Here is a 57,671-nt window from a genome sequence, read left to right as displayed (position 1 = left end):
ATCGTATTTTAACGTTGAATATTGTACGTGATGCCGCTACAAATAATCCGTTGGAATTGTTGCTAAACGGGCAAAAATGGGAAGATGATACGACTGAATTACCGATTATAGGATCCACAGAAGAATGGCAAATTGTTAATCTTACCGCAGCTGTTCATCCCATTCATATTCATTTAATCGACCATTTACTAGTGAATCGTCAAGAAGTGGATGTAGACAGATACAATGAAGTCTGGATGAAGATGAATGGTATGCCTCCTATTGGTCAAAAGCCCAAACCACTTGCTGTAGAACCCTTTTTGCTAGGTGCTCCGATTGAACCAGAACCTAATGAACGTGGATGGAAAGATACGATCCAAGTGAACCCAGGACAGGTTACACGTATACGATTGCGGTTCACTCCTCAAGAAGTGGATCCAGCATTAGCTAAGCCTGGTGTAAATCTATTTCCGTTTGATCCTACTGTTTTCCCTGGTTACGTGTGGCACTGTCATATTCTTGATCACGAAGATAACGATATGATGAGACCACTTAAAGTATTGAGGAAGTTACCTTTAAAATGGCATTATTAATATGACTATCTCATGTATTTGCTTCTTTTTTCTATGTCAATAAAACGTCATTCACATGACAGATAAGAATATAGTTAAAAAAACGCGTGAACATGACGCGTTTTTTTAATTCATAGCGGAATGTATGATAAATTTTTTTCAAAACTATACATAAATGTAATACCCATTTTTTTGCTATAATGAGGACATAAGTCCTTTTTGAACGATTGAAATTGTTGTTTAATGAATGGTAGATACACGATGAGGGAGAGATGAATATGAAAGGACTTATACTGGCTGTGTTAGGAGGAGCCTTTTTAACGCTTCAAGGTGTAGCCAACGCAAGAATTAGCCAAGATATTGGAGCGTGGCAAATGGCCACCATAACGCAGTGGACCGGATTTATCATATGTTTTCTCATTTTACTGTTCTCCAAAAATAAAAGCATAAAAGTTAAAAGTTTATCCAAAGTCAAACCTTTATATCTCATTGGAGGCACATTCGGTGCTATCGTAGTGTTTAGTAATGCTACTGCAATGCAATATATTGGTGTGACGATTACAGTGGCACTTTTACTCATTGCGCAATTATGCCTCACCTTTACTATTGATGCAAGAGGATGGTTTGAAATCGCAAAAAAGAAAGTACGGATCTCACAATGTTTAGGTATAGGGCTGATGATTGCGGGTGTTATTATACTAAGACTGTGATGCATGTTTACAGTAACCTGCTACAAAAGAGAAAGAAGTGATGAAATGAAAATCATAGAAGACAAAGATAAATTAAATGGTTTTTTGGATAAGTTCCAATTAAAAACCGTGTTAAACGATAGTATATTGCCTCATCTATCCTTATGCTTATTTGAACCAGGAGAGTATATATGTTCGGAAGGGGATGAATTGACTTATTTGCATGTTCTTGTGCAAGGTAAAGTCAAAGTGCATACGACCTCTCCTGAAGGCAAAACATTAATACTTTCATTTATATCAAAATTAGAAGTGTTTGGCGATGTAGAGTATATTCAACGCCTTAAAATAATGAATACCGTAGAGAGCGTATCTCCTACTTATATGCTTAGGGTTCACCATAAGAAATTGCAACAATATACACAAGAGGACGTCAAATTCCTACAATTTATGCTTGATATTATTACAAAGAAGTTTCACTTAAAATCCACTACCATGCGCTTCAATTTATTGTATCCAGTAGAAGTGAGACTCGCTAGTTATTTATTATCTATTACGTACGATGAGAACGACGCGCTTCTTCATACGCAGCTAAGCAGTTCTCGTTTAACAGATATAGCGAATTTAATCGGTACTAGTTATCGACACGTCAATCGTGTCATTCAAAAGTTTTGCGAACAAGGGTTAACAGAACGTAGTAAAAATAAGGTTGAAATTAAAGACGTGAAAGGACTAAAAAAAATAACAGGACAAAGTATATATGAACCAATGTAACTTATGCATGAATCATCATAGAACATCACAATAAATAAAGGAGGTAGAAGGCATGACCATCATTTCCATATTGTTAGCGTGTATAGCAGGGTGTCTAGTCAGCTTGCAAAATATATTTAACAGTAAGGTCAAGGAGAAGGCAGGACAGTTGACAACAACGACGTTGGTACTCGGCCTTGGATTTACCGCTTCTTTTATCATTGGACTGACGATAGAAGGCGGAGACATGTTTGCATTAGATCATATGCAAACTTGGCATTGGTTTAGCGGGATTTTAGGAATTGGTGTCGTCACGTGTCTCGTTCAGAGTATTAGTATACTAGGTCCTACGTATGCAACATCGATCATATTAAGTTCTCAGTTATTATTTGCGCTGTTGTTTGATACGTTTGGGTGGTTAGGGTTAAATCAAGTTCCTTTTACTTTTACACAGTTTATAGGCGTTGTGGTGATCATTTCGGGAGCATTGCTTTATAAGTGGAGTGAATTGCAAGAAGCAAACGATCGGAAACGCCGTGAGAATGTAAATAGTATCAGTGGAGTAGAGAAGAAAGCAACCGCACCAAACTAATGATAAAGTAATGATATGTTTCTTCTTGTAATATAATCTAATATGTTTATATTACATACAGGGAGGAATGCATATTGGCTCAACAGCCAGAATTACGTGTAGATAGTTGTTATATCGTTGCTAGAGATATGACAAAATTAGTTGATTTTTATACGAATACGTTAGGGTTTGACCTCATCTTTCAAAATGAGTTTGTAGCTCGTTTAAAATTTGGGTCTGATCCATTCACGGGAACAACAGCATTAACGATCATGAACAAGAAAAAAATACGTGGTGGACCAAGCCCCATGCTTGGCATTAATACGACAGAAATTCAAGACACGTTTAATGATTTAAAAGCAAAGAATGCCGATATCATAACAGATATAACCGATTATACAAATCCAGAGATGACACCGCATTTTGAGTTGAGAGATCCTGAAAAAAACGTGATTACCGTTGTAGCTTGCCCGGAACAACCAGATCAATCTTGATAAAATTAAACATACCTGCATAATGAAAATAACTTATCAGGAAAAATAAAACAAATAAATGTCTCTTGCGGATGTTTATTTGTTTTTTACGTCCAAATATAATAATAATAGTTTACTATAATAATATTATGTAAACTATAATATATAAATCGCCAAGGAGCTGCGACTTATTTCAGCTCTGGTTTGGAATTAACTGTACTACATTTAAGGAGAAGCGTTATGAGCTAATTTTTGCTTCTTTGGCTTTAGCCATTCTCCATCCAATATGAATCCCCCTTTTTCCAATTGATCTATAATATAATCTTCATCTGTTTTAATGCAGACATTAAGTTTTCTACAGTAATATATTGAAATTCATCTACTTGGTCAGGCGTGAAAATAGCAATGTCTGCTAGATCATGAATAAAATATTTCATGAGCGTATCGTTCATAATGTCCATCTTTAATATGTCCTCATACGATAACGTTAAGATGGTGCTTAGACTGCTACTTCCAGTTTCAATTTTAATTTATTCACGATAGGTAAGTGCTTTCTTCTAACACTTCCGAACAAAATAATAAGATTTACCCATGTACGATGACTGAAACGCACATAACTTTTTTATGGATACATTGGGATTTTTTATTAATTTTTTTCTAATCTGTCATATGCCGTCATATGAGTGTCTTTATTTTTCGTGTATGTTTTTTTCAAAATCCATATCTTCGACTTAACTCACTAACAGATGTTCCAGCATGATATTGCTCAACTATAACGGATTTCATTGCATTATTGTATCTTTTTTGTTTTGAATGATTTCAGACACGCAGGAGGAATTAAACTATGACATAAGAAAACCATGTTCTAACAAAAAAACAAATAGCAGAGTCATTTTCTAATGGCATTTTAAACCTACTTTCCCATTTCTATCAGAAATAATGGAATGGAATATCGTTAGACTAATCTTCTTGTATCCACTGCTAGATCGGTATATTTTGATTTTAAGCGTAACGTGTAATCTTTTTGACGGAATGAAGTTTTAACTAAAGAGAAAGAAATTTAATTAATAAATAGTTGTTTTTATTTAGTTTATTAACTATACTAAATAACATGAAACGTTGAAAGTTATTGCAATAGGAGATGCAAGCTATAGGTATTGGAAGATTATTTTTAATTGCAGAGCTATGAATGCAATTCACTAACTTTTGGTGAGGTGGGAACTAAGCCCGAATTTAATTACCATCATTTCTTTATTTTTTTTAGAAATAAAGTATAGTAACTAAACCATATTAATTTTAATTAGTTATCTTTCTTACAAACGAATAAAAGTGCAATAAAACTTATCTTTCATTAAGGAGACATATAGTGGGTGTTATTTTTGCAATGTTATCTTCCTTCTTTTTTGCTTTTAACAACGTGATGGTAAAGAAAGGCATAAGTAAAGATGTTCATGGTGATAATGGCATATTTATAACTGTTTTTATGAATGTCGTTCTTTTAGGTGTACTTTGCTTCATTCTAACCGGGTTAAAGGGATGGAATCTTCAATTTTCATGGAAAGCTTTCTTATTATTTTCACTTGCAGGATTGTGCACAACAGGAGTAGGAAGGTTGACCTTAATTTCGAGCATTTCATATATTGGTCCATCAAAAGCTTCTGCTATTCGGAACTCTTCACCCGTTTTTACAACTCTGTTTGCTCTTTTTTTTCTTGGTGAAGAAATAAGTATACTCCCAGGTATTGGAATGTTGATTTTACTTATAGGAATATTAAATGCTGGATTTCGATTTTTTAATATTGAAACATCGAAACATCAACAGAATCACCTAACATCCTTCACTGATTCTAAAAGAATTCAGATCATGGGATTTGGATTAGCTTTATTCGCTGCTTTTATATTCGGAGTTGGTCAAGGTATTCGAAAACAAGGTTTAATTGAAATGAATGATGCTTTTTTCGGTGTATGGGTCGGAGCTTTGGCTTCCTTTGTTTTTATAATCTGCTATCAATGTGTCCGGGGTAAATTTATATCAAATTTAAAGAAGAACTTTACTGTTATTAATCCTTACTATTTAATTTCAGGAGTTTTATCAAGTTTTGGACCATTGTTCTTTTTTCTGGCAGCTCAAACAATGCAAGTTTCATACGTAAGTGTTATTGCCGCTGTAGAACCATTAATTACTGTATTGATTAGTTCCGTAATCTTCAAAGGAATAGAATCCATTACCAAGCATACTTGGACAACCATTGCCTTGATGTTCTTGGGAACAATGTTGATAGCAATTCATGTGTAAAATTTATCACAATAAAAAGGAGAGAGAGAACATATGAAGGAACATATACTTGTCGTGGGCGGCTATGGGCATGTAGGAAAGATGATTTGTGAGAAACTTGGGAAGAGATATCCTGGTAAAGTCATTGCAGCTGGAAGAAACTTAAATAAATCAGTGGAGTTTTGCAATACAACAAACAATACAGTAATGCCGCTTGAATTAGATATATCAAAGCCGTTGCCAGTAGATTTATTCGATAGAATACAATTGGTTGTTATGTGTCTTGATCAAAAGGATACAGATTTTGTACGTGCTTGTTTTAAAAATAAAGTAAACTACATTGATATTTCCGCAAATCATTCATTTTTAGCATGTATTGAAGAGTTAGAAGGAGAAGCAAAAAAAAACGAAGTAGCCTCTGTGTTAAGCGTTGGTTTAGCACCTGGTCTTACAAATTTATTAGCTAAACATACAAAAAGCTACTTAGATTATACAGAGTCAATTGATATACATATCATGTTGGGTTTGGGCGACCAACATGGAAAAGCAGCAATTGAATGGACGATAAATAATTTCAATACTAGTTTTCATGTTTATTCAAATTGGAAAGAAGTGAAGGTGGACACACTGAGCGATGGAAAAAGAACTCATTTTGGAAAAGAACTTGGAAAGAGAACGGGATATCGCTTTAATTTTTCAGATCAACATACCTTACCCCATACATTACAAGTACCAACGGTATCTACTCGACTTTGTTTTGATTCACAAGTGATTACAAATATAGTTGCCTTATGTAAGCAAGTAGGGATATTTCGCTTATTAAAATATTCGTTTTTTCGAAAAGCGATGGTTTGGTTCTTTAGTAAAATAAAATGGGGAAAAGAAATATACGCATTGAAAATCGATGTTTTGGGAGAAATTAAGGGTAAAAAAGTTATTGCTGAGTGTGATATGCAAGGTAGTCAAGAAGCATTAATAACTGCTACGATAGCTGCAACGGCAAGTGAAAAACTAGTCACTGCAAAAGAATTAAAAGGGATCTATCATTTAGACGAGTTATTGGATATAGCCTCGTTCTATCCCGATGTCATCGTCCCCAAAGTTCGTATAACTGAAGTTGATAAAAAGCATTAATATCATAGTCGGTTTTAAAAGTTAATAGAGTAACCAGAGCTAAGACATGTCTAAGTTCTGGTACATTTGTTTGGGTACAAAAGCACACATATGACGACTCGATCAGATCATGTGTGCTTCACGATTACAACATTAAACATAGAAGGCAGATAGTTCTACAACAAAAACAGAGGGTCAGAAAAACCAGCATGTTACACTCATCCATGCAAGGAGCAATGAAAGGAGGAAGCGAAATGCAAGGATTGTTAGAACGGATTGACAGTACCTTTCTGCAAGTGGAAGACATGGAGCGAGCATGTCAATGGTATCATGACACGTTAGGATTTCCCATTCTATGGCGAACAGATATTATTATCGCGCTTAAAGTAGGAGATAAGACACCATTAACATTAGTGAAAAAAGGAACAGTACCAGCAAATCATCCCCCGTTTCACTTCTTTACATCGAATATTGAAAAAGTAAGAGACGCGATGATAGAAAACAACATTCAAGTAGAAGAAATTAGAGATTATGGAACGGTGCAATTGCTAGATTTTATAGATAGTGAGGGTAATCACTTGCATGTATGTCAATACGAAATGGGTTAAAGGAGGGCTGTAAAATGATTGGTACAAAAGAAAAAGAGCAATTTCTCGAACAAGGCTATTTGATTGTTAAGAATGTTTATCAAGAAGATGAATTAAAAGCTCTAAACCAACAGTATTTTAACATTTGGTTAGAATTAATGGCGGCAGGTAAAATTGTGCAAAATAGTCAACGGCCATTAGAAACATTATATCCAAACCGCTTACGAGACTTTCATCGAGATAATCAAGAGATTACGGATTTTATGTTAAAACGAGAAGCGCTGCAATTATTAGAATTTCTGCTAGAGGAAGACATACTTGCTGTACAAAGCAATTACTATTTTAAACCTCCTGGTACGAAAGGGTTAGGGTTTCATCAAGATAACGTGCACATTGGGATAGAACCCGATACATCGTATGCGATTTGGGTAAGTGTAGATGCCACAAATGAAGAAAACGGCAGTTTAAATATTGTACCGGGTACGCACAAGATGGATATGACTGAAATTGAGGTTATTCCAGGCTCTAGCAATGCTTTTGGATCGGAGTTACAACAAAAGCCGAAAGGGTACACCACTGTAAAAGTAAACACCGAACCAGGTGATATTGTTATTTTTACGGGTAATATTTATCATGGATCATCAAAAAATAAATCTCAGTATCGCTATCGAAGGTCGTTTGTCACCCATTTTGCAAGAAAAAGTGTGGAGAAAATTGCTTTGAATTACAGCCATTTAGTAGATAAAGATGGGAAGAGAGTGCGAAGAAGAATTAATACGCACCCTAAAATTATAGAGGAACAAACGTCTATTTTTGATTATCGTGATGCTACTTTTTATGATCAAATTATTAAAGGCATGTAGCATCATGTCATAAATAGGTACAGGAAGAGGAGGAACATCATGATTTTTCATTATCCTTTGTCGACACAGAGAAAAAGAAACGTGGCATTAGAAGTGTATCAATCAATTTATTTCATTTCCGATCATATTCAACTTGTAAAAATAGAGGAAAATGCCATCGTTGTTCATTATGAAGAAGTTCAAGTTACTGAGGATGTTTCATTAAAAGATAAACTACAAGCATATATCGATGATATTTTGCAAACTAGATTTAGCATGTCTACATTACTTGACAATCGTGCTGATGTTGCTCCTTTTCAGGACAAGGATGCAGCACCTTACTTAGATGTAGGTGGGTTAAAATTAAATCAACCCCTTGTAAAATTGCAATTTGCTTTTGATCAGCTTTTTTTACAATTAGCTAGGAAGCATGGGGCAACGATGCGCAAATATCCTTCCATCATATCTCGACAACAAATGATTCACAGTGGTTATTTATTGCATTTCCCACAGCATGTATATACTCTCTCACAAATTCCTCATCAAGATCAAAAATTAGAAACGTATAGAAATCATATCGAACAAGAACAACATACATCACATTTATATGAACATAGCAATATATACTTACAACCTTGCATTTGTTTTCATGTGTATGAAGATTACGCAAGGAATAATGATACGATAGAAGATTTGGAATTAATCACTGCGTCGGGAAATTGTTACAGGCATGAATCACATCAGTTATTATCTACATCCAGACTTCAAGAATTTTATATGAGAGAAATTGTTTTTTTAGGCAAGCCAAAACGAGTAGAAGAAATGAGAATGAAACTTATCGAAGAAACGTGGCAATTATTTCAGGAGCTTGGAATGCGGGGCTCATTACAAGCAGCAACGGACCCTTTCTATTTCGTCGATGATAGTTCTGTTCGCTTTTTTCAATCTTCTAACGCACTGAAATACGAGCTTAAATTCTCCAATGATGATCAACACCATTTCTCTATAGCTTCTTTTAATTTATGTGGACATGTATTATGTGAAGCATTTCATATTGATCATTTAGCAAAAGATCTACACTCTGGTTGTGTTGGATTTGGTATTGATCGATGGATGCAAGCATTCTTGTCTGTACATGGTTGCGACGAAAAAACATGGCCAGATATCATAAAACATTGGATGTAATACTACTTCATGGTGCACGCAGGAAAAATATTGCAGTCACCGCTATAACACGAAACTTCATTGCCCAAACACTGAGGCAATTATAGTGGGATATGAGAAGATAAAGTTGTCAGATGACACGTGCTTTCCGGGGATTGTCATCTGACTATCCCAATAGTAAGAGGTGAAGAAATATGGCGGAATTTCTTTATGTAGACAACGTGTTTATTAAATCCAAAAATCATAAGAAACTAGCAGAGTTTTACACACAAAACTTTAGTTTACCACTCGCTTACAGTGATGATTGCGTAGAAAGATTACAAGTGGGTACACAAAAAGATAGAGCAATGCTGACTTTCGTTAGTGAAGATATGCTCGTTGATAGTCAATTATCCACTTTTGGTGTTGCTGTAAAAGACATTGACGTTGCTTACAAAGAAGTAACAAAAATGAATTTACATCGAGATACGCACATTCGTAGAATGGGACCAAATTTAGAATATATTTTCTTTAATTTTAGAGATCCAGACGGCAACTTGGTTACACTGGTACAAGCACCAGAATAATAGCTAGAAGTCATATGCATTAGCTCAAATGATATGACTGGCAGCATATATGAATGGTTAAAGAACAAGACCATCTTTTACTCTTCGGAGTGAAGAAGATGGTCTTGTTTTATATTATTACTTCATCGGTTTGTTTTTTCGATTTTTTCGTTCACTTAAATATTGTTGTTCAAATTGTAATTTATGACGTTTATTTAATTTACGCTGAATGACTTCACCTTTTTTGTTGTACAAATTTAAGTAATGCACAAATATTTTTTCTACACTGACACCAGTATAGTGGATAGCAAAGGCACGACGAAATGCGTAGGACGTTTGGTTAGCATGTGAACCGTGTAATACGTGTCCATTAAATATGACCACATCGCCTGGATTCGTAGGTACATCTACTTCTTGGTAGCCAGCGGGAACACGTACCGCTTGTCCATACGTTGTGATGTGCGCTGGAAGTCTAGGAGGGATAAGATCGAAATGTTGTGTGTTTGGAACAAATCGTAGACAACCGTTTTCTTTTTTTGCTTCATCAATACTAATCCAGATTGCCCATGTCGTTCCAGGTTGAACTCCGATATCATAGTTGTCTTGATGATAGGGAAGGGCACTGGCACCAGGAGGTTTGTAAAACGTATCTGTTCCTATTGCCAATGCTTCTTCACCTAAAATTTGTTCTATTAAATGAAAATGGCGTTCATCTAACATCGTATTCTTCAGCTGATCATGGTGCATATGTCTATCTCTCACCGTTTCGAAAATACTTATCAATGGCTTATTGTGGCGTTGAACTAACACTTTGGTACGAATCAAATCCAGCCATTCATGATGCAATGTTTCTTTCAATTTTTCTATTTCATGTGAAGCGTATAACTTGGGCACAACCACATATCCTTGTTCACGTAAGTGTGTCATTTCATCATTGTTAAGAAATCTCATCTCTTCACCTCATTTTTTACGGTATCGGTGATGCTATTTACTTCTAAGCATAAGCATTTATACCTTGGACATCTCTACTTTTGTTGTTACATGTGTGGTAGTCAGCCTTCTACTTTTATAAGCTTTTATAAACAACCTTGTTCAAGTTGCAGCATATCGTTTTTAATGCACTATCAAATGTTGAATAAAGTGTGAGAAGCCCATTATATTGATCTGGTGCCTGTTCTATTAAACTTGTGCACTTGATAAGCGCAAATGCTCACGAATAGACTTGTATGATGTTGGCTATCATCAATTTACTTGAAAATGGAAGAAATCTTATGTTAGGATTAATCCTATTGCTGGGAAAGGAGGTAAAAGTATGGAAAGCTTATCTATATCGTCCTACATACTCATATGTATCATGCTGTTTATTATCGGGTTATCTCTATTCACTTATATTTTAAAAAGGAGGAAGCAATCATGACTGGAAATATGAATGAAGCAACACTCATTACCTTCATTATTTATCTCATAGCGATGCTAGTCATAGGCTTCGTATGCTATCGGCTCACAAACAATCTATCAGACTATATATTGGGTGGAAGGAATTTAGGGCCTGGTGTAACAGCACTAAGTGCTGGAGCTTCGGATATGAGTAGTTGGCTACTGTTGGGACTGCCTGGTTCTGCTTATTTAACTGGTATGAATGCCCTCTGGATTACGACGGGCTTAGCGATTGGAGCTTATTTGAATTGGCAGTTAGTAGCAAGTCGACTTCGAATATATACAGAAGTAGCAAACAATTCGATTACCATTCCCCATTTTTTAGAAAATAGATTCAAAGATCAATCGAAAGTGTTGCGTGTGACCTCTGCCGTTGTAATTCTCTTCTTTTTTACGTTATATATTTCATCAGGCATGGTAGGTGGAGCTATTTTATTTGAGAGTTCCTTTGGTCTTTCGTATACCACTGCGTTGTGGATTGGTGCTATCGTGATTGTTTCTTATACGTTTTTGGGCGGGTTCTTAGCGGTTAGTTGGACAGATTTTGTTCAAGGCATTTTAATGTTTCTCGCCTTAATTATTGTACCTATTGTAGCCATCATGGAAATAGGTGGGATAGGAGAAACGATAGATAGAGTAGCAGCTATAGATACCACGCTCTTAGATGCTGCGGCAGGTACGACGTTTATCGGTGTAATTTCTTTATTAGCGTGGGGATTAGGTTATTTTGGTCAACCTCATATACTAGCGCGTTTTATGGCCATCCAATCAGTAAAACAAATTCCAAAAGCAAGATTCATCGGCATGTCATGGATGATATTAGCTTCATTAGGAGCGATCATTATTGGATTTGTAGGAATTGCATATTTTGCTGATGCACCGTTAGATAATCATGAAACGGTGTTTATACAATTTACTCAAGTATTGTTTCATCCATGGGTGGCTGGATTTTTACTTGCAGCCATTTTAGCAGCCATTATGAGTACGATCGATTCGCAATTACTCGTATCTTCTAGTGCTGTGGTCGAAGATTTTTACAAATCATTGTTGAACAAAAAAGCGAGTGACCGTGAATTAGTATGGATTAGTCGCTTTGCTGTTGTTCTCATTGCGCTTATCGCTATTTTACTGGCAGACAATCCAGATAGTTCGGTGTTAGAACTCGTGAGCTATGCTTGGGCAGGCTTTGGCGCTGCCTTTGGTCCGGTTATTCTCTTTTCATTGTTCTGGAAACGAATGAATGGAAGTGGAGCAGTAGCGGGTTTATTTGTTGGAGCGGTTACCGTAGTCATTTGGAAAAATGCTGAGGGCGGTATATTCGATTTATATGAAATTGTTCCTGGTTTTGTTTTCGCTTCGCTCGTTATTGTCATGGTTAGTCTAGTAGGGGAAAAACCTTCAAAAGAAATGCAATCTGACTTTTCACAAGTCATACAGCAAATGAAGCAATAAATAACGTTTGATCAACACCTTGGAGAGAAAGTACCCCGAAAGTTAGAGTTAAATCTAGCTTTTGGGGTTGTTTTAACACTGTAAAAAGGAATAAAATGTTATAATTCAAATTGAAGAGGAGGTTGATTAAACTATGAAAACGAAACTTATGATGAGTATTTTATTTATTTTTTTTGTATGTCCATTTATCATAAATGCTGATGAACGACCTGAAATATCTGTTTTTATTAATGGAGATGAAAAAGAATTTACAGTAGATCCATACACACATGATGGTGTAGCGTTTGTTCCAATAAGAACATTTGATTTTGTAGGTGAGATAACTTGGAATGATGAATTAAGAAGTGCTGTATTGCAAAAAGATGATATCATTTTGGAATTTTTTGAAGGAGAAAATGTTATAAACAAAGATGACACAAAAATTGAATTATCAAGTTCTATACAAATAATTGATGGAAACATGATGATTCCTGTACGTTTCGTAGGAGAATTACTTGATCTTATTGTAGGATGGGATACTTATACACAAACCATCATCATTAGTGATAAGCCAGATAGAAGTGAAAAATACGTAAATGACGTAAAAAGTGATCTTATAATAGAACGTATCAAAGACGATGGAGAATATGGGCTAAAGTATAAATATTTATATAAGCTTATAGGTGTTACCAATCTAGATGACCAAGCCGTGCAATATACGACGGAGCTGATTAAAAATAAAAATACTTTTGTTATATTAGGTCAAGAAGATATAGGTGAAAATAACACTACACTTAGTTATATTTTTTTAGAAAATGGTACGTTTTTAAATGCAATTTTAATATCAAAAGGATTAGCAAAAGTAGATACTAATTCAATCAATACAATGTGGCATGATTTGTTTAATTATTTAGAAGATGACGCTAAAAGTGCAAAAAGAGGAGTATGGGGAAATACGCAATAACTAAATAATAGCAGGCCTCACTAAAGGTCTGCTATTCAGTATATCTAAATTCCATACCCATCTATTTATAAAATATGCTCTGGTTAAGCATATTTTTTTTAATCCAATAGTCCAGCTCTTCTATAGAAAAATATTTTTCTTCGAATACATCTAAATATTGAATATAATCGCTTGGTTCATATCCACGTCCAGCTAATTCTTTATTATTTAAATGTATTTCTTGTATTCTTAGTAATCTAGCGAACGTTTCATCATCCATGTTCATATAATCTGCTGCTTCTTCCTGTGTCAATAGTGCTTTTCCTCTATCAACATGATGGTCAGAGCACATATCTGTGTTCATATTTATACCGATAAAAACTCCAGCCAATATGATGGAACATGCTAAAATAACGGTGCATATCAAATTCATTTTATTTTGCATTGGTTTCACCTCTGAGAACATAATTCAAACAATAATTGGAACTGGTAAGTCAACTAATAGCCTATACCATTTTTTTGAAATTATCAAGAACTAAAACTATGTTAAATTAAATGATAGAAGTTTACGCCTCAGGTGCCAGGCGTAAAGATTGTGATGTGGAAATTTGGTGATTTATGTTTAAATATGCTTGTTATTAACATAGTTAATGAAATAGAAATACTACATAAAAGTATATATTATGTTTTTTACTGATAAATATAATTATTTTTAATTATTTGTAACAATTTTCTACTTTATGTTGACAATTTAGTTATTTGAAATTATTATATTGACTATAGAAATTACTATAACCTTATAAAATATTGTAAATCATTTAACTTACATTACATATATGTTATACATCTGCATGATCTCCTTAAATAGTTAGACACTCCTATTTATATCTTTTCATAATACATCATTCATATCATTAAATTTGTTTTTATAACATAATATTCCTTTTTTGGACATTCGTTTTACAACCCTTTTCATTACATCCATACCAAATTAATCTCTAAATAAACAAAATATAAAACTAAAATGATTATTTCATATAAAAGAATAAGCAGTAATTTTACACTACCATTTTTTAAAGTCGTTTATGCTGACATCTATTTTAGAAATCTATTGATACTAATGAAAGGAGGTGAAAAACATGAAGAGCAATCTAGTAACGGATACTTCATTCATGAAAAACAAATATGACATTCCTGATCATTTCAGTGAAGACAAACTTCAAGAATTGATAGAAAGAGCAAGTTATTTGAGTGATGAAATCAAGCGAGTTGAATATGACAATGAAGATCACACATTAGTTATACATCATCACCCACAGCTGTCCACAAAAATAAGTGAGTCTTTAGCAAAACTCATACATTCTATTCAACGCATGAAATTGATTGCGCCAACAGTGTTGGAGAGCAATGTGGACAGCATACCTTCTAAGCGAGTGAAACAGACAGAGAAAGCAATACATGCTGAATTAGATGTACTTGACGAATCTAAAATGCAGTTGCTGTCTAAGATCGATGATTTGATTAAAAAAATAGGTGCCTCCCGACAGCCTATTACAAGAAATTATCCTACTTTTTTAAGTGATCATAACTTGAAGAAAAACAAATATCATATTCATTTTCCACAAAATATCGTTGCTTTATATCAGATGCCACATGATTATACATTAATTGAGTCTGTGCGCCAAAAAAATAATGGTGATCATATATTACACGAACATATGAAATCTAGTGGGGGAATTCTAAGACCTTGTATTTGTTATCACGTGTATGAAGAGTTGGAACATTCCTCTACAGATAGTGCCATGTATAGTAGTGCTGGGACATGTTTCCGTAATGAAGTACCTTGGAAATTAGATGCATTTAGAAAAAAAGAGTTTAACATGAGAGAGTTTGTAGTGGTTGGTTCGGAAGAAGAAGTGAAGCGTACGCGTAATGAAATGATACAAGAAGTTTGGAGTTTGTTTAACTATTTAGGTTTAGAAGGGAAGATTGAATCCGCAACAGATCCTTTTTTCTTTTCGGGTGACATGAATAAAATCACACATCAACTTATGGCAGAAGCCAAATACGAGTTGAAATATAAAAGGCAGAATGGTTCCTATAGCTCTATAGCATCATTTAATTTCTGCGGTGATCATTTGTGTGACGCATATGATATTACACATAAGGAAAGTGGACAGCATCTGTATTCTGGTTGTATCGCGTTTGGTTTAAACCGCTGGATGTCTGCTATCATCGATTACTACGGTGAAGATCCTGCAGCTTGGCCAATTGTATTACAGTAAAGTGTAATGTTGAATAGCAAAGAAAAAAATGAAGACCGCATAGATTACTGTCGTTTTGATGCTTTTCATGCAATTGTGCAAACGATTTAACAAAAATAAGTTGCATATCATTACTTTTATTACAGTGAAATAACGTAAAAAAAGCTGTAAATACAACCCTATGAAGTTTAAAAATTCTAAATTCCAAAAAAAATGCGCAATACAAGTCAAACTAATGAATTGCAAACTAAAACAAAGTGTAAAAACGATATAATTTTGTCATTTTAAGTGTGCAAACGTTTTAACTCATGATGCAATGAAAATGGGAATGACATGAGTGATGACACATATTGGAGGGAACTCACATTGAAAAGTGATGATTCATTGAAGATCAATGATTCATGGACAGAACATGTACTTGTTTTAATTGAGGAAACGCTTAGTGAAGTGATGGGTAAACACATCAGTATAGCACTTGATTTAGACTTAGAAAAAGAAGGCATCGATTCTATTAAAATTGTTGAATTTATTTTAAACATGGAAGAGCAGCTAGACATAGCGATTGACGATGCAGATTTAAAAATAGAGAACTTCAAAAATATAGCATTAATTGTCGAATTATTCAGAAAATATAAAGACGAAGCGTAATAACAGTTTTAAACATGAGGTGATGAAGCGTGAATAAAATTGGAGTAATTGGAGCAGGAGTGATGGGTAGAGGAGTAGCCTCTAACTTCGCGCAGTCAGGTTATAAGGTACTGTTAATTGATATTGCGGAACATATTCTACAAGAAGCGCGTGAGGAAATATACAACAACGTGCGGTTCCAAGGCCTGTTTAAAAAAAGTGAAAGTGCAGTAGATCCAGACGAAGTATTATCTCATATTACATGCTCAACAGACTATGACCTATTAGCAGGTGTGGATTTCATCATTGAGAATGTGGCAGAAGAATGGGATATCAAGCGAGAGGTGTATAAACAACTAGACAGCATTTGTCACAACGATTGTGTCATTCTTGCTAATACTTCCTGTATATCGATTACAAAAATTGCAGCATTAACGAACCGAGCTACACACATTATCGGGGCGCATTTCATGAATCCTGTCCCAATGAAAGCGGCGGTAGAAGTCATTCGTGGCCATCATACAGCTAAATCCACTATCGATCGGACGAAAGAGTTGCTGCTGTCCCTAGGTAAAGAATCTATCATTGTCGATGATTACCCGGGGTTTGTATCTAATCGAATATCCCATTTATTTATGAATGAAGCAGCGTTTGTGGTGCAAGATCAAGTTGCTTCACCGCAGGCAGTAGATGATATTTTCAAAAAATGCTATTCGCATACGATGGGACCATTAGAAACAGCAGATTTGATTGGATTAGATACTGTTGTTAAATCATTGGATGTGTTATACGAAAGCTATCAAGACCCTAAATTCCGTTGTTGCCCATTGTTAAGAAAAATGGTGGACGCTGGACTGCACGGTAGGAAATCAGGTCAAGGATTTTATACGTACGCGTAAGCTTAAAATTTTAATTTTCAGATGATGAAGGGAGATTTAAATATGGAAACGACTAATGTGAAGGTGAAGCAATTTTTAAGTAAATTTTTTAGAAAACATGAATTACAGGATGATGAGGATATATTCTCTCTCGGCTTTGTCAATTCTTTATTTGCGATGCAGCTCGTTATGTTTTTAGAAAAAGAGTTTGGAATTAAAGTGGATAATAAAGATCTTGATATGAGTAATTTTAAATCTATTAATGCGATATGCGAATTAGTAGATCGTAAAGCTAGTTAAGTTATATCCATCCATTTGCTGAAAACATATCTTCAATTAGGGAGTGCGATACATGGAGTTAACAGAAAAGCAATTACAATGGAAAGATGAATTTAGAGCCTTTGTAGATGAGGTCGTTGTACCTCATGCAGATGTGCATGATCGTGAGCAATACTTGGAACCACAAGTGATACAAAAAATGAAAGAGAAAGGGTATCTAGGTTCCATGTTGGAAAAGAAATACGGTGGAATGGAGCTCGATTGGGTCACGATTGGGATCTTAAATGAAGAAATAGGACGAGGCTGTTCATCCGTTAGAAATTTACTCACCGTTCATGGAATGGTAGCCTTGGCGATCTTAAGATGGGGAAGTGATGAACAGCGAAATCATTGGCTTTCTACCATGGCAGCAGGCGAGAAGATCGGGGCGTTTGCATTGACTGAACCTGAGGTTGGAAGCGATGCTAAAAATGTACAAACGACGGCTGTTTTGTCTGACGATCATTACGTACTGAATGGGCATAAAAAATGGATTACGATGGGGCAAATCGCGGATGTTTTCATCGTGTTTGCACAGTGTGAAGGCAAACCTACCGCTTTTTTGGTGGAAAGAGACAGTCCAGGACTTACCACTACTCCGATTGACAGTTTGTTGGGATCAAGAGGTTCGATGCTAGCGAGTCTACACTTTGAAAATTGTAAAATCCCAAAAGAAAATATGGTAGGCACAGTGGGTATTGGTCTATCTCATGTAGGTTTACATTGTCTGGATTATGGCCGATATACCGTGGCTTGCGGATGTGTTGGTTTAGGACAAGCTTGCTTAGAACAGTCTCTCCAATATGCCAGAAGCAGAAAACAGTTCGGTTCTGTTTTAGGAGAAAATCAATTAATTCAAAAAATGTTGACCGAAATGACAGTAAACGTGAAGGCTGCGAGGCTGTTATGTTATCACGCAGGTCATTTAAAAGATCAGATTGACCCTGATTCTATTATGGAGACGTGGAATGCTAAATATTTTGCTTCGAAAATGGTGAATCAAGCAGCAAGTGATGCAGTTCAAATTCATGGAGCCAATGGTTGCAGTGGTGATTATCCAGTAGAAAGGTATCTACGTGATGCTAAAATTAATGAAATTATTGAGGGAACAACACAAATTCACGAAATGCTGATCTCAAAAAACTCATTGAGAAATACATAGCCACGTAAAAATACATGTTGGAGGTATGAACAATGAAATCAGAAAGCACCGTAGTGAAAGAGAAGCAAAAAATAAAATGTATCGTATGGGATCTGGACAATACCGTATGGGATGGCGTACTACTTGAAGATTCTAATGTGACCCTTCGTCATGGCGTGGTAGACATTATTAAAACACTAGATGAGCGGGGGATTTTGCAATCCGTTGCTAGTAAAAATGAACACCATGCAGCGCTAGAAAAGCTGGAAGAATTCGGACTAAAAGAATACTTTATTTATCCGCAAATTAATTGGAATGCGAAATCTTCCTCCATGTTGGCCATTGCTGAAGCGATTAATATAGGAAAAGACACCCTTGCATTTGTCGATGACCAGCCGTTTGAAAGAGAAGAAGTACAATTTGCACTTCCAGAAGTGCTTTGCATCGATGCAAACGATTTATCACAACTTTTAGACATGCCTCAGCTTCATCCCACCTTTATTACGGATGATTCGAAAAATAGAAGAAAAATGTATATGTACGATATAGAGCGAAAAAATGTAGAGGAAAACTTTGTTGGAACACAAGAGGAATTTCTAGCTTCACTGAACATGAAATTTACCATCTCTAAAGTGGGAGAAGGTGATCTACAGCGCGCAGAGGAGCTAACGCAACGAACGCATCAGTTAAATACAACAGGCTATACGTATGATTATGATGAAATTGACGCACTGAGAAAATCGGACTCCCATTTGTTGCTTATATCCGACTTGGAAGATAAGTATGGCACTTACGGCAAGATTGGACTAGCGATTGTAGAAAAGGGACAAGCGGTATGGACGATAAAACTTCTACTCATGTCCTGTCGGGTTATGTCACGCGGTGTAGGAACCGTCATGATGAATCACATTATGCACCTTGCAAAAGAAGCCAATGTAAAGCTGCGTGCTGAATTTGTAGTAACAGATAAAAATAGAATGATGTATGTGACGTATAAATTTGCAGGTTTTAAAGAAGTACAGGAAGACAATGATACGGTACTTTTTGAAAACGATCTGTCTGTTATGCAACCGCTACCTGATTATTTAACGCTGACGGTTAAACCATAATTAATGCAAAGAGAGGGACTTTATGATGGATAAATTCGCATTTATTTTTCCTGGACAAGGAACGCAGTTTACACAGATGGGGAAATCGTTTTATGAACAATACCCTATTGCAAAGCAAACTTTTGAAGAAGCGAGTGATGTTTCTGGTATGGACGTTGCTGATCTATGCTTTAACGGAAGTGTGAGCAGTATAAATGAATTTAACAATATGCAGCTAGCTATTTTAACGACGGAGCTTGCTATATTTAGATCGTACATGGATGACTACGGAGTGTATCCTCAATTTGCTATCGGGCATAGTATTGGTGAATATGCTGCCCTTGTGAGTGCTGGTGCAATAACGTTTGCAGATGCGATTCAAATAATGGAGAAGCGGGGGGACTTAATTAACGACATACTGCAAAAAGATATGGGTCATATGACGATCGTTGAAAAAACGAATCATGAAATGATAGAGAATAGTATACAAGAAGCAAATGCACAAGGCAGCGTGTTTATTGCTTGTTTTAATTCTAATAGTCAATATGCAATCAGCGGGCTACATGACAAGCTGGATCTTGTAGAACAACGATTACTGGATAAAGAAGCGGTAGTATCTCCATTGTTTAGCAGTCCACCTATCCATTCCCCGATCATGAACGAAGCTTGTATGGAGTATTTGGAATTCCTCGAAGATATTGAATTTCATCCTTTCCAATTTCCTATTATCTCTAACTACACGGGGGCTCCTTTATCTGATCCGAAAAAAATAGCAAAAAGCTTAACCTATCACCTCACTCATCCTGTGTTGTTTGCATCTTCTATGGATGTGCTCCATCGATATGGCGTGACCTCCACGATTGAAATGAGTCCGAAATTGTTATTAAGCGAATTCATCAAAGAAAATGTACCGAGCATGAAAACGTATTGTTACGGCTTGTTTCAAGATAAGCAAAGGTTGGATCAAGTTGTTTCCAATGATACGAATTTTGAAAAAGATATGCCGAACTTTGCAGGAAGATGCCTCAGTATTTTAGTATCTACCGAAAACAACAACGACAATCAAGAACAATACAAACAAGTCATTCAAATCTATGAACATATCAAAGAAAAATACAATACAGCATCGCAAGAGGGCCACCGCTATGCTGATGAATTGCAATCAGAAATGCTAAATAAATTAATACAAGCATTACAGATTAAAAAGTTGGAACCAGCACAAATAAGAGAATGTGTGAAAAGGTTGCTGGATGAAACGAACTCATTCTACCGTTTTGCTAATGTACTTCAAGCATTGTGAGGGATCGTCTAATGAAATTGTTTTGTATTCCACATGCAGGTGGATCCACGATAGCATATAACGTTTGGAAAAAACACTTAGATGAACATATCGAGTTTGTTCCCCTAGATCTGCCAGGTCACATGCCTCGCATTCGAGAGCCATTAAGTGACAGTATGGAAGAAATCGTGACAGATCTTACACATTTGATAAAGAAAAATCTCAATGGTAACGAACCGTATGCAATATATGGACATAGCATGGGGGGAATGTTGTTATATTTCTTATACTTTCGATTAGTAGAGGAAGGCCTTACGCTTCCTGTAAATTTGTTTTTTTCCAGTCGCTGGCCACCGTATCACAACAATAAAAAAGCGTATTACGATTTAAGTAACGAAGAAGAATGCAGACATAGATTAATAGAAATGGGAGGCTTTAGCCCAGAAGTTTTAAATAACAAAGCGCTGCTAGATTATTATTTGAACGTGCTCATTGCAGACTATCATGTGATTCAAAGTGTAGGTACATGCAAGCCAGATAAAATGTATGTCGATATGACGCTGCTATGGAGTGACAACGAACCCGATATCGCAGACGAAGACATTTACACATGGAAAAAATCCGCAGGGAAGGGCATCACGTTTGTGAAAATGAAAGGTTCACATTTCTTCCCTACAGAAGAGCCAATGAAAACGACCAACATCATTAATACAACGTTACGAAAATACATGGAAAGAGGGATCGTGTCATGAAAAATAACCAAGTTGATCATGCAGTATATAAAGACGATGATATAGCGGTTATTGGCATCGGAATGAAAATAGCCGGTACGAACAGCTTGGAAGAGTATTGGGAAGTGTTCGAAAATAATATCGATCTTATTCGAGACTTGCCTCAGCATCGTCAAGATGATTTAGAATATCTTTCCTATATTTATTCCCTAATGATGCCGAGCCTCGGTGGAGACGTTAAATATAACAAAGTCGGATATTTAGATCGAATTGATGAATTTGACTATGAATTTTTTAAATTGCCGCCTATTGAAGCACAGGTGATGGACCCGATTCAACGCATTTTGCTTGAAACAATTTACCATGCCTTCGACGATGCTGGATATACTTCGGAAATGTTGAACGGATCAAAAACTGGTATTTTTATCGGATATACACCGGGCTCATCGAAGGATAATTATGCTACTAATCTTTCGCATAACAGCCCAGACTTAATTAAATATTCGAACGTGGGTAATATGCCGTGTATGGTTCCTTCCCGTGCATCGTACTTATTGAACTTAAAAGGGCCTACTATGGTTATTGATTCTGCTTGTTCTTCCTCCTTAGTTGCCATTCATGATGCATGTTCCAGCATCAACAATGGAACTTGCTCTATGGCGATAGCTGGAGGTATTCGATTACATTCCTTCCCTATCGTTTACGAAGATACAAATGTAGGGTTTGAAACGGATGACAATAAGACGAGAACATTTGATAACAGTGCAAGCGGAGCGGCAATAGGAGAAGGATCTGCTGTTGTTTTACTGAAACGGTTAAAAGACGCGGAGCGGGATAAAGATCATATTTATGGTGTCATAAAGGGAGCGGCTGTAAATAATGACGGTGCATCTGCAAGCATTACTGCACCGAATCCAGCTGCCCAAGCAAATATTATTTTGGATGCAATACAGTCATCAGGCGTTTCTCCAGAGGAAATAGACTACATTGAAACACACGGCACTGCAACCGCGCTTGGAGATCCGATTGAGTTTCGTGGACTAGCAAGAGCGTATGAGAAATTTACGGATAAAAAACAATTTTGCGGATTAAGCTCCTCAAAAAGTAATATCGGTCACTTATATGAGGCAGCTGGCGTTGCTTCGTTTATTAAGGCATTGGCGGCGATGAAACATAAAAAAATACCTGGTGCAAGTCACTTCAATATTCCTAACCTTAAAATAGATTTTTGCGATTCTCCATTCTACGTCAATGACCAAACGAAAGACTGGGATAAGGAAGGACTGCGAACATGTGGAGTCAGCGCTTTTGGTATTAGTGGCACTAATTGTCATGTCATTTTACAAGAATATGAAAACAAACAAAGTGAGCCGCTCCCTGAGCAGCATCTACTAGGCATTTCTGCTAAATCGGCTGAAAGTATGTCTTCCTTAATTACAGCCTATAAGCACGATCTAGACACAACAGATGTAGATGTGAATCTGTTTGCGGCAAATGTAAATCGCTATCGCACGCATTATGAACTAAGATTAGCCATTGTATTTTCTGACAAGGATGATCTAATCGATATTTTAAGTCAACTAGCTGAACGTGAACCTTTAGCATGGGCTAATATTTCAGGTGTGTATTACAACCACGATCAGAAAGCAATGCAAATGGACTACAAGCGTATTCGCTCCACCTTAAAGCACTGTAATGAGAAAATGATGCAGCTTATGAAAGGGGATGCAAGCCCTTCTATCTACGATGACATTCGTTCTGATCTTACCTATTTAGCCGAGGTGTATAGTCACGGTGCGAAGCTTGATTGGAAATCATTTTACAATGAGATAGAGCCAAGCCACATTCCTATTCCTCATTACCCATTTAAAAGAACTCGTTGCTGGATACCGACCAAGAGTAGAGATAGTGGAGATTGGTATGAAATGGAGGAAAGGTTAGGTCTGCGTCAAGGGAGTAATGAAGCAAGTAACCAATACTCCAGTGGCGAAGCTAGTGAGGCCTCAACGCATGAAGGAAGCGCGCAAACAACAACGATGCTCTCTTCTCCAGATCGTAATAAGCGTAACGATGCTCATGCTTCTCATGTGGAAGTTGCAGCTACGACTAGCAACTTAGCAGATGTATCAAATGTATATGAGGATGCAACCGATTCTGATATGTACTATGAACGTAATTTTGTAGAAGCAGAAGAAGTGGGGGATAGTAGTGATCTAAGTAGATGCTTACTTGTTCATACTACTAGTGACGATGTAGAACCACTATATGAAAGCTTACAGCAACGATTCTTCGAAGTGCAGAAAGTTCCTATTGATACAGAAGAAGCAGTCAAAGTCGGAATTGAAAAATATTTTACACAGTTATATAGGGAGAATACGTTTGAAGAAATTTCTCATATCGTCATTGCGGATTTATTTGCTGGTCAAGCGGTTGAATCTGCTCAGCAATTGCTAAATATACAAAAAATGCAGCTATTAAACATCGTAGGTCTTTATCGCGAATTTTCCAACTATGAAAATGTCATCAAAGTAACCCCAATACTAGATAGCTGTTTTCAAGTTACAGGTGAGGAAAAGTTAAATCCAAACCACGCTCCTGTATTTGGTTTGTGTAAATCTTTCAACAGAATGTTTAAGAACATCACCTCCGTCTGTATCGATAAAGATGTGGAAACAGAGTGGATTAACATCGTAAATGAAATTTGCGGACGCTCTAAAAAAGATATCGTTCTCTACCGCAACAATAAGCGTTATTACGAAGGATTGCAAGAAGTCGGATTGCAATCAAGCCATGAACAACCGCTGACCATCAAAGACCAAGGTGTGTATGTGATTAGTGGTGGTTTAGGTGGCATTGGTTTTGAAACGGCGAAAGAAATGACGAATAAAGCGAAATCGATCACGTTAATTCTCGCAGGTCGTACGTCGTTACCGGATACAGCGGAATGGGATAACATAGTCCGTGACGATCCAGACAGTGATATGGCAGAAAAAATAGAACGCATGACAATATTGCAAGCTAAGGCACAACATGTCGCTTACTATGCACTGGATATTGGTGATGTGGATGCTGTTCAATCGTTGGTGGATGACGTGAAATCCACGTATGGAAATATCAATGGGGTCGTTCACGGTGCTGGAATTAGTGGAGGCATTACGTTTGAACAACTCAACGAAGAGCATTTTACTAACATATTGAAACCCAAAATTGTGGGTACGTATGCTTTGGATCAAGCGACGAGGAATCACAATCTAGACTTCTTCCTCATGTTCTCTAGCATCTCTACTATATTTAGTAGTGCTGATTTACCGGGTTACATTGCAGGCAACATCTATTTAGATAGTTATAGTGACTATCGCAATCAGCTATGTTCGGGAAGAAGTATTACTGTAAATTGGTCCACATGGTCTGAAGTCGGTATGGCTGTGAAATCTAATTTTACTATCGATACTTTATTCCAGACGATTAAGACAAAAGAAGCGATAAGTGCCCTATTTTCACTTTTAGAAGTAAAGAAAGGCTCCTACGTTATAGGTGAATTAAATTTAAAAGATAAAATCTCTATGCTGCTCAAAACGTATCCGATGCAGTTGTCTCCGAAAATTGAAGCGGCTTTACATGCTGGAGTAAAAGGAAATGGTAGCTCCAATGCATCCAGTCAAGACCATAGCAGTGAAAAGTATGCTGATGTGGAGCGTAAACTCATTGAAGTTTGCTGTAAAAACCTTGGCTATGATGAAATTAACGTTAACCATAACTTCTTTGAACTCGGTGCAAATTCTATTTTGCTATCGATTATATTTAGAGATCTGAATGACATCTTCCCTAATGTGTTACAAGTGACAGATCTTTTCTCTTACCCTACGGTAGCTTTATTAGCGGAACATATTAGTAGTAATATGGAAAACGTGGATCTACCTGAAGTATCTCATCCATCAATGTCTGCTACAACGAACACCCAAGCCGATCACAGTACTGTGAAACATGAATGGAAAGAGGAACCAAAACCAGAACCAAAACCAGAACCGAAACCAGAACTGAAACAAAACATGTATAGCAAAAACAACTTCAATGAAGTTAGCGACGTGCAGCGTGAGACGCCAGCCTTTACAGCAGTGTCACCGCAAGTAAAGCCAACTCAAGTGAAGGTGAAAGAAGTCACTGCGTATGATGAACATGAACAGGATGCAGTTGCCATCATCGGTGTTGGAATGGAACTTCCGACTAGTAATAACCTGGATAGTTACTGGGACATTTTAATCAACGGTATTAACACCGTTCGTGATATTCCTTCAGAACGATCCGTTGATTTGGAAAAACATCTACGATTCAAAAATCACGATGAAGACAAAATAAAATTCCGCAGATGTGGATATTTGGATGAAATCAATAAATTTGATCCTACATTTTTCGGGATTTCCCCTCGTGATGCAGCATTACTTGATCCGGTGCTTCGTATTTTTCTAGAATGCTGTGCCAATGCCATCGATGATGCTGGATATGGAGCAGATGGTGTAAAAGGCACCAATACAGGTGTATTTTTAGGCTATACCGCTAATCTTGGAAATGCATACAACAGATTGCTGACCGAAGTAGATCCAAAATTGTTCAACGATGCATTGCCAATTGGACAAGTCAGCATGACAGCGAGTAGAGCCGCATATTTCTTTGACTTAAAAGGGCCTAGCATGGTTATCGATACAGCATGTTCTTCTTCCCTCGTATCTTTGCATATGGCAGCTGAACAAATCCGATTCGGTAAATGCGACATGGCACTAGCCGGTGGAGCTTCTATTATGGGTATCCCGTTAGATGATGGAACAGGGGTTGGCTTTGAATCACCTGAAGAGAAAACACGTGCCTTTGCCGATCAATCTAGCGGTTCCGCTATAGCAGAAGGCGTGGGTGTAGTCATGCTTAAATCGCTGAAAAAAGCACAGGAAGATGGAGACTCCATTTACGCTGTCATCAAAGGAAGTGCGATTAATCAAGATGGAAGTTCGTTTGGTATTGCAGCACCTAACTATTTGGCTCAGTCCGAAGTGATTCAACAAGCATGGGCAGATGCGAATGTAGCGGCTACAGATATTAGTTACATCGAAGCGCATGGTACGGGAACACAGCTTGGTGATCCGATTGAAATAAGAGGGATCAACCATGCATTTAGCACCGCTACGGATGAAAAACAAATATGTGGTATCGGTTCTGTCAAAACGAATTTTGGACATGCCAACGAAGCAGCGGGAATGTGTGGCTTGTTTAAATCCATCCTTATTTTGCAAAATAAAGTGATTCCACCGAGTCTAAACTTTAAAACACCGAATCAAAACATAGATTTTATTACTTCTCCTTTATACATCACAGATAAAGTGACACCGCTCAAGGCGAAAGGGGAGAAGGCGAAGATTGGTATTAGTGGCTTCGGAATGAGTGGAACGAATGCGCATCTTATATTAGAAGAAGCACCAAGCACAAAAGCTGTTCCAGTTAAAAAAGATCATAAGAAACAAGATTGGGTCTTTACCGTATCGGGAAGATCAGAGCAAGCGGTGTTTAGACTTATTGATCGTTATACCACCTATGTTCGCGAGTATAAACAGCTGCATCTTGCAAATTTCAGTAGCACGTTAAATAGAGGGAGAAGGCATTACGCTTATCGTTTGGCGTTTACGTATCGTAACCAAAATGAGTTGTTAACGAAGCTAAAAAAATTACAGCAATGCACATCGTTCCAAGATATTCAACATGATTGGGTTCACGCTGGCCAACATGCCATTGTTCCAGAAAGTAAAAAAGAAAAATTCCCTCATGAGCTCACGTCATCAGAGCAGCAGCAATGGAATGATGAAGCATATCGTATGTGTCAGCACATTCAGCAACATACCGCAGCAGCGTTGGAAGATATCCTGCGCATGTATATTCGCGGTGCTAACGTACCATGGCATTTAATATACAGTGCACCATACCAAAAGCTACATTTGCCTACGTATCCGTATGAGCGTAAACATGTATGGTACAGTCTTCCTGACCTTCCTCAGAAGGTTCAAAAAGTGGAAAAGGAAAAAACATTATTCGATCACTTCTTCCATCATAAAAAATGGATTGTACAAGATGAATTCACCGTCAACTTACCAGCAAAAGATCAAGTGACTGTTGTTATTCATCATAACCAAGACGGTCATGTACATCCTATTTCAGATCGTATTAGAAAAAGAGGAGCTCGCGTCATGGATGTATTTGCGTCACACGATGCTTTTCAGCAAGTAGATGAAGATACGTTCCAAATACAAAATGATATCGATGACTTTAAGCAATTATTCACTCAACTCTCTGATCACACGATTCATAGCATTGTACACGCTGGAGCATTGCAAGATGTGAATATTGAACATGTCGACGAGATGTACGAACAATTTGACCATGGATTTTTCAACGTCGTGAATGTAACGAAGGGACTGCTTAAAGCTCGCTTAGATCAAGATATAAAGCTCGTCGTTGTCGCCTCTTCCGCTTATCGCATTTCAGAACAAGAGCGTCAGTTATGGCCACACAATGCAACCGTACTGAGTTTAGGAAAAGTTATCGAATTAGAAAATCCAAACATCCATTGTCGCGCTATCGATACGGACCTAGAAACTTCCGTAGATACTATTGTGGATCAAATTTTCGCGGATCACGATATGCATGTAGTGGGTTTACGTCAAGATCAAAGTTATGTCGAAGAGTTTAATGCAGTGGATGTCATGCCAGAAGTAGACCATCGCATTGTTGAAGGTGGAACGTACATTATTACGGGCGGTACATCTGGTATCGGGGTGCAAAATGCCAAGATGTTCAGCAGACAAGCGAATTGTAATTTGATTTTATTAAGTAGAAAAGGATTCCCTGATCCATCTACATGGGATGAATACGAACAGCAGGAAGACTACAAACAAAACATACAAGACTTTAAAGAAATATTACAAAGCGGCTCTACGTTGGAATTCATGAAATGTGATATTAGTCAAGCGGATGACGTACAACACATGGTAGATTCCGTGCGTAAGAAATACAACAGCATTAACGGTATTGTTCATTGTGCAGGGGTTATCGATCCAGGTTTCATGTTTAGAAAAGAAAAAAGCAGTTACTTATCCGTACTTGCACCGAAAGTGTTAGGAACGTGGTATTTAGATCAATGTACACAGCAAGATAATCTAGATTTCATCTTACTGCATTCCTCCAATGTAACGGACGCAGGTGAATCAGGACAAAGCTGCTATATGGCTGCCAACGCCTTTTTGGATGCTTATACTGATTACTTACATGCACAAGGCAGAAATGCGTACACCGTAAACTGGGTGGCTTGGAAAGAAACGGGCATGGCGCATAAGCAAGGAACGAACGTCGATACTGTCACGAGAGCAATTACGAATGAAGATGCAACGAACTATTTGTATCAATTGATCAAGAGTAGCCCGCAGCGTGTTGTGATCGGTCAGTTTAACGAAGAAATTGATTTTGTTCCTCTTTTACAACAAAGTCGCAATGCCATTTCGCCTGATTTCACAGCAAAAGTGTTCCAGTATGCGTATCAAACGCAAAAAGTGGAAGCAGCAGCAGCGACGGAAACAGCAAGTTCTGTTGCGGTATTAACCCCACCTCCTGTTCAACAAGAGCAACCTACAGTCATCCATGTAGAAGAGGAAGTAACATTAACGGGAAATGTCGAGGGGGTGTATACACCTACTCAGAAAAAAATAGGAAAAATATATTGCGACCTGCTCGGCTATGAAGAGGCTGATATTTACGAAGGATTTTTCGAAATGGGAGGCGACTCCATACTCCTGACAGAAATGCATGACATTATCGATAAATTATATCCGAACGTCGTCAAGATTGCCGATTTATTCGAATTTGATTCCATTCATAGTCTTGCAGAGTATATTGAGCCGCACGTCCAAGAAGAAGAGGCTGAAACGAGCCAAATTACACAGCCGGTAGATAATGTACAGCATACGCCCAATGCACAAAGTACCGAAAACGTACAAACCATCGAAATTACATTAAAAGGGAAAGTAGAAGGGGTATATACGCCTGTCGAACAAAAGATTGGTGAACTGTATTGCAAGTTATTAGGTTATGAAGAAGTGGATATATATGAAGGTTTTTTCGAAATGGGAGGCGACTCGATACTCCTGACAGAAATGCATGACATTATCGATAAGTTATATCCGGGCATCGTCAAAATTGCCGATTTATTTGAATTTGATTCTGTACAAACGCTATCTGAATATATCAGTTCTACTGTCGAAAAAAAGGAAAGTAAAGAAAATAAAGCGAGTCAACAAATGACGGATAGTAAAGGGAGTAAAGAGATCACGGAAACAGAAGAAAGTAAAGGTAAAGAGAGTACGGGAAACAAGAAAGAGCCTGAAAAGAAAAAGGCGATGGAAAGCAAAGAACAAAAAGAAAAACAAACGGTATTCGAGTTGAGTAGTCCACAAAAACGAATTTACACCGACTATCGATTTGCTGCGAACAAACATGTATACAATATCGGCTTTGTATTAAATAGATCGAAGACGGATGACGTGTATGAAGATTTTGTTGCCCATGCGAACGAGTTTTTCAGTCAGCATGACATGCTGCGAACGACATTTAAAACGGTAAACAGAAAATTGATGCAAGTTGTCAATCCGATGCAGCCTATTGATATCGACCATGTCAAAGTGGATTCGGTAAACGATATTGACTACAAACAATATGTAAAAACATTCAAACTCAACCAGTACCCATTGTTTCATTTAACTTTATTCGAAGCACCAGATGGTAAGATGTTATTCTTTGACGTTCACCATATTTTGCTGGATGGGTATTCAACAACCATTTTACAAGAGCATATTGAAGCCTATTCTACAGATACAACACCTGCCAGTGACATTACCCCATATGAAAAATATGTGGAGTTTGAGAAGGTGTTTCACAAGTCTGATGAATACAAATCGATGAAAGACTATTGGAAAAAGCAACTGAAAGGATTTGACTTCACAACTCCTTTTCAACATAAAGGAGAAGATCAAGCAGAGGATGCTGGCTATGGCCATACATCTATCACGCTAAATACAGATTTGACAGATCGTCTATCTCATTTTGCGAAGTCAAGAAAGACAACGATATTTAACATTTTCTTAAGTGCTTATGCTCTTACACTGTCTAAATTTACAGAGCGAACGGACATCGCCTTGTTGACTCCAGTGTTGAATCGCTACTTGCCTGAATTCAAACGTGCATTGGGCGTGTTTACTAACCTCATTCCTATCAGAATAGATGCGCAATCACAACAAACATTGGATGCATATATAAAAGAGGTAACGCTCACGACAATCAATGGACTGAAAAATCAATTTTATCCGTATGACCATCTCATCAAAGACTTCAAAAGTAAAAAACCAGCATTTTATTTCTACATTGATTTTGAAGACAACTCGTTGAAAAAATTTAGAGAGACGCAGGATATTCCTTATGCGATCAATATACCTAAATTCGCATTAGATTTAGAAATTAAAAATTTTAATCAGCAATACCATGTTATTGCTTCCTATAAAAAGAACGCGGTATGTGAGGAAGAAGTAGCAACGTTACTTGAACAATTCGTTACCTATTTACAAGAGCAATGTAAAGAAGAACACACCCAGCAATCCTTAGACACATTGCACTCACTTACAATGACATCAGTTGAATAGAGCCATGTCATACCATGTGCTGAGGGAATGCAAACAAGCCTAGCATTTCCTCAGCTGTTATAGGAGGCTGAATGCGTAAAAATGAAAATTATGGGTAATCTAGCAAGCTTGTATAAACTCGTTTTTATTAACAGTAAAATTTATTTACTCATTTCATTACTGCATATTATAAGTAATGCAGTTGCACCTTTCGTGACCATTATCTACTTCAAATACTTATTGGATGCGCTGCAATTTGGTTATGGACTGCCTTACATATTGAAAATTACGCTCACGATGATCGCCATCCATCTCGTCGTGACCAACACACAAATATACACCAAGAGTGCAACGACACTGCACTCCAAGTGGCTTCTCGTCCCTCTCACGGCGATGTTTTGTCAGAAGTCCATTGAGATGGATTACAAATATACGGAAGATCAAACTATCATTGAAGAAATGAATCGAGCTTCGTTTGTACTAGCAAATGGTGACAACTTGGAAAAATATTTAGAAGCCGTAAATGGTATATTTGTCGCGATCATTCAATTAGCATTCATCACCATATTAGCAACGTTGTTAAACCCACTGCTCATTATCTTCGTGTTAGCAGTGTCTGTCATCAATGCCTTCGTTAGTTTATGGGTACAAAGAAAAAACTACAGTCTTCATCGCGAGTCTTTACCAGTAGATAGGAAATGGCGTTACATTATCGATCTCGCTACGGATTTGAAATTTGCAAAAGAAGTACGCTTATTTCAATTGAAAAATTTTGTTATTCGAAATGGTGATGAAAATAGAAGTGCATTTTTCTCTTACTTTGATCGAACGAATGGAAATGAAAGAAAAGGGTTGTTAATCAACACCATTACGAACATCTCACAGGAAGTCATGGTACTGATCATCTTGGCCTACGCGGTCATTTTTAGAGGATTAAGTATCGGTAACTTTGTCGTGTTAATGAATGGTATTCGTCAATTTAGCGATAGCTTTCGTGCATTGTTCGAGCAAGTCGTTAATTTGTATACGATCAACAACTATATAAATGATTTTTTCGTCTTTATGAGCCGTAAGAGTGAATTAAGAAATCCTGCTAGTAAAATCAAAATAAAACCAGGAAGCCCAGCAGGTAAATTTGAATTAGTGAATGTTTCTTTCCATTATCCTCACAACCCGAGAATGATTTTGAAAAATGTTAATTTAACGATTGAAGCGGGAGAGTGTTTGGTCATTGTCGGTGAGAACGGTGCGGGGAAGACGACGTTAGTGAAATTGCTTATGCGACTTTACGATGTGACGTCTGGAGAAATTAAGTACAACGGCATTAACATTAAACAGTACGATTATGACAGCTATATGTATGCATTAGCTACCGTGTTTCAAGATTACAAAATATTTGCCGTTAGTGCATATGAAAACATCACCTTCAAACGTAACGATCATGACCCTTATGTACAGTCATTGTTGCAGCAAAATCAGTTGCTGGAAAAAATAAAATCACTTCCACATCAAGAAAATACCGTGTTATCCAAAAGGTTTGAAAGTGATGGTATTGAGCTATCCGGTGGACAAGCACAAAAATTAGCTTTTTGTCGCGCCATGTACAAACAGAGTCCTGTTCTCATTTTAGACGAACCAAGCGCTAGCTTATCACCGATTGCGGAAAATGAAATGTATATTGCATTTGCCAAAGTCATTCAAAATAAAACGACGATTTTTATTTCCCACCGCTTAAGCAGCTCTACAATCAGCGATAAAATATGTGTGCTAGATGATGGTGAAGTGGCGGAGTATGGGACGCATGAGGAATTACTAAAGCAAAAAGGACTGTATCACCATATGTATGAACTTCAATCGCGTTATTACAAAGAAAGCGTATAAATAAGGACATACCTTTGTTGTATTCCACGCTTCCATGATCGGAGGAAATCGCTTGAGCAAATTACTTGCATTAACAAAAGAAATGATGGTTTACTTCCATAACATATTCCGTTTATATCAAAAAATATGGACCTTCGATAAGCTATACGTTGTAATCAGTGGGCTTTTAATCGCGATGAGAGTGATTCATCCCTTTAACGGCATTTTATTTTTAAAATGGATTGTTGATGAGTTAACCGGGCAAGCAAGATTGCCTGAAACTTTGCTGCTTATTGGCTTAATGTGTGGGATTGAATTTATCATCCGTTCTTTGGACAGCATATTTTGGACGTATGAACAGAAAAAGATTTTACGTTTCAAGACGAAGTTTTTAAAAGAAATTAATTTGAAAACGATGAATCTATCGTATCAACAAATAGAAGATCCGCAAATGATAGACGATAGACAAAAAGCCATGGAAATATTTTATCCTGGACAAGCTCATTTTATGGATTTGCAAAACACAATTATTGATTCCAAACAACTCATCGTCAATACATTGCAGTTATTTGGTGTCATCGCTATTCTACTCACACTTGGTCCTGTCATCTTTATCGTGCTATTACTGACGTATTTTGTGAGTTTAATTTTAAATACGATAGCTTCGCATAAAGAATTCAATGTGTGGAGCAACTCCCTCGTTCATATTGGTCGTCGCATTGGTTACTTTCAAGAATTGTCTACCGATTTCGCCTATGCGAAAGAGATGAGAATGAATCAATTAGGGCAGTGGATTGAAGATAAGATGCAGTATTATTTCAAACAAGTGAAGAAAGATGTCACCAAAGCCGTTCATGCTTTTACATGGATGAATATCATTTCGAATACGCTTCAAGTTATCGTCAATGGCGGTGTATATTTCTACATCGGATGGCTTGCGTATAACGCTGTCATTTCATTGTCGGAGATTGTGGTATACATGACGAGTTTAGGTGTATTCGTCAATGCCTTGTTTGGGATAACGGCATGTATTATTTCCTTGCAGAAAGCGGGAATGCATTTATCCACCTATTTTAAATATTTACAAACCGTTACGTTAAATGAAGCGCAGCAACAAGATGATGAAAGCACCCAAGATAGTAACTGGAGTATAGACCCTAAACAGGAAATTAAAACTTCAATAAAAATAGAGTTCGTTGATGTTTGGTTTCAATATCCGAATCAAGAAGAATATACACTCAAGCATATCAACCTCACGATAAACCCAGGTGAAAAGTTAGCGATTGTAGGGGAGAACGGTGCAGGTAAAACGACATTAATCAAGCTACTGTTAAGGTTATACAAACCGACTAAAGGAAAAATTTTAATCAACGGTACAGACATTCATGACCTTCATTTTGACGACTATACGAATTATATTACGGCCGTTTTTCAAGATTTTAATATACTCAACTTCTCATTGCTGCATAATATTGTTTTTGACAATGAATATTCAGATGAAAGTATTGCAGAAATCATCAGAGACTTAAATTTAGAAGATACGATAGAGAAACTACCACACCATCTCCATACGGAATTGGGACGTTTATTCCATCAGGAAGGAGTAGAATTATCTGGGGGACAGCAGCAGAAATTAGCGATTGCAAGAGCGTTGTTTAAAGACTCTCCTTTTATAGTACTGGACGAACCGACAGCGATGCTCTCTCCAAAAGCGGAATACGAAATTTATACCAATTTCTCTGGACTAACCAAAGATAAAACTACGGTGTATATTTCTCATCGCATGTCTAGCTGTCGTTTTTGTGATCGTATCATCGTGATGAAAATGGGTGAGATTATCGAAATCGGAAGTCACGAGCAACTGATGCGAGAGAGGGGAGAATATGAAAGGCTATACACAACGCAAGCTGAGTTTTACAAAAATTTGGAGGTTGCTAAATGATAAACAATAAGAAAATGGCATGTCTTTTTGGAGGACAAGGTTTGCAGTATATTGGAATGGGCAAGGAGTTTTACGATCGTGACGAAGATTGTCGACAATTGTTTGCAACCGCCAGTGACGTGATGGGATATGATATGGCAGACTTATGTTTTCACGGACAGGAAGAAATATTTGAGCGGGAATGGTATTCTTTGCCTAGCATGTTGACAATAGATTTGTGCGCCTATACGTTAGCATTGAAGGAAGGATACTCCTTTCAAGCTTTAGCTGGGTTCTCGCTTGGTGAATATGCGGCATTAGCAGCTGCTAATGTGGTCACGATACCTGATGCATTTGAGGTTGTGAAGCAGTTAGTTTTAGCTTCTGAATCCCATCTACAAGATGGAACATACGGCATGGCAGCTGTAAATATGCCTATGGACATGTGTGAAAACATATGTGCTTCCATCCAAAATGGATACGTTAAAATTGCAAACTACAATTCTCGCAAGCAAGTGACCATCGCGGGTACGCAAAAAGGGCTAGATCGCTTCGAACACATTGCTACCGGATTAAATATGAAATTCATGCCGATTAAAGTCAATCGTCCATACCATTCCACCCTCATGCAAGCGGCATCAGAGCAATACTACAATGAAATAAAAAGTATCACTTTTTCCGATGCTTCCATCCCTATCTATATGAATGTAGATGGTAAGGTAGAGACGAGAGGAGAAGAGATACGATCCAAAGTCGTGAAGCAATTGCGTTCCCCTGTGATGTGGTTGCAGATTATGGAGCATTTGCACGCAGCTGGTTTTCAGTACTATGTAGAATGCGCATTGAACAGTGTACTGTGTCGCATGGTCAGAGATACATTAGGTGTTAGTCAAGAGCAAACGATATTTTTAAACAGTAAAACCACTGCGTGATAAAGCAATGGAGAAGGGTAAAGGGAACAATGGTGAAAGCTTAGAAAGCTTCCGTTAAACATTGTTCTAGAAAATCCTTCTCCATTTCTGCTGTTTGCTGCAATTTATCAAGAATACTAGTAACATATTTGGAATGGTTATGAAGTGAATACCTCACAAATAAATTACGCATCGCTAATGCTAAATCTTCTATTTCTTGACACTGTACTAATAAGTTACCGTGAGCACCGTTCCATTTATGATCGTGAATATATTGAATTCTTTTTGTCATTAATAGTTTATGTTCATATAGAATATGCAGAAATCGGATGTCATACGGTACCTCACCTGCTAAAAAGGATCGAAAGTATTTTTCTATGTAGGAATAGCAGTCCATACCATATACGCAATGAGAAGGAGGTTGTTTGATCGAGGCGAATCGTTCGAAGGAATTGCTTCCATTCAAATATTCCGTCAGCGACTCTCGAACTAATTTGTAATTAAATGCATAAGATGCATGTGGATTTCGTTCAAATAAAGTAATAGTGGAGAATACATCGAAACTATCACTATAGGTGTTCTGATCCATACTGGCATGCATGATGTCTTCCACGGAATTGTACGACTGCATCAATGCCTCGTAAGATATTTGAATCGGTTTGAAAATCATCTTTTCATCATAGCCAAGCACATCAAACGTTTGAGCGTCATCGTCATAACCAAAAATTAAGTTTTCATGTAGGAAATGAGACTGATGATACGTTCTCCTTCTCGGTATATAGTACTCATCTAAATAAAGGTAAATATATTTTTGCTCATCGATAAAATACTTCAAAGTGGATAACATATCTTTTTGTACATGGTGTAACGTTTTTCTTGTTATTTTTTCCATTTTGAGCCACGGTGATTGTTTGAAATCAAAGGAGAATAAAGTATAGGGGATAGGAGAATTAGCGTAATCCATTTCTAAATTCGTCTGAATAAAATTGCTTAGTATCCAAGGACTTGTTTGTTCGTTGTATCCGATAATACTGAGGGGGAAAGCGTAAAACAGATATCCTTTTATAATTGGCTGGTGGTGTTCCAATCTATTAGCTGGCATATGACTCACTCCTTACAGTGATTTCTCTTTTTTTATTTCACGCATGTCATTCATTTAACATCATGATATATATGGTTATTATATCCAGTCATAGATAGACAAGCAATACCGAATAAAAAAGGTGTTCGTCTGTTAATACCTTGGCTTGAGCCATTCACCATCCAAAATAAAAGCGCCTTTGAATCTTCCTTTCTCCAGTTGATCCACAATATATTTTTCATTTGATTCGAATGCAGACATTAAGTCTTTTATAGTTAAATATTGAGATCTATCCACCTGACTTGGGGGAAAGATAGCAATATCAGCTAGATGATGGATAAAATAATGTATAAAGCTCTCATTCATATTGTCCATACGCAACACATCGTTGTAACTTAATGATAAAATAGTACTTAAAACATTGCTTCTGGCCTGTAATTGTATCGTGTTAACGATGGTCAAATATTTTCTTCTCATACTGCCAAATAAAAACAACAAAGATTGATTCATGTAATGAGCTTGAAAAGCACATAACTTTTTAATAGGCACATTCGGGTTCGTTACTAATATCTTTTCTAATCTATCATATGATGCCATAGAGGCACCGTTATCTTGTGTATACGCTTTCTTCCAAACATAAATTGCTGTTGAGCTTACTCCGTATTTTTGGCTCAATTCATTGACGGAAGCTCCCGCATGGTATTGATCCACTATGATAGACTTCATGGCGTTATTATATCGTTTTTGTTTGAAGCTCATTTTATGCACTCCCTTTCTGTGGTTAGCATAACTACAGTTTTATGGAAAAGGATAAATTTAACTATTCATGAAACAGGTGATGCATACGATATATACTTTAAGCGCTTTGATTGATGGAATTGAATCCATATACAAATACGATTTTATACATTAATACATGTTTTTCTTAGTCAGTGGACTTGTTGTACTTGCATGTAAGGTGATAAAAGTGAAGAACTAGTTCATGTTTTTACCTATTCCTTAATATTTCTACCAATAATTTTAATAGATGTGACAATAATCACCTTACTTCGACATAACTTTATTAGTATAATGTTAACAAATAATTGGTCTGATAAATGGAGTGTTGTATATGAAAATGGATACGTTGGGGGAGTTAGTCAGACAATATAGGGAAAAAAACGAAGTGACAATGGGACAACTTCAAGATGAACTAGGAATAAACAAGGGGGTTATTAGTAAGATAGAAAAAGGGGATACGCGAAGACCTGAATTCAAGACGATATTTACGGTTGCCGATGCGCTAAGTATTCCTTATCGCCTCATTATTGACCGATATGTCAATGTAGAAGATCGACCACACATACTCCATGAATTACTTGAAAAAAGTACGACAGAGATTGAGTTTGATGAGAAACTAATTCGAAAATTAGCTCTGAAATACTTAGAGTCAGATCGACATGAAACAGAAGATGCATTGTCTTCCCTGTTTCAGTTCACATCAAAGCTAGAAGATCGTGAGATACAGTTAATACTATACATAACGATAGCAGAATACGCCAGGTTACGAGGAATACCACCATATATCGCAAAAGGGCTGTTGCAAGTTTATTTTATACAATTTTTAGACATTCAAAAAGATAAACAAACTTATCATGAAGGAAAAGAAATTCTTCATTATATTGATTTTTTAGAAAAAGAAGAGAAAAGAGAATTTTATTTTAAGATGTCTTTTCAAGCTTATGCATTGGAAGAATATGAGGAAACAATTCAACTCACTCAATGTGGACTTGCAATTACATCCAAGCCATCTGAGCTAGAAGCCAGAGCATACGGTACAATGATCAATGCATATTTCGACTTAAAAAAATATGAAGAAGTAGAAAAACACTTGCATATTTTTGAAAAATATCAGTATAATTTTATTAAAGAGTTTGTTAGTATGACATACGCAAATATGAAAGCTAAGCAAAAGGAATACAATACTGCTATTCCTTTACTAGAAAAATGTTATAAAGAAATCAAACAAGAGCAAAAAATACATTGCGTTAATGAATTATTTAATATTTATATAGATTTGAACGATTTGAATAGTATACGAAAATTGATTCAAAAAGAGGATGAATACTTGCCAACACAGTCCCCAGCTTCTCATCAATATAAAGAGATTGGGAAATATCATTTATACAAAGGTAATTTTAAAATGAATCAAGGCTATTTAGATGAAGCATTAAGTTGTTATGGTAAAGCATTAGAAGTATATACATTCTTACGAAATTATAAAGAAATAGCATCAATTTATCATCATATTATTTCTTCTTGTATAAAAAACAATTATCAACTCAATACTATACACCTAAATTTAATAAATGTCGCAGCAAAAATCATCGAAGAAAATTAAGGAGGAAAACATAAAGATGAAGAAAATTTGTGGAACAATTCTATTGGCTGTTATTTTGATTTTTAGCGGTTCTATTAATTCAGATTTAAATAATAATTACGATAAACAAATTAAGTTCTTAAATTACGAGCTTGATCCAAGATAAAAAAATGAAAGAATTAAGTATATTTAATGATTTCAAATTTAAAATTATTGTTTGGTTTATTTTGTTGAATAGTTTTATAATTATGAAAGTATTGACTAAATGATCAATACTTTTTTATTTTCTAATTGGTAAAATATACATTAATATCAATCTATTCATTTAGTTTCATAAATAATATTTTTTTAATATTGTAATAAATATTATTTATGAAACATAAAGCACCAAGTATGGACAAGTATACACTATTTAATCTGTTAACTCTAATTGTGCAACATTAGTTACAAATTCACAAATGATAAGAGGTGTTAAATTTGCTTAGTAACATTGGCATAGCTGGTATATTAATTATGATTCTTATTTTTAGCATTCCTGTTATTCTTCTAGTATTCTTACTAAAAAAATTCAAGTAAAACTTACATATTATTTTAATGAATGTATATTTATGGAGCTGAGTCAGCATCTTCAGTAGTAATTGGCTTTCTTTTCCTCAAGTAGAGGAGGTGGAATATGAAAAAAACAGGTATGAAATACATTTTGATTCTTTTAATTGTTTTGTTGGCCATGAGTCCATTTTTGTACGTAGAAATTAAAATTTATCATGATGAACAAAAAATAAAAAGCTATCTACTAAATGAAAAAGGATATACTGAAAAAGAAATTTTTAGCATTGAAGGTAAATTAGCAAAAGCACCACTTTTTCCTATAACCGTAATTTTTAATGATGAAAAACATATTGAATATGAATATAGGGTAACAAAAACAAGTGTAATTCAAATTGGTGGATATAAGGATGGGTTTTCCGATTCAAGATCCAAACATGTAGAGAAAGATTAAATTTAAATTTATCATTTTCAAGAAAGTCCCGGTGTAGTGCATGCAGAATAAATGTTCGGTCATGCATATATTTCGTTAATCCTATTTACGTCCGCTAACATAACTCATGTAAACTTGAATGTGATTTTTCTGTCTAGTTAGGTGTAGCCGCTCCACTCTTTGTTAGATTAAATTTGAAAAAAATTGGATTAATATCTAAGTAATATTGTATAATCGGTTTCTAATTTTTTAAAAAAATAAAGAAAATGTCTTCAAAATATCATATAAAAAAGAAGGTAGCGAATTGAGAAGCGAACAAGAAATAATGAGTTTAATACATAAAGTGGCAGTTCAAGATGAGAGAATCAGAGCTGTCTATATGAATGGATCAAGAACGAATCCTAACGTTCCTAAAGATATTTTTCAAGATTATGATGTGGTGTTTGTTGTCACAGAAACCATGTCTTTCATAAAAGATACTGGTTGGATTAGCATATTTGGAGATTTGTTAATGGTACAAGAACCAGACAAGCTAGATAAAGGTATAGGGAAAGAAAAAGACTTTTCACGTACTTATACATATTTAATGTTGTTTACAGATGGAAATCGTATAGATTTGCGGATGCAGACAAAAGCAGATATGTTACATGAATACGGCAAAGATAAGCTCACTGTTCCATTGCTGGACAAAGATAACATACTGCCAGCTATATCATCTCCTACCGAAATAGATTACTATGTGAAAAAGCCGGCAGCAGGAGAGTTTGAGAGTTGTATTAATAATTTTTGGTGGTGTTCTCAAAATGTTGCGAAAGGTATATGGCGTGATGAGCTTCCGTATGCATCGCTAATGTTTCAATATACAACAAGAGACAGTTTAGATAAAATGGTCAACTGGTGGATTGGAATACAATATGATTTTCAAGTCTCAACAGGCAAGATGGGTAAGTACTATAAGAAGTATTTACCAGCAGATTACTGGGAAATGTACGAACAAACGTATGGTGATGGAGACTATCAACGTATGTGGAATGCTCTATTTGTTGCATGTGATTTGTTTCGTATATTATCCAAACATGTAGCGAAGCAATTTCATTTTACTTATTCAATTCAAGACGATGCAAACATGACCCAATTTCTTCACCATATTAGACAACTACCTCCTGATGCCAAAGAAATATATTAATTTGTCTTGCTTCTAATGATTTCCTTCCTACTTACTTCCTACAAAGAGAAAGCTAAGCCGAGAAAAGCTGAATACAGCATGATAAAATGAGCCCAACATGCTAGATTGAATGGCATAGGAGGGGATCACATTAAGATGAAATTGTCATGCCAATTAAGCCCTTGGGGGAGTGAACACCAACAAGGTATGGCCTGTATGCAGGACAATAATATACATCACATCGAGGTAGGAAGTAATCTGTTATGGAAGTATGAACGTGACATACCAGCATGGAAAGAGCTTTTGCTTTCATACCAATTACAGGTGTCCGCTGTATTTGAATTCGGTCATTTCGATAGTTGGAGTCGCCGGAGGGAGATATATTGGCATCACGATCGACTTGCTTCCATGCTTGCAAAGAGTCAAATTCCCCTTGTCATATTAGGTCCAGGACTGAAATACAACAAAGTTCATACTGTGGAAACTGCGCAACATGTCATGCAAATGATCAATGAAATTGCCAAGCGGTATGATGATAAAGGAATTAAAACAGCAATACACCCTCATTTCGGTCATTGCATTTTCACGAAATCAGAAATAGATGCCGTCATGGATGGAGTAGCATCCCACATTGGACTTATCCCAGACATTGGCCACTTAGCCGAGGCTAATATAGATATTTTGTCCTTCATACGAAACTATTTTCCCCGCATTTTTGCTATTCATCTCAAAGATTATGTAAAAATAAACCCTGTCCCAAATAAAAAAATCCAACGAAAAGTAAAATTCGTTCCACTTGGTCAAGGGAATTTCGACTTCTTCTCTTTATTCCAGCTCCTAAAACAAAAAGATTTCACAGCATGGCTTACATTAGAAATGGATGAAATTGAACGTGATCAATTACAACCATTATGTGCTAGATCACTGCAATTCATGGAACCGTTTATCATAAATAAAGGTGCTGAATAGCGATGGTGAATCCTATACAAGCAAGGTATTTCAATACAATTACGTATGATTCTACATCTGGGTGTATTACGAAACGAAGCACAGATGAGCAAAAACTAAAGCAAGAGATTAATTGGTATCTCAACCTTCCCTCCGCATTACACCATTACATTCCTACAATTGAAAACTATAGTTTAGAAGATGGTAACGTCTTTATTACGATGGAATACGTGCCTTACCAGACACTACATGAAACGTATTTGCAGCATCCAGATTGGGACAAGAAAGAACGCTTTTTCTCGCGTTTACTGTCGGTTTATCGAGATTTCTCAGCGTATGATGAGGTTTCTGTTACTTCTACTCATCTCTTTGAAATGTACATCGAAAAAACGTTAACACGATTACGAAAGCTTTTACAACAACAAGCATGGGCAAAAGCAATTTACGATAAAGGGAAAGTAGTGATTAATCATCACCCTTATCCGTGCCCTCTCACCTTTTTAGAGCAAAATCAAGCTTCTTTAGCTTCTTTATTCCGTGATCCTGTTCCGCAATTGATTCATGGGGACTTATGCTTTTCGAATTTGTTTACGGCTGAAGAAGGGGAAAAAATCATCATGATTGATCCGAGGGGTTCTTTTGCCTTACCAGGAATATATGGGGATGGAAGATATGATGTAGCTAAAGTCAGACATAGTTTGAGTGGATACGAACATATTATTTCTGATCGCTTTTACGTGATGCAGCACGATAACAACATGGAATATGGGATATGTCAACATTGGGAACATAAAAAATGGAAAGAGATGTGGGACGAGCTTTGTCCTGTTCCTTTACATGAAATAAAGGTCATTGAATCGTTATTGTTTTTGTCTATGGTTCCCCTTCATGTGGATCAACCAGCAAGACAGCTCGTGATGTACGGGCTTGGCACGAAGTTGCTGTATCAAGCTTTGGAGCAATAGAGAGGAGGGAGTGGAGCCATGAATATTGTTATTCCGATCGCTGGAGAAGGGAAGCGGTTTAAGCAAGCAGGTTTTCAAGTACCTAAGATGTTGGTGGAAACAAGAGGGAGACCCATGCTTTATTGGGCATTAGATAGTCTTCAGCCGATCATTCAACAACACCATGTTGTTTTTGTATGTTTAGAACGAGACCTTGCCCACTTTCCTTTGCAATCCATCATTTTGCAATACTGTAGTCATGCTGAAATTATTTCTTTAGATCAAGTAGCTGAAGGACAAGCAGCTACCGTGTTAAAAGCCGCACCATTACTGCATGATAATGAATCGCTTTTGATATATAACGGTGACACTTATTCTGTAATGAACACCGATGTTTTTAAAAACAAATCTTGCGATGGCATCATTCCTGTTTTTCCTTCGCAAGATCCTGCGTACAGTTACGTGCAAGTCGACGGTCAAAACAACGTCCTTTCCGTGAAGGAGAAGGAAGTGATATCTCCTTATGCGACGACGGGATGTTACCATTTTAGTTCCACCTCGTTATTCGTTGAAGCTGCCCAAAAAATGATACAAGGAGAAGATAAAGTGCTCGGAGAATACTACGTAGCTCCCCTATACAATACACTAGTCCAACAAGGATATACATTTATGATCCATGAAGTGGATGTATGTCATCCTATCGGTACACCGCAACAGTGGCAACAATTTCAAGACTTGAAAGAATTAGCAGGGGGACGGTGAACTATATGCGACATGTTTTTATTGGATTAAGTGGTGGAATGGGACCTATTATGCGAACAGCCCCTATTGCAAACTACTTTCAGCAAGCAGAGGTGCAGGTTAGCTTTAGTGCTTACGGAGAGTATAGTTTGAACATATTGAAGCAGTTAGGATATGGGATACTCCCTGATGAAGGGACAGTAGCTCCTAGTAGAGCCTATGCTTTACGTCCGCAGTCACAGTTTTATCATTTGGATCATTATTTTGCTCAGATGGGGTTGTTGGATAAAGCATTTACAGCAGCTTGGATACGGGATCGTATTGCCTTATTAGAAAAAGAGAAAGTAGATTTCGTTATCGCGGATTTAAGTCCACATACATTAATTGCCGCAAAAGTGCTAGGTATTCCTGCCATCTCTATTACGCAATCGTGTCTCCATCCAGATGGGAAAGCCTTATATCATTGGGGTAGCATACCTAGAAACATATCGATGGTTACACCGGTGATCAATGAAATATTAAGTGATTATCAGTTGCCAAGTATTGATAAAATAGAAGATTTGAATAAAGCGGATGTCAATATTATGCCGAGTATACCCGAACTGGACCCGGTACAACATGATGATGTCGTATATGTTGGACCGATTTCCATGAATATGCATGAAAACACTTCACATGCGGTAGCAGAAGACAAGCCCAATATTCTCATTTATCCTGGCAGAATGGAAGATTCAACTGGTTTAACTGGGCTGAACATTATAGAGTCTGTTATCCATGCTTTTGCAAAAAAAGCAGTCAACGTGATTTTAGCAACTTCGGAAACCCTCCCTTCCCACATGCAACAATCTATCCCTGATAATGTGACGCTTGTTCCTTATTTTAATGATGACCAACTTCAACATTTCCAGCTATATATTCATCATGGCGGACATGGTAGTTGTTTAGCTGCTATACAGCATGGTGTTCCTTCTTTAATTATACCAACGCATACGGAACGAGAGTTTAATGCTAGACAAGTGTATGAGATGGGGATAGGAGAGTATGTTTTACCTGGGACGTTTACGCCAGACCATTTATATCAGCTCTGTATGTATATGATGGAAGATCAATATAAGCAGCGAGCAATGGAATGGAAAAAGTGTTTAGAAGAACGTCACTACGGAGGAGCTCAATCTGTTTTTTTTCGAGCAATACAGTTAGAAAAGAACAATAAAAAGAAAGCTAATCCGTGAAAAGATCAGTCATATCAAGGGTTTTAAATTATTAATGTTATTAATTATTTATAGTATTAAATAAATGAGGTGAGTCATATGACACGAGAACAGACGGTGCAAATCGTGAAGCAAGTCATCGCAGATTATTTAAAAGTAAATAAAAATGAACTATTAGAGCAGGACGAGTTGTTTGAAAAACTGGGCATTGATTCTTCTGGTATTGTCTCTTTGTTACTGGATATAGAAGTGAAATGCATGGTCGAATTTGATATGGAAGATTTGCAACCAGAACATTTGTCTACGATAGACAGTTTAGTGAAATACATTCAGCAATTAAAATAAGCATGTCGTACATGAACACAATGGAGGAGGAAGAGGAAATGAAGTTATTAGTCATTGGCGGAACGGTGTTTGTTGGGTATCATATTGTGGATGCGGCACTAAAAGCGGGACACGAAGTCACATTATTCAACAGAGGGCAATCGAATGTAGATGCATTTCCAGAAGTGGAAACGTTAATAGGAGATCGTCACACAGATTTATCTGCTTTGAAGGGAAGGAAGTGGGATGCGGTCATTGATACACCTGGTTACATACCGAAAAGCGTCACGCATACAGCGCAATGTTTACAAGATGCTGTTGACGTATATGCATTTATGTCGACGGTGTCCGTGTACCAAGATTATTTGTATCCAAACAAAAAGGAAGATGAACCATTACTAGAGTTGGAAGATCCGACATCGGAAGATGTTCGACAATATTATGGAGAGTTAAAAGTGCTTTCTGAAAGAGCTATAGAATCTGTAATGCCCAATAGAGGTATTTATTTTCGCCCGGGATTAATCGTAGGTCCTAGAGATCCTATGGATCGCTTTACGTATTGGCCAACTAGAGTGCACAAAGGAGGAAAAGTACTCGTACCTGGTCAGCCTGATGATTTTGTTCAGTTTATTGATGTTCGGGATTTAGCTGCATTTGTGATCCACACGATCGAACAGAAGCACACAGGAGCTTATAATTGCATGGGGCCAGAGCATCCCATTTCTTTTCTACACTTTTTAAATGAATGTAAAAAAATAACGAACAGTGATGCACAATTTGTTTGGATGGATCATGAATTTTTACTAGATCGGAAAGTGATGCCGTGGGACGAGCTGCCTTTATGGAATCCAAAGCAAGGTGAGACCGCTCATATGACCCACTACATGGAAGTAAGTAATGAAAAGGCAAAAGCCAAAGGACTGACTTTAAGACCGATTTCAGAAACGATTAGAGACACATGGGAATGGGACATGACACGACCGACAGATCAAATGCGCTTCGCAGGGTTGAAAGATACGAAAGAGCAAAAGTTATTGCAAGAGTGGCTGCAACATCATGGATGAAAAATAGGGATATAACGTGATGAAGTATGTCTAACTCAGTTGAAAACAAAGGATTAAAGAGTTTTTAAAAATTACCACAATCGTTTTTTCCTAATTTCATGTCATTAGTGGAGCAGTAATTTGGAAAAACTTTGTTAAATGGGCAGAGTATTGATGACACTCTAGAAATTATTAAGACCGAAAGACAACTTATAATGGAAAAGGTATTAAATAAAATGGAAAAATCACCTACATCAGAATTGGCTTGATGAATTACGATAGATAAGGTAATATAAATAATGATTAAGCTATCTGGTTTTGCAAGATAGCTTAATTAAGAAGTTCTACCTTGTATTACAATATAGTGATAAGGATGAAGGAAAATGTCTTTGAGAAGTCAATTATTGAAAGGGATTTTGGAGGGCTGCATTTTATCTATTATTGACAAAGAAACGGTTTATGGTTATGAATTATCACAAAAGCTCCAACTATTTGGATTGAACGACGTTAGTGAAGGGTCTATTTATCCAATCTTACTTCGTCTTCAAAAGGAGGGGTTAATTAAAGGCGAAATGCGTGCTTCTCCATCAGGGCCTAAACGAAAATATTACCAACTTACAAATGATGGGGAAAAAGCATTGTTAGAAATTCAAGAAGAATGGAGAAATATTCAGAAACCTGTGGATAAATTATTGAATAGGGGAATGCTCGATGAATGCTAAGGCGTTAATCCAATTAAATAACAAAAAGCGTAAAGTATTGATAAAAGAAAATGAAGAATATTACGATAAAATGTTAGTCTACATTCGAACGAGTATAGTAATTTCAGAACAACAATCAGAAGAATTATTAATGGAGCTTTTAGATCATATCATCCATGCGCAACATGAAGGAAAATCTGCAGAAGATGTGTTTGGAAACAATCCCTCAGCTTATTGCGATGAAATGATCAAGCAATTACCAAAAGAATCATGGAAAAGTGGAGCGTTTTTTATAGGCTTCCTCTTACTCAAGCTAGCAGCATTGATAGCTATCATTAATGGGATAGGAAGTATTATCACACTATATTTTAAAGATAGTAATCAGACAGTTTACATAGGAACGGTGTTCGTTACTTTTTTAATAACATGTGTTATTATTTTTCTGTTCGTTTTTTTGACTTTCAAATGGCTGCAACAGTCTGTTTACAAAGTATCAAATAAAGTTAGAGATTTTTTATTTATCTTTTTCATGGCAGCTATTACACTTCTAAGTATGATCTTTCTAGCTAGAATGGTTCCTCCTTTTGGATATGCAATCGAAGCGGGAGGCTACGTATACTTAATATTGGGTCTTGCAACAATGATCATTACAAAATGGTTAAATGGCAAGTATCAACTTACAAAATAATGTTTAATCAGTAACGAAAGATTTTTGCATGCAAAGTCATTTCCATTTACACACACAAAATTATTGACGGTACAGAACAAAATGAATAAGGCTAAATATATGTACTTTTTTGTATAAATCCATTTAAACACATATGTAATAAAAACAATTAAAAGCCTTGAAAGCTTCTATGATGAAGTTTTTCAAGGTCTCTAACTGCTAAACTATTAAGTAATCAACGATTCAAGCTTGATTTATGTATTTTTCAAAATTAGAATATACTTTTTGCGCAAGTTTGGCGCGTTCAGCTATATCATCTAACATCATGTTTAAATAAGCCTGGCCATCCTCCGTAATTTGATAGTAACGGTTGTAACGGTCGTCTCCTTTCCATTCTCGCACAACGTGTCCATTTTCATATAGCTTCTTGAGCCTCGCACTTAAATACGAATCATTCACACCAACACCGCCCAATGCTTCCGCAATTTTTTGATCCAATTCACTAACATAAAATTGCTTCCCACTTTTCAATTCTGACAACACAACAAAATCAATGACTTGTTGCACCTTAATGAGATGACCAAGCGTACTTTCTTTTTCAACAGGATCATGTTTCCTAGGCATATCACAACTCAGCTCCATAGACCAATATAGTACAGCGATTATATCACAGTATGGCGACCATACAAAGCGTTTTATCACTAAACGTGTTTGCACGGTTTAAAATTTCGTTCTAACAAAGTTCATTACTTCTTTCGTACACAACATATGAAGGTCAATCAAAACTACATTAAAATGAGCATCATCCAATAATAAAATCTCAAATAGATAGATATAAAAAATCAAATTTACATATAATGTAAGATAAGATGTCGTTGTAATATGCTATAGGTTAAGGATTGAAATGGAATGGAAGCTTAAACATTCTTCATTCACTTATACGATGCTGCCCACGACAACTTCTTACACCTGTATTTGTGTAATAGTGGGATCATGCAGCTGTATGTTAAAAAGTTGCTTTAACAATGATGCTCTTTTTTCTATGGGATAAGATTTTTTAGTTTTCAAGCCATTTTATCGTTGTAATGATTTCTTTCCCTGTAAGCGATACTCTTCCATGTTCATTGCTCAATGTAACGATTAGTTTTTGTGTGAATGGTGAGGCTGGGCTTTGGTTCCACTTACACATATCTTCGAAAAATAAAAACTCTATCTCCTCCGTAGTAAACTTATAAGATGTCAACCATTCTTTTTCTTCTTCATCGTATCTTTGCACATAATAGATCATATCGTTCATTTTAGTAACTTTGTAACGTTCCCCGGCATCCACTACATATTCCTTTTGGTTCAAAGTAACGATATTGCTCAAATGAGTATGATCTTTGTACCACTCAGATTTATTTTTTTTCACTGTGGCAGCAATTCTTTTTACATTGTATCCCAGTTCTTTCAGCAGCCAATGAAATAGTCCATTAATTTCGTAGCAGAATCCACCGCGATGACGATGCACAATTTTTTCGTAAATACGCTGTAAATCCAGTGTAATAGGAACTTTTCTGATTACATCTAAATTCTCAAATGGCACTGTAAATACATGTTGCTTTAATAGATGTACAAGATTAGTATATGGGTCATCGTGTAATGTATTTACGTTAATTCGATTTAAATATTGTTCTACGTTCATTTTTATCACTCCCACTTTAAAATGGCATTCATAGTGGCATTCATTTCAAACCATCATGGTATGGATGACTTGACGGGTTAATTGAATGAGCAAATACATTTGTTTATATGTTAATGATAAAGGAATACACCTATTACAACATCGGTAAATAGGTGTAACCTGAGTACTGCTTTCGTAGGAGGAGAAGGAGAGTGCATTATATAATTTTTGCTCATTTCTGTTACATTAGAGGTAAGCATTTGATACTATGTGATGCTTTCTCCTTTTCGTAGTGTCATTCAAGGTCGTATTGCTGCATTAATGTTTTAATCATGTCTTTCATAGCATTCACTAATTGTGCAGGCTCACAAACTTTAGCTTCTGAACCTAAGCTCATGAAAAAAGAAGCAAAAAAAGAAAGTTGACTCTCAGGGAGACTTCCCTTTAAATAACCACTACCATGATCATATTTGTACAAATCTTGTTTCCATCTTATATCTGTTTCACAACGACGAACGCCTTCTTTAGTCAGCTCCACCATATACTCCACTTGCTTTGCGTCTCTTTGCATGTAGGAATAGAAATTTTCCAAATGAACATGCTGCAACTCTTTTGACTCTATTCCGGACGTATCTATCTCCACATCTAAAATTCGATCGCAGCGAAATACACGAATACTTTCACGTTCGAAGCAATATGCCGGACAATACCACAAGCCATTTTGAGCGTATACGCCTATAGGTTGTATGTGCCTTTTTGTCGTCCGTTCTAATCCGTCATATTGAATGCAGATGACTTGTTGCTTTATAGATGTATGTAAGAGTAGAGGCAGATGGGGAAAAGGATACTGCCTTTGCGGTGAAAAAAAATCTATACGATTTTTCATTTGATCGATTTCATCTCTAATATCACCTGAGAGATGTAGATAAAATTTTTGTAAGGCTGCTTCTGCTTCTTCCTCAAAAGGTAAATAAGCATAATGACGTAAAGCGTGAATGGCAAAGAAGATGGAAACCGCTTCTGCTTCTTTAAAAGCAATAGGAGGGAGCATGCTTTCTTTTATCACTTGATATCCACCATGAGGCCCTACTTCAGAATACAATGGTACACCGAGTTCACTTAGCTCCTGCAAGTCTCTTAATATGGTACGTTTTGACACTGAGAATTGGTCAGCTAGTTCACCTACAGTAAATTTTCTCATTCTGTTGACTGTCATCATGAGTTCAATTAATCTTTGTGATTTTGACATGTGCTCCTCCGTTGATTCGTCTCTCTATTTTAGATGTGCATTTTTTTATAAACTTTAGGTTTCTTTACTTAAAACGTGCTCTTCAAAGTGTTTACCCCAGTCTGGTGTTTGACCATTTACATCGGTAAAACCATATTCTCTAGCACATTCCCATGAACTTGTTACTGTACCTGTTTTACGATGAACATGAGGATCTGTTGCTAAAGCGGCAACCGCTCTTCCGACAAAAAATGGGGTTTCGGATGCGATAAAGTGAGGGTCTTTTTTCGCACCTTCCTGCCAGTTTTCTTCTGTCACTTCGAAAAGCTCTAACATTGCTTCTGATCTTAAAAATCCAGGGGTTAATGCGATACAAGTGACGTGATGAGGTTCTAAGTCTTTTGCCATGGCCTGTGCTAAATGGATGGCAGAAATTTTGGCTAAACTGTAATATAAGTTACCTCTATAGTTGTAATCGACACCGTCTGTTATTTCAATAATTAATCCTTTATCATTTTTCACAAGGAGTGGAGCAGCATAATAGCTCGTTATCATATGAGAGTGAACAGCATTTTTTTGCATTAGTAAACCATCTTGCAATGAATGCTCCCAGAACGATGCATTCCAATCCGTTAATGGATCACCACCCCAAACATCATTCACTAAAATATGCAATTTACCGTCTTGTTCCTTGTCAATGCGTTGAAATAGTGATTTTACTTCTTCTTCTACCGTATGGTCGACCTTGACCGGTATACCTTTTCCGCCTTTTTTTGTTACCAATTCTGCAGTTTCATCTATGGTTTCCGTTCTACCCATAGGAGAAACATTTCCTTTCGTCGTTCTTCCCGTTACATATACAGTAGCTCCAGCTTCACCTAACATCATGGCAATTCCTCGCCCTGCGCCTCGCGTGGCACCCGTAACGACTGCTATTTTATCTTTCAAAGGTCTCTGCTTCTTGTCATGCATATTGTTCATTCTTTTATCTTCCTTTCGCTTCCGTTATGTGTATGTTCCATAACTAATATAACAGACCATAGTGACAGTTATTGTCACTAATAAAGAATGTAATGCGATTATTTATAGTGTGAGTAAAAAAACAGCCAACTAACATGATTTGTAACTGAAAGATAAAAAATATAAAAGACAAAATAAGAATACAGATGTATATAAAATATCATGAAATAGCAAATTAAGAAAAGCGAACAAATGGGAGGTGGTTACGGTGAGCCATACTTTGAACAGTGAAGATTACCATATTATTGAACAAGCTTTGCATACAGCGCTAAAGTATCAAGTTGAAGAAGATACGTTGAATAAATATCGCCAAGTGTTAAGTAAGATGGATCATGACACTAGTGCGTCGACATTAACGAATAGCGACAATGAACAACATCAACAACATACCGAAGAAAAAACAAATGACGTGCAACAAGATGGATTTCGATATGATTATGACGACAGCAATGTGAATTTAATATAGGGTTATGACAATGCTATGTGCAAAAGGGGAGAGGAGGAAATAAAAATATGGAGTGAATAACAGCTCCATTACTTTGATCATGTCATGGATTCAGATTCCTCTCAAAAATAAAGAATCGTTTCGTTTTTAAATATTTTGATTACTTTAATGTAGGAAGTTAATGAAGTAAATCGGAAATAGCAGTATCTTTTATATTGAAATCTGGCACTAGAAGTTGAATAAACCGTTCCACGATAGGAGAGATCCATTTTTTATTATGGATGACGATTTGCGAAAATACTTCCATGTTTGCTTCCTCTACGGGAACGCAAGCTAATTGATTTTCATTCAGCTCACGAACCACCGTTATTTTAGGCAGTAACGAGATACCTAATCCCGCTTTTACACATTCCTTAATGGCTTCGATGCTATTAAATTCTAATGATTTACTGTAATGAACCCCATTATTTTTTAATGCTTTTTCAAATATCGTACGATAGGAACAATCTTTTTCAGCAAATACGAACGTTTCACCTTGTAAATCTGCCATTTTTACAGTGTCATAGTTACATAAAGGATGGTCCATGCATGCAACCAAAACCATTTCTTCTTTTCGCATGTTAATTTTTATTAGATCTTTATCGTGTGGACGGTATTCATCCATAACGATAGCTAAATCATATGTACCATGTCGCACTCCTTCGTATAAGTACTTACATAAATTAGATTCAACAGAAAAAGTAACACGCGGATATTCATGATTAAAATGTTTAAAATATTTGATGAGTTCAAATGTAGCAAGGGACTCAACCGTTCCAATAGAAAGAGAACCAGAGCATTCATCTGTATGTCGTATACGCTGTTTCGCCTCATTCTCTAAGCCGACTATATTGAGTGCATATGTGTATAGGTTTTCACCTGCATACGTTAGTTGCATTTTTCCACCAATTCTTTCAAACATTTTAGCCTCATAATATGTCTCTAGTTTTTTCATTTGGGTCGTTACACTAGATTGAGCATAACCGAGTTGTTCTGCCGCTTTACTGTAATTTTTCCATTTTACAACTTCAATAAATGTACGGTATATGTCGATATCCATCTACTATCACCTTTTTCGATTATTACTATCATTAATTATATATAACGATGATAGTAACGTCTATGATAAGCTATGAAACATGAGGTGATGACCATGAACACAGTAAAAGAGAAGAAATTGAATGCTATACAATTAAGTGGACTTATTATCGGACCTATTTTAGGCTCTGGAATTATTATATTACCGCCGCTCATTTACGAGGTCGCAGGGGAGTATGCGATTTTATCCTGGGTCATTATCATGATCGTAAACTGCTTTTTTGCATATTTGTTTGGACAATTAAGTATGAAGTTCCCTGGGGATGCTGGGGTTACACAAGCGATAGAAGCTGTATTTGGTAAACAAATTAGAATGTTAGCTTCGTTTTTTATTATCGGTGCTGTTTGTTTTGGTCCTATTGCGGTACTTTTGACGGCAGCACAATTTCTTCCTAATCCTTTTTTATCAACGGAATGGACGGCTTTTGTTTTGATGGGACTTTCCCTTGTTATTTTGTTGCGACATGTTTCTTTTGTCGGTCAGCTGTCTTTTATTTTATCTTCTATTTCCGTTATTTTGTTATTTAGTGGAGGGTTAGTATCCCTTGTATTAGAACCTAAACTGGTTTCCATGAATACTAGTTTTGACTTATCCTCCTTTGGCAGTAGTCTTCTACTGTTATTTTGGATGGTAGTAGGGTGGGAAGTGATTGGAAATTACAGTAATGAGGTGAAGAATACACGTAAAACCATTCCAAGAGCGATTACTTTTAGCACAATTACGATTACTGTTGTTTGTTTGATCGTTGCAGCAGCGATACAGTGGTCTGACATCCAAGGTGAATACATAACAGTAACAGCCGTTTTAAAACCTTTGTTTGGCAGCGCAGCCAATGTGATCATGGGTATTGTTGCGCCGAGTTTATGTTTAACGGGTGTCATCTTATTTATTGGTGGGATTGCTAGATTGATTCACAGTACAGGCGTAGAAAATAAATGGCCTAAAATATTTACATATAAAACAGCGAATGCTGTTCCCATCACAGGGATCATCATGTTATTTACTGTTCATATGTTTGTATTTATTTTTATATTTTTTGATGTGTTACATGTACAACAGTTAGTAGCCATCGCCGATGCATTTTTTATTAGTAACGTTTTGGTATGTTTACTTGCAGCGTGGAAGTTGTTTCCCTCTAAAAAGGTGAAAATAATGATAACCATCATGTGTATCGTACTGTTTGGGATTTTATTATTTTCGTCACCCTATGTGCTGATAGTGATTGTATTGCTCATGTGCTTTTTTATTACGAAGCAAGTAAAAGAGAATAAACAAGCTGCTTTGCACTTAGATCAACCTGTATATAGTAAAAGATAAAAGAAGATAGAAAAATAGCATTGCGAATGGATTGATATACACAACAAGCTAGCTTTGGGTGCAACTCCCCTTTAAAGTTTGGCTTGTTTATTTTTTGATTCTATACCTTGTAATACGATGTACATTGATATACAATGGTTATAATCGGGATGGAAATATGTAGGAGGTGATTGGTTATTATGGACAAAGAAATAATGAAGGGAAGTATCGACATCTTACTTCTTTCTTTATTAGCAAGGAAAGATATGTACGGCTATGAAATGGCCAAGAGTTTAAAAGAAAATAGTAATGACAACTACATCATGAGTGAAGGCACGTTGTATCCTGCTTTAAAGCGTTTAGAAAAAAAAGAATGGATTCAATCGTATTGGGGAGATGTTGAACGAGGTGGTAGACGGAAATATTACCGTATTTTAGCTAGCGGCAAAGAAGAATTAAATAAGAAGATGGAAGAGTGGAAAAAAGTGAACCACTTAATTCATGTTACAAGGGAGGGAACAGCATGGACAAAAGGATGGAATCTTACATAAGACAAATTGTGAAACCATTAGATTGCAGTGAGGCAGAGAAAGAAGAAATGTTCGACGAGATGAAAGATCACTTGCTTTTGTTGCAACAAGAGTATGAGGACAAAGGCTTTTCACAGCACGAAGCCATACTACAAGCGATACAATCGTTCGGAAATGAAAATGAAATTAGTAAAGGGATTAATCATTCACTATCGCCCTATGCGAAAATGATAAAAATCGTCACTTGGACTGAGTTTAGTTTATATGCGTTTGTTGCTTTGTTTCAGTTAATTTTTAAGCGGTTATTAAATATGAATGGATTGCGTTATTTTTATATTTACCCAGAAAATAAAGGCTACTGGGATATGGCTGTATGGCAACACAACATGAACCTTATCCCTTTTAAAAATACATCTACATACATACTAGAATACCATCGATACAATTTTGATATTGTCTTAAACAACACCTTAGGTAATATACTCATCTTTATGCCACTTGGCTTTTTCTTACCTTTATTATTTGCAAAATATCAAAAAGGCTCAAGGGTCGTCCTTCATTCTATGCTTATGAGCTTAAGTATAGAAGTCTTACAACTCATGCTACAGATAGGAAGATTCGATATTGATGATGTGATATTAAATACGATGGGAGCAGCTTTAGGATGGGTAGTTATTGTTCTCGTCATTAAAATAGCTGGATTGATGAGAAAAACTAATAACAACAAGAAAGTTACACCATGATGTATTGCAAAACAGTCTCAATGTGATTCTAATGTGAAAAGCCAAGTTCCGGACACTCAGCTGCATGTGGAATTTGGCTTTTTTATAATTTATTCGTACCGAAAAAGTCACCTAAGCCAGTTCATCTTTTTCATCATGGGTATGAAAATCCTTAGTTCCTTCATTTAGTTACTTTCTTATTTTACGTCTATAGCCACTTACTCTTGTTGTTCATTATTATCTGCATCTGACCAAATACCTCTCTTATTTTGCTGTGCATCTGTTTGTAGAAATTCAAAAAGTGCATTCCAAGTGGAATTATTTGAAAAAGCATCAAACTTAGCTAATCCTTCGGATATTAATAATGCATTTATAAACGTTCCATCATCCAGAAAAATATATCCTAATACATTATTTTTTTCATCTCTAATATCATGTTCTTCTATATCCATGTAAAAGGACGGATCTTCTATTAAAGCTTGCGTATAATGCAACGCTTGTTCATCCATCGTAGTGACATGTGTTAATCTTATCTCATCTATAAGGTTTCCTCCTTCATAATGAATGATAATACTTTGATTTTCTCCAGAAACACCTAAAATTTTAAACTCATCGTCATATGCAAATTTAATTGCGGTAGTGCTTATGATGACCGTATTCGTATGCTCATCCCATCCGATCAGTACACCTAAAGATTCTCCGACAATGCGAACAGGTACCATCGTGTTCCCGTCTATCATTTCAATAGGAGAAGATAGCGTGATGATCTCGTCATTCACAATGACAACATTCTTACCAATAGGAATGATAAGTTCCATGTCATCCTCTTCTTTTGAGATCGACACGATGTCGTGTTCAGGATGCCAAGTTATGGTGACATCTAGATTCTCAAACATTCTCACTGGAACGAATACGGTTTGATCTTTCATTGTAGGCTGAACATTAAAATGGATTTCTTGTCCGTCCATAAAAACATGCACGTTGTTCTCCGCTGCGAAAACTTCCCCTTTTACATAAGGGTGATAGAGTATAACAAGCAAAAGCAAATAAACTATCAATTTTCTGACTATCATCAGCATGCCTCCAACCACTATTTTTTACCATTATATCATTGGTTTTTAATATTTTTTATTTTGTGTATTTCTTCTTCAAATTTTCTTCATAACTTTTTGTTAAGCTAGATAAGCGCAACGATCATGTGATGATATATTTCTAAAAAAGCTGGATCGGCTACACTTAGCTAGACAGAAAAATTAAGGTCAAGTAGACTAGAATTAATATATTAGAGGAGCGAGTTCTACAATGACCAAAAGAACAAGAAGAACATTTACACCTGAATTTAAACAACAGATGGTAAAACTTTATGAGAGTGG

Annotated in this window: 52 protein-coding genes (1 of these 52 running past the window's edge); 41 read left to right on the top strand and 11 right to left on the bottom strand. The window is 36.4% G+C overall.

All coding sequences use genetic code 11. The annotated features are described in order from the left end of the window. The 5 genes from D1Z92_RS01725 to D1Z92_RS01705 form a co-directional block, all read left to right on the top strand. On the top strand, nucleotides 1–572 hold the final stretch of the coding sequence (locus D1Z92_RS01725; protein WP_206099698.1) for a multicopper oxidase domain-containing protein. It extends 1,492 nt beyond the left edge of the window; the window shows 572 of its 2,064 coding nt (coding positions 1,493–2,064); the start codon falls outside the window, past its left edge; the stop codon is at nucleotides 570–572. A 257-nt stretch (nucleotides 573–829) separates the two neighbouring features. Continuing rightward, nucleotides 830–1,261: a DMT family transporter gene (locus D1Z92_RS01720; RefSeq protein WP_128893927.1), complete on the top strand. Its 432-nt coding sequence runs from the start codon at nucleotides 830–832 to the stop codon at nucleotides 1,259–1,261. A gap of 45 nt (nucleotides 1,262–1,306) precedes the next feature. After that, the gene (locus tag D1Z92_RS01715) at nucleotides 1,307–2,011 is read left to right on the top strand and encodes a Crp/Fnr family transcriptional regulator (protein ID WP_128893926.1); all 705 of its coding nucleotides are present in this window, start codon (nucleotides 1,307–1,309) and stop codon (nucleotides 2,009–2,011) included. Between the two features lie 52 nt (nucleotides 2,012–2,063). After that, entirely contained in the window at nucleotides 2,064–2,582 is a 519-nt protein-coding gene (locus tag D1Z92_RS01710; protein WP_128893925.1) for a DMT family transporter, read from the top strand. A gap of 74 nt (nucleotides 2,583–2,656) precedes the next feature. Continuing rightward, on the top strand, nucleotides 2,657–3,055 hold the full coding sequence (locus D1Z92_RS01705) for a VOC family protein (RefSeq protein ID WP_128893924.1): 399 nt from the start codon (nucleotides 2,657–2,659) through the stop codon (nucleotides 3,053–3,055). A 290-nt stretch (nucleotides 3,056–3,345) separates the two neighbouring features. On the opposite strand, the gene D1Z92_RS17180 is transcribed toward D1Z92_RS01705, so the two are convergent. Further along, a complete protein-coding gene (locus D1Z92_RS17180) occupies nucleotides 3,346–3,495 on the bottom strand; it encodes a hypothetical protein (RefSeq protein WP_164931399.1) in 150 nt (49 codons plus the stop codon). A gap of 905 nt (nucleotides 3,496–4,400) precedes the next feature. Between D1Z92_RS17180 and D1Z92_RS01700 the strand changes: the two genes are divergently transcribed. From D1Z92_RS01700 to D1Z92_RS01675, 6 genes are all read left to right on the top strand, one after another. Next, the gene (locus tag D1Z92_RS01700) at nucleotides 4,401–5,330 is read left to right on the top strand and encodes a DMT family transporter (RefSeq protein ID WP_128893923.1); all 930 of its coding nucleotides are present in this window, start codon (nucleotides 4,401–4,403) and stop codon (nucleotides 5,328–5,330) included. Between the two features lie 33 nt (nucleotides 5,331–5,363). Next, entirely contained in the window at nucleotides 5,364–6,443 is a 1,080-nt protein-coding gene (locus D1Z92_RS01695; RefSeq protein WP_128893922.1) for a saccharopine dehydrogenase family protein, read from the top strand. A gap of 233 nt (nucleotides 6,444–6,676) precedes the next feature. Continuing rightward, entirely contained in the window at nucleotides 6,677–7,030 is a 354-nt protein-coding gene (locus D1Z92_RS01690) for a VOC family protein (protein WP_164931398.1), read from the top strand. A gap of 14 nt (nucleotides 7,031–7,044) precedes the next feature. After that, nucleotides 7,045–7,872 carry a phytanoyl-CoA dioxygenase family protein gene (locus D1Z92_RS01685; protein ID WP_128893920.1) on the top strand — a complete coding sequence of 276 codons (828 nt, stop codon included), beginning with the start codon at nucleotides 7,045–7,047 and terminating at the stop codon, nucleotides 7,870–7,872. 39 nt (nucleotides 7,873–7,911) lie between these two features. Continuing rightward, nucleotides 7,912–9,036 (top strand): aminoacyl--tRNA ligase-related protein, encoded by a 1,125-nt coding sequence (locus D1Z92_RS01680; RefSeq protein WP_128893919.1) that lies wholly within the window; start codon nucleotides 7,912–7,914, stop codon nucleotides 9,034–9,036. 173 nt (nucleotides 9,037–9,209) lie between these two features. Beyond that, nucleotides 9,210–9,581, top strand: a complete 372-nt coding sequence (locus tag D1Z92_RS01675) for a VOC family protein (protein WP_128893918.1) — start codon at nucleotides 9,210–9,212, stop codon at nucleotides 9,579–9,581. A gap of 117 nt (nucleotides 9,582–9,698) precedes the next feature. Here D1Z92_RS01675 and D1Z92_RS01670 read toward each other — a convergent pair whose 3' ends face one another. Continuing rightward, a complete protein-coding gene (locus tag D1Z92_RS01670; RefSeq protein ID WP_128893917.1) occupies nucleotides 9,699–10,511 on the bottom strand; it encodes a phytanoyl-CoA dioxygenase family protein in 813 nt (270 codons plus the stop codon). 474 nt (nucleotides 10,512–10,985) lie between these two features. On the opposite strand from D1Z92_RS01670, the gene putP reads away from it, so the two are divergent. Continuing rightward, nucleotides 10,986–12,449, top strand: coding sequence for a sodium/proline symporter PutP (gene putP, locus D1Z92_RS01665; RefSeq protein ID WP_128894112.1), 1,464 nt, complete (start codon nucleotides 10,986–10,988; stop codon nucleotides 12,447–12,449). Nucleotides 12,450–12,582: 133 nt separating this feature from the next. After that, on the top strand, nucleotides 12,583–13,392 hold the full coding sequence (locus D1Z92_RS01660) for a stalk domain-containing protein (protein WP_128893916.1): 810 nt from the start codon (nucleotides 12,583–12,585) through the stop codon (nucleotides 13,390–13,392). A gap of 61 nt (nucleotides 13,393–13,453) precedes the next feature. Here the strand turns inward: D1Z92_RS01660 and D1Z92_RS01655 are convergent, their stop codons facing one another. Then, the gene (locus D1Z92_RS01655; protein WP_128893915.1) at nucleotides 13,454–13,816 is read right to left on the bottom strand and encodes a hypothetical protein; all 363 of its coding nucleotides are present in this window, start codon (nucleotides 13,814–13,816) and stop codon (nucleotides 13,454–13,456) included. A 694-nt stretch (nucleotides 13,817–14,510) separates the two neighbouring features. On the opposite strand from D1Z92_RS01655, the gene D1Z92_RS01650 reads away from it, so the two are divergent. The 12 genes from D1Z92_RS01650 to D1Z92_RS01595 all read left to right on the top strand — a co-directional run bounded on the left by D1Z92_RS01650 (nucleotide 14,511) and on the right by D1Z92_RS01595 (nucleotide 36,114). After that, on the top strand, nucleotides 14,511–15,656 hold the full coding sequence (locus tag D1Z92_RS01650) for an aminoacyl--tRNA ligase-related protein (RefSeq protein ID WP_128893914.1): 1,146 nt from the start codon (nucleotides 14,511–14,513) through the stop codon (nucleotides 15,654–15,656). A gap of 345 nt (nucleotides 15,657–16,001) precedes the next feature. Next, nucleotides 16,002–16,283: an acyl carrier protein gene (locus D1Z92_RS01645; protein ID WP_164931397.1), complete on the top strand. Its 282-nt coding sequence runs from the start codon at nucleotides 16,002–16,004 to the stop codon at nucleotides 16,281–16,283. Between the two features lie 29 nt (nucleotides 16,284–16,312). Beyond that, complete coding sequence (locus tag D1Z92_RS01640; RefSeq protein WP_164931396.1) at nucleotides 16,313–17,161, top strand: 3-hydroxyacyl-CoA dehydrogenase family protein; 849 nt, start codon at nucleotides 16,313–16,315, stop codon at nucleotides 17,159–17,161. Nucleotides 17,162–17,203: 42 nt separating this feature from the next. After that, nucleotides 17,204–17,440, top strand: coding sequence for an acyl carrier protein (locus tag D1Z92_RS01635; RefSeq protein ID WP_128893912.1), 237 nt, complete (start codon nucleotides 17,204–17,206; stop codon nucleotides 17,438–17,440). A 52-nt stretch (nucleotides 17,441–17,492) separates the two neighbouring features. Further along, complete coding sequence (locus tag D1Z92_RS01630) at nucleotides 17,493–18,620, top strand: acyl-CoA dehydrogenase family protein (protein WP_128893911.1); 1,128 nt, start codon at nucleotides 17,493–17,495, stop codon at nucleotides 18,618–18,620. A 32-nt stretch (nucleotides 18,621–18,652) separates the two neighbouring features. Further along, nucleotides 18,653–19,708 carry an HAD-IIIC family phosphatase gene (locus D1Z92_RS01625; RefSeq protein WP_128893910.1) on the top strand — a complete coding sequence of 352 codons (1,056 nt, stop codon included), beginning with the start codon at nucleotides 18,653–18,655 and terminating at the stop codon, nucleotides 19,706–19,708. A 22-nt stretch (nucleotides 19,709–19,730) separates the two neighbouring features. Next, on the top strand, nucleotides 19,731–20,987 hold the full coding sequence (locus D1Z92_RS01620; RefSeq protein WP_128893909.1) for an ACP S-malonyltransferase: 1,257 nt from the start codon (nucleotides 19,731–19,733) through the stop codon (nucleotides 20,985–20,987). 11 nt (nucleotides 20,988–20,998) lie between these two features. Then, a complete protein-coding gene (locus D1Z92_RS01615) occupies nucleotides 20,999–21,718 on the top strand; it encodes a thioesterase II family protein (protein ID WP_128893908.1) in 720 nt (239 codons plus the stop codon). Beyond that, nucleotides 21,715–31,422 (top strand): SDR family NAD(P)-dependent oxidoreductase, encoded by a 9,708-nt coding sequence (locus D1Z92_RS01610; RefSeq protein ID WP_128893907.1) that lies wholly within the window; start codon nucleotides 21,715–21,717, stop codon nucleotides 31,420–31,422. Before D1Z92_RS01615 ends, D1Z92_RS01610 begins: the two co-directional genes overlap by 4 nt. Nucleotides 31,423–31,503: 81 nt before the next feature. After that, nucleotides 31,504–33,282, top strand: a complete 1,779-nt coding sequence (locus D1Z92_RS01605) for an ABC transporter ATP-binding protein (protein WP_128893906.1) — start codon at nucleotides 31,504–31,506, stop codon at nucleotides 33,280–33,282. 52 nt (nucleotides 33,283–33,334) lie between these two features. Beyond that, the gene (locus D1Z92_RS01600) at nucleotides 33,335–35,203 is read left to right on the top strand and encodes an ABC transporter ATP-binding protein (protein WP_164931395.1); all 1,869 of its coding nucleotides are present in this window, start codon (nucleotides 33,335–33,337) and stop codon (nucleotides 35,201–35,203) included. Continuing rightward, nucleotides 35,200–36,114: an ACP S-malonyltransferase gene (locus tag D1Z92_RS01595; protein WP_128893904.1), complete on the top strand. Its 915-nt coding sequence runs from the start codon at nucleotides 35,200–35,202 to the stop codon at nucleotides 36,112–36,114. Before D1Z92_RS01600 ends, D1Z92_RS01595 begins: the two co-directional genes overlap by 4 nt. A 40-nt stretch (nucleotides 36,115–36,154) precedes the next feature. Here the strand turns inward: D1Z92_RS01595 and D1Z92_RS01590 are convergent, their stop codons facing one another. Both D1Z92_RS01590 and D1Z92_RS01585 read right to left on the bottom strand, forming a co-directional pair. After that, nucleotides 36,155–37,195: a hypothetical protein gene (locus tag D1Z92_RS01590; RefSeq protein ID WP_128893903.1), complete on the bottom strand. Its 1,041-nt coding sequence runs from the start codon at nucleotides 37,193–37,195 to the stop codon at nucleotides 36,155–36,157. A gap of 132 nt (nucleotides 37,196–37,327) precedes the next feature. Further along, nucleotides 37,328–37,933, bottom strand: coding sequence for a transposase (locus D1Z92_RS01585; RefSeq protein ID WP_128893902.1), 606 nt, complete (start codon nucleotides 37,931–37,933; stop codon nucleotides 37,328–37,330). Nucleotides 37,934–38,285: 352 nt separating this feature from the next. Between D1Z92_RS01585 and D1Z92_RS01580 the strand changes: the two genes are divergently transcribed. From D1Z92_RS01580 to D1Z92_RS01530, 12 genes are all read left to right on the top strand, one after another. Continuing rightward, the gene (locus D1Z92_RS01580) at nucleotides 38,286–39,554 is read left to right on the top strand and encodes a helix-turn-helix domain-containing protein (RefSeq protein WP_128893901.1); all 1,269 of its coding nucleotides are present in this window, start codon (nucleotides 38,286–38,288) and stop codon (nucleotides 39,552–39,554) included. A 16-nt stretch (nucleotides 39,555–39,570) separates the two neighbouring features. Continuing rightward, complete coding sequence (locus tag D1Z92_RS17680) at nucleotides 39,571–39,699, top strand: hypothetical protein (RefSeq protein ID WP_276318854.1); 129 nt, start codon at nucleotides 39,571–39,573, stop codon at nucleotides 39,697–39,699. Between the two features lie 507 nt (nucleotides 39,700–40,206). Further along, the gene (locus D1Z92_RS01575; RefSeq protein ID WP_128893900.1) at nucleotides 40,207–40,533 is read left to right on the top strand and encodes a DUF3139 domain-containing protein; all 327 of its coding nucleotides are present in this window, start codon (nucleotides 40,207–40,209) and stop codon (nucleotides 40,531–40,533) included. Between the two features lie 283 nt (nucleotides 40,534–40,816). Further along, the gene (locus D1Z92_RS01570; RefSeq protein ID WP_128893899.1) at nucleotides 40,817–41,698 is read left to right on the top strand and encodes an aminoglycoside 6-adenylyltransferase; all 882 of its coding nucleotides are present in this window, start codon (nucleotides 40,817–40,819) and stop codon (nucleotides 41,696–41,698) included. Nucleotides 41,699–41,833: 135 nt separating this feature from the next. After that, nucleotides 41,834–42,646 (top strand): sugar phosphate isomerase/epimerase family protein, encoded by an 813-nt coding sequence (locus D1Z92_RS01565; protein ID WP_128893898.1) that lies wholly within the window; start codon nucleotides 41,834–41,836, stop codon nucleotides 42,644–42,646. A gap of 2 nt (nucleotides 42,647–42,648) precedes the next feature. After that, nucleotides 42,649–43,590, top strand: a complete 942-nt coding sequence (locus D1Z92_RS01560) for a protein kinase family protein (RefSeq protein WP_128893897.1) — start codon at nucleotides 42,649–42,651, stop codon at nucleotides 43,588–43,590. Nucleotides 43,591–43,608: 18 nt separating this feature from the next. Further along, nucleotides 43,609–44,331 carry a glycosyltransferase family 2 protein gene (locus D1Z92_RS01555; protein ID WP_128893896.1) on the top strand — a complete coding sequence of 241 codons (723 nt, stop codon included), beginning with the start codon at nucleotides 43,609–43,611 and terminating at the stop codon, nucleotides 44,329–44,331. Between the two features lie 5 nt (nucleotides 44,332–44,336). Beyond that, nucleotides 44,337–45,542 (top strand): glycosyltransferase, encoded by a 1,206-nt coding sequence (locus tag D1Z92_RS01550; RefSeq protein ID WP_164931394.1) that lies wholly within the window; start codon nucleotides 44,337–44,339, stop codon nucleotides 45,540–45,542. A gap of 78 nt (nucleotides 45,543–45,620) precedes the next feature. Then, a complete protein-coding gene (locus D1Z92_RS01545) occupies nucleotides 45,621–45,866 on the top strand; it encodes an acyl carrier protein (RefSeq protein WP_128893894.1) in 246 nt (81 codons plus the stop codon). A 38-nt stretch (nucleotides 45,867–45,904) separates the two neighbouring features. Beyond that, nucleotides 45,905–46,909, top strand: coding sequence for an NAD-dependent epimerase/dehydratase family protein (locus D1Z92_RS01540; RefSeq protein WP_164931393.1), 1,005 nt, complete (start codon nucleotides 45,905–45,907; stop codon nucleotides 46,907–46,909). Between the two features lie 362 nt (nucleotides 46,910–47,271). Then, on the top strand, nucleotides 47,272–47,610 hold the full coding sequence (locus D1Z92_RS01535; RefSeq protein ID WP_128893892.1) for a PadR family transcriptional regulator: 339 nt from the start codon (nucleotides 47,272–47,274) through the stop codon (nucleotides 47,608–47,610). Further along, the gene (locus D1Z92_RS01530; protein WP_128893891.1) at nucleotides 47,600–48,277 is read left to right on the top strand and encodes a DUF1129 family protein; all 678 of its coding nucleotides are present in this window, start codon (nucleotides 47,600–47,602) and stop codon (nucleotides 48,275–48,277) included. The genes D1Z92_RS01535 and D1Z92_RS01530 overlap by 11 nt, the downstream gene beginning before the upstream one ends. Nucleotides 48,278–48,499: 222 nt before the next feature. Here the strand turns inward: D1Z92_RS01530 and D1Z92_RS01525 are convergent, their stop codons facing one another. The 4 genes from D1Z92_RS01525 to D1Z92_RS01510 all read right to left on the bottom strand — a co-directional run bounded on the left by D1Z92_RS01525 (nucleotide 48,500) and on the right by D1Z92_RS01510 (nucleotide 52,119). Then, nucleotides 48,500–48,880, bottom strand: coding sequence for a PadR family transcriptional regulator (locus D1Z92_RS01525; RefSeq protein WP_128893890.1), 381 nt, complete (start codon nucleotides 48,878–48,880; stop codon nucleotides 48,500–48,502). Nucleotides 48,881–49,313: 433 nt separating this feature from the next. Then, nucleotides 49,314–49,940: an arylamine N-acetyltransferase family protein gene (locus D1Z92_RS01520; RefSeq protein ID WP_128893889.1), complete on the bottom strand. Its 627-nt coding sequence runs from the start codon at nucleotides 49,938–49,940 to the stop codon at nucleotides 49,314–49,316. A gap of 274 nt (nucleotides 49,941–50,214) precedes the next feature. Beyond that, nucleotides 50,215–51,168, bottom strand: coding sequence for a helix-turn-helix transcriptional regulator (locus tag D1Z92_RS01515; protein WP_128893888.1), 954 nt, complete (start codon nucleotides 51,166–51,168; stop codon nucleotides 50,215–50,217). A gap of 54 nt (nucleotides 51,169–51,222) precedes the next feature. Next, entirely contained in the window at nucleotides 51,223–52,119 is an 897-nt protein-coding gene (locus D1Z92_RS01510) for an SDR family oxidoreductase (RefSeq protein WP_128894110.1), read from the bottom strand. A gap of 256 nt (nucleotides 52,120–52,375) precedes the next feature. On the opposite strand from D1Z92_RS01510, the gene D1Z92_RS01505 reads away from it, so the two are divergent. Beyond that, nucleotides 52,376–52,633 carry a hypothetical protein gene (locus tag D1Z92_RS01505; RefSeq protein ID WP_128893887.1) on the top strand — a complete coding sequence of 86 codons (258 nt, stop codon included), beginning with the start codon at nucleotides 52,376–52,378 and terminating at the stop codon, nucleotides 52,631–52,633. Between the two features lie 157 nt (nucleotides 52,634–52,790). Here the strand turns inward: D1Z92_RS01505 and D1Z92_RS01500 are convergent, their stop codons facing one another. Next, the gene (locus D1Z92_RS01500; RefSeq protein ID WP_128893886.1) at nucleotides 52,791–53,711 is read right to left on the bottom strand and encodes a LysR family transcriptional regulator; all 921 of its coding nucleotides are present in this window, start codon (nucleotides 53,709–53,711) and stop codon (nucleotides 52,791–52,793) included. A gap of 93 nt (nucleotides 53,712–53,804) precedes the next feature. Here D1Z92_RS01500 and D1Z92_RS01495 point away from each other — a divergent pair, with 93 nt between their 5' ends. The 3 genes from D1Z92_RS01495 (at nucleotide 53,805) to D1Z92_RS01485 (ending at nucleotide 56,319) form a co-directional block, all read left to right on the top strand. Continuing rightward, nucleotides 53,805–55,067, top strand: coding sequence for an APC family permease (locus D1Z92_RS01495; RefSeq protein WP_164931392.1), 1,263 nt, complete (start codon nucleotides 53,805–53,807; stop codon nucleotides 55,065–55,067). 179 nt (nucleotides 55,068–55,246) lie between these two features. After that, nucleotides 55,247–55,597 carry a PadR family transcriptional regulator gene (locus tag D1Z92_RS01490; protein WP_128893884.1) on the top strand — a complete coding sequence of 117 codons (351 nt, stop codon included), beginning with the start codon at nucleotides 55,247–55,249 and terminating at the stop codon, nucleotides 55,595–55,597. Beyond that, nucleotides 55,570–56,319: a VanZ family protein gene (locus D1Z92_RS01485; RefSeq protein ID WP_128893883.1), complete on the top strand. Its 750-nt coding sequence runs from the start codon at nucleotides 55,570–55,572 to the stop codon at nucleotides 56,317–56,319. The genes D1Z92_RS01490 and D1Z92_RS01485 overlap by 28 nt, the downstream gene beginning before the upstream one ends. A 197-nt stretch (nucleotides 56,320–56,516) precedes the next feature. Here the strand turns inward: D1Z92_RS01485 and D1Z92_RS01480 are convergent, their stop codons facing one another. After that, the gene (locus D1Z92_RS01480) at nucleotides 56,517–57,371 is read right to left on the bottom strand and encodes a stalk domain-containing protein (RefSeq protein ID WP_164931391.1); all 855 of its coding nucleotides are present in this window, start codon (nucleotides 57,369–57,371) and stop codon (nucleotides 56,517–56,519) included. Nucleotides 57,372–57,671 lie beyond the last annotated feature (300 nt).

The sequence above is a fragment of the Longirhabdus pacifica genome, assembly GCF_004115085.1.
GTDB classification, from domain to species: domain Bacteria; phylum Bacillota; class Bacilli; order Paenibacillales; family DSM-105158; genus Longirhabdus; species Longirhabdus pacifica.
This window is presented reverse-complemented; position numbering and strand designations above follow the sequence as displayed.

Coding starts and splice junctions, on each gene's coding strand:
- D1Z92_RS01690 (WP_164931398.1), top strand. CDS start 6,677: ATGCAAGGATTGTTAGAACGGATTGACAGTACCTTTCTGCAAGTGGAA.
- D1Z92_RS01615 (WP_128893908.1), top strand. CDS start 20,999: ATGAAATTGTTTTGTATTCCACATGCAGGTGGATCCACGATAGCATAT.
- D1Z92_RS01685 (WP_128893920.1), top strand. CDS start 7,045: ATGATTGGTACAAAAGAAAAAGAGCAATTTCTCGAACAAGGCTATTTG.
- D1Z92_RS01485 (WP_128893883.1), top strand. CDS start 55,570: ATGGACAAAAGGATGGAATCTTACATAAGACAAATTGTGAAACCATTA.
- D1Z92_RS01595 (WP_128893904.1), top strand. CDS start 35,200: ATGATAAACAATAAGAAAATGGCATGTCTTTTTGGAGGACAAGGTTTG.
- D1Z92_RS01610 (WP_128893907.1), top strand. CDS start 21,715: ATGAAAAATAACCAAGTTGATCATGCAGTATATAAAGACGATGATATA.
- D1Z92_RS01545 (WP_128893894.1), top strand. CDS start 45,621: ATGACACGAGAACAGACGGTGCAAATCGTGAAGCAAGTCATCGCAGAT.
- D1Z92_RS01510 (WP_128894110.1), bottom strand. CDS start 52,119: ATGCATGACAAGAAGCAGAGACCTTTGAAAGATAAAATAGCAGTCGTT.
- D1Z92_RS01500 (WP_128893886.1), bottom strand. CDS start 53,711: ATGGATATCGACATATACCGTACATTTATTGAAGTTGTAAAATGGAAA.
- D1Z92_RS01675 (WP_128893918.1), top strand. CDS start 9,210: ATGGCGGAATTTCTTTATGTAGACAACGTGTTTATTAAATCCAAAAAT.
- D1Z92_RS01565 (WP_128893898.1), top strand. CDS start 41,834: ATGAAATTGTCATGCCAATTAAGCCCTTGGGGGAGTGAACACCAACAA.
- D1Z92_RS01515 (WP_128893888.1), bottom strand. CDS start 51,168: ATGTCAAAATCACAAAGATTAATTGAACTCATGATGACAGTCAACAGA.
- D1Z92_RS01490 (WP_128893884.1), top strand. CDS start 55,247: ATGGACAAAGAAATAATGAAGGGAAGTATCGACATCTTACTTCTTTCT.
- D1Z92_RS01655 (WP_128893915.1), bottom strand. CDS start 13,816: ATGCAAAATAAAATGAATTTGATATGCACCGTTATTTTAGCATGTTCC.
- D1Z92_RS01695 (WP_128893922.1), top strand. CDS start 5,364: ATGAAGGAACATATACTTGTCGTGGGCGGCTATGGGCATGTAGGAAAG.
- D1Z92_RS01585 (WP_128893902.1), bottom strand. CDS start 37,933: ATGAGCTTCAAACAAAAACGATATAATAACGCCATGAAGTCTATCATA.
- D1Z92_RS01555 (WP_128893896.1), top strand. CDS start 43,609: ATGAATATTGTTATTCCGATCGCTGGAGAAGGGAAGCGGTTTAAGCAA.
- D1Z92_RS01580 (WP_128893901.1), top strand. CDS start 38,286: ATGAAAATGGATACGTTGGGGGAGTTAGTCAGACAATATAGGGAAAAA.
- D1Z92_RS01550 (WP_164931394.1), top strand. CDS start 44,337: ATGCGACATGTTTTTATTGGATTAAGTGGTGGAATGGGACCTATTATG.
- D1Z92_RS01590 (WP_128893903.1), bottom strand. CDS start 37,195: ATGCCAGCTAATAGATTGGAACACCACCAGCCAATTATAAAAGGATAT.
- D1Z92_RS01495 (WP_164931392.1), top strand. CDS start 53,805: ATGAACACAGTAAAAGAGAAGAAATTGAATGCTATACAATTAAGTGGA.
- D1Z92_RS01635 (WP_128893912.1), top strand. CDS start 17,204: ATGGAAACGACTAATGTGAAGGTGAAGCAATTTTTAAGTAAATTTTTT.
- D1Z92_RS01710 (WP_128893925.1), top strand. CDS start 2,064: ATGACCATCATTTCCATATTGTTAGCGTGTATAGCAGGGTGTCTAGTC.
- D1Z92_RS01520 (WP_128893889.1), bottom strand. CDS start 49,940: ATGAACGTAGAACAATATTTAAATCGAATTAACGTAAATACATTACAC.
- D1Z92_RS01525 (WP_128893890.1), bottom strand. CDS start 48,880: ATGCCTAGGAAACATGATCCTGTTGAAAAAGAAAGTACGCTTGGTCAT.
- D1Z92_RS01720 (WP_128893927.1), top strand. CDS start 830: ATGAAAGGACTTATACTGGCTGTGTTAGGAGGAGCCTTTTTAACGCTT.
- D1Z92_RS01560 (WP_128893897.1), top strand. CDS start 42,649: ATGGTGAATCCTATACAAGCAAGGTATTTCAATACAATTACGTATGAT.
- D1Z92_RS01540 (WP_164931393.1), top strand. CDS start 45,905: ATGAAGTTATTAGTCATTGGCGGAACGGTGTTTGTTGGGTATCATATT.
- D1Z92_RS01670 (WP_128893917.1), bottom strand. CDS start 10,511: ATGAGATTTCTTAACAATGATGAAATGACACACTTACGTGAACAAGGA.
- D1Z92_RS01625 (WP_128893910.1), top strand. CDS start 18,653: ATGAAATCAGAAAGCACCGTAGTGAAAGAGAAGCAAAAAATAAAATGT.
- D1Z92_RS17680 (WP_276318854.1), top strand. CDS start 39,571: ATGAAGAAAATTTGTGGAACAATTCTATTGGCTGTTATTTTGATTTTT.
- D1Z92_RS01575 (WP_128893900.1), top strand. CDS start 40,207: ATGAAAAAAACAGGTATGAAATACATTTTGATTCTTTTAATTGTTTTG.
- D1Z92_RS01535 (WP_128893892.1), top strand. CDS start 47,272: ATGTCTTTGAGAAGTCAATTATTGAAAGGGATTTTGGAGGGCTGCATT.
- putP (WP_128894112.1), top strand. CDS start 10,986: ATGAATGAAGCAACACTCATTACCTTCATTATTTATCTCATAGCGATG.
- D1Z92_RS01650 (WP_128893914.1), top strand. CDS start 14,511: ATGAAGAGCAATCTAGTAACGGATACTTCATTCATGAAAAACAAATAT.
- D1Z92_RS01480 (WP_164931391.1), bottom strand. CDS start 57,371: ATGATAGTCAGAAAATTGATAGTTTATTTGCTTTTGCTTGTTATACTC.
- D1Z92_RS01620 (WP_128893909.1), top strand. CDS start 19,731: ATGATGGATAAATTCGCATTTATTTTTCCTGGACAAGGAACGCAGTTT.
- D1Z92_RS01680 (WP_128893919.1), top strand. CDS start 7,912: ATGATTTTTCATTATCCTTTGTCGACACAGAGAAAAAGAAACGTGGCA.
- D1Z92_RS17180 (WP_164931399.1), bottom strand. CDS start 3,495: ATGGACATTATGAACGATACGCTCATGAAATATTTTATTCATGATCTA.
- D1Z92_RS01530 (WP_128893891.1), top strand. CDS start 47,600: ATGAATGCTAAGGCGTTAATCCAATTAAATAACAAAAAGCGTAAAGTA.
- D1Z92_RS01715 (WP_128893926.1), top strand. CDS start 1,307: ATGAAAATCATAGAAGACAAAGATAAATTAAATGGTTTTTTGGATAAG.
- D1Z92_RS01605 (WP_128893906.1), top strand. CDS start 31,504: ATGAAAATTATGGGTAATCTAGCAAGCTTGTATAAACTCGTTTTTATT.
- D1Z92_RS01630 (WP_128893911.1), top strand. CDS start 17,493: ATGGAGTTAACAGAAAAGCAATTACAATGGAAAGATGAATTTAGAGCC.
- D1Z92_RS01660 (WP_128893916.1), top strand. CDS start 12,583: ATGAAAACGAAACTTATGATGAGTATTTTATTTATTTTTTTTGTATGT.